This window comes from Pseudomonas sp. 21LCFQ010 (assembly GCF_024129905.1).
Classification (GTDB): domain Bacteria; phylum Pseudomonadota; class Gammaproteobacteria; order Pseudomonadales; family Pseudomonadaceae; genus Aquipseudomonas.
The window spans coordinates 115,343-166,450 of sequence record NZ_JAMYDZ010000012.1 but is presented as its reverse complement, the minus strand read 5'-3'; the positions used below and the strand labels follow the sequence as shown (position 1 = coordinate 166,450).

Here is a 51,108-nt window from a genome sequence, read left to right as displayed (position 1 = left end):
CTGATCGCCGGCATTGCCGCCTACGTGAAATACCTGCGCCCGGAAATCAAAATCATCGGCGTCGAACCGGACGATTCCAACTGCCTGCAGGCCGCCCTGGCTGCTGGCGAGCGGGTGGTGCTCAACCAGGTCGGGCTGTTTGCCGATGGCGTGGCGGTGGCGCAGATCGGTCAGCATACCTTTGAGGTGTGCCGGCACTACGTCGACGAGGTGATCACCGTCAGCAGCGACGAAATCTGCGCGGCGATCAAGGACATTTACGACGACACCCGCTCGATCACCGAGCCTGCCGGTGCGCTGGGCGTGGCGGGCATCAAGAAGTACGTCGAGCAACGTGGCATCAGCGGCCAGACCCTGGTGGCCATCGACTCCGGGGCCAATATCAACTTCGACCGCCTGCGCCATGTCGCCGAGCGCGCCGAGCTGGGTGAAGGCCGCGAAGCCATCATTGCGGTGACCATCCCGGAGCGGCCCGGCAGCTTCAAGGCGTTCTGTGAAGCGATCGGCAAGCGCCAGATCACCGAATTCAACTACCGCTACCACACCGACCGCGAGGCGCACATTTTCGTTGGCGTGCAGACCCACCCGGAGCGCGACCCGCGCAGCGCGCTGATCGCCAGCCTGAGCGAACAAGGCTTTCCGGTGGTCGACCTGACCGACAACGAACTGGCCAAGCTGCACATCCGCCACATGGTCGGCGGGCACTCGGAGCGGGTCAGCGACGAAGTGGTGCTGCGCTTCGAATTTCCCGAGCGGCCGGGCGCGCTGTTCAACTTTTTGAATAAACTGGGCGGACGCTGGACCATTTCGATGTTCCACTACCGCAACCATGGGGCGGCCGATGGCCGGGTAGTGGCGGGGCTGGTGGTGCCGGAAGATGAACACGACCTGGTCCAGGACACCCTGCAAGAGATTGGTTACCCCTATTGGGACGAGACCAATAACCCGGCGTATCGGCTGTTTCTTGGCTAAGTCAGATTTATCGCACCTAGAAACACAGTGATGGTCAATGAAGGTATCGCCCTGTGGACGCTACCTTCATGCCAGACGCCATCGCCGCCGACCAGCTCCCCCCTGACCTGCATTACGTCGACGACAGCGAGCCCGGCTTTAGCCGCAAGCTGCTGCGCGGCAAATTTGCCTATTTTGACCTGGACGGCCAACGGATCCGCGACAAGGCCGAGATCCAGCGTATCAACGCCCTGGCCATCCCGCCGGCCTATACCGATGTGTGGATCTGCGCCGACCCGCGCGGCCATCTGCAGGCCACCGGCCGCGATGCGCGCCAGCGCAAGCAGTACCGCTATCACCCGCGCTGGCGGGAAATCCGTGACCAGAACAAGTACGCGCGCATGATTGCCTTCGGCAGCGCCCTGCCCAAGGTGCGCAAGCAGCTTGAAGCGCAGATGAGCCAGCCCGGCATGGGCCGCGACAAGGTGATCGCCACCGTGGTCAGCCTGCTCGACGCGACACTGATACGCATCGGCAACTCGCGCTACGCCCGTGACAACCGCTCGTTCGGCCTGACCACATTGCGCAACAAGCATGTGGACATCAAAGGCAGCGAAATCCTCTTCCAGTTTCGTGGCAAAAGCGGCGTGGAGCACCAGATCAGCATCAAGGACCGGCGCATGGCTAACATCATCAAGCGTTGCATGGAGTTGCCGGGCCAGAACCTGTTTCAGTATCTGGACGCCGACGGCCAGCGCCACGGCATCAGCTCATCGGACGTCAACGCCTACCTGCATACCCTGACTGGCGCCGACTTCACCGCCAAGGACTACCGCACCTGGGCCGGCAGCGTGTTGGCCCTGACGACCTTGCGCAAGCTGGATTGGGAACCGGAAAGCGACGCGAAGAAGCATATCGTCGAGATGGTCAAAAATGTCGCCCGCCAGTTGGGCAACACTCCGGCGGTCTGCCGCAAGTGCTATATCCACCCGGCGGTGCTCGAAGGCTTCGTGATCGGCGAACTGGCCAAACTGCCGCGCTCGCGCAAACGCCAGGGCTTGAGCGCCGAAGAGGTCGCGTTGGCAGCCTTTCTCCAGCAGTTGCATGCACAGAGCGCCGGGCAGCGCTCCTGAGGTTACTCGGCGGGCGGGCTCTGCTCTGCGGGAGCGGAGTGCTGCTCAAGCAGCTCTTCCAGACTACTCGGCTCGCTGTCGAGGGGATGGGCACTGTCTGTCGGCGCGGCCGGCGACTCGACCTGCTCAACCTTGAATGAACCGGCTTCGACGGGCGCGGCGAGTGGCTGGCTGGTGTCAGCGGGCGCAGCTACTGGCGCTGCGGTTTCGGTGGCTGGCGCTGGCGGCTGCTCAGGGACGGCCGCCGGAGCAGTTGCAGGAGCCGCAGCAGGGACCAGCGCAGCCGGTGCCGGCGCGGTCGCTTCAGGCACCCCCATGTCAGGCTTGGGTTGCTCGACGATGTGCGCCGCCTGCTTGACTTCCGGCGGCAGGAAATTCTCTACCAGGCCGAAAAAGCGCTCGTAGAACTTGGTGGATGCGACGGTCTCACTGGCCACTTTGACCATCGAATCGTCGGTGGAACCGATCGGCATCGACACCGAGCCCAGCACACCGACGCCCAGGCTGGCCGACGTGTTGGTTTTCTTCAGCGCGTAGCGGTCCTGCAGGGCGTTGGCGAACATGCTCGACGTACCGGCATGGGCGTCATCGGCGCAGACCACGTTGAAGCTGATTTCGATATGGGTATCGCCAGTCTGCTGGAAGCTCTTGCGCCCGCTGATCATCTTCGGGTCGTTGCTGGTGATGATGTAGCCCTGGCTGAGCAGTGCCCGCCGCGCCGCCTCGCAGGACGCGGTATCGCTGGCCGGGTAGGTGCGCGAGAAGGTTCCGGCGTCATCGAAATGCTCATGATCGTAGATCGCCTGCTTGGGCGAGGAACAACCAGCAGCCATGAGCAGGGCAGACACCCAGCAGGCAGTACGAACATTCAGAACATTGAACATCGGAAATCCCGGAGATAAAGAACGGCAGGGCGATCAGGAAAATGGCGCTAAGTCTGCAACAACCCAGGCGCGGGATCAACGCAGACTTGGCAAGCATTTGGTTACATGAAGTCTTATTCACTGAAATCTGCCCGCCAGCCCCCCTGTTCATACTCAACGCTTCACCCAAGCGGCGATCACGGCTACCCTTGAGCGCCGCGAGCCGCACGTCAGACGATTCGGAAACCACTGCCACGATGGATACCCCCCCTATTAACCGCGCATCTGAAACCGGCAAGGAAACGACCGGTGGCGGCCGAGTGCAAGTCATTGACCGCTCGATCGTGCTGCTGCGCACGCTTTCCAGCCAGAAGAACGGCGCCAGCGCGCTGGATCTGGCGCGCCTTACCGGAATCGACCGGACCACCATTCACCGGCTGCTCAAGACCCTGACCTACTGGAGCCTGATCGAGTCGCACAACGGCACCTACCGGCTCGGCCCGGAGTGCCTGGTGTACTCCACCGCTTACCTGAACCGCCTGAATCTGCGCAAGATCGCCCTGCCCTACGCCATCGAACTGCAACGCGTCACCGCTGACCGCCAGGCCATCGTCTCGGTCTCGGTGCCGGTGGGCGACCAGGTGGTGTTGATCGAGCGCATGTGGACCCCCATCACGCCGTTGAACGTGATTGTCGATCTGGCCGACCACTTTCCACTGGAAGGCAGCCCGAGCGGCCGCGCCATTCTGGCCACCTACGATACGGCTCAAGCCATTGCCGTGCTGGGCGCCGAACGCCACGCCAGGGTGCTGCCAAACCTGGACACCATCCGTCAGCAACAGGACTTCGCCTTCGGCCACAACGAGTTCAAGCCCGGCCTGTCATCGGTGGCCTACCCGATCCGCGCTGGCGACGGCCCGGCAATCGGTGCGCTGGTGGTTGCCGGGCTGGAGATGGAAAGCGAAATCCATCCGCAGTCGCCGCTGGCCAGCCATGTGCGCCGCGCCTGTGACGGGATCGCGGCGCAACTGGGCGACCTGTAGCTGCAAGCCGCCACGACCGGGCTCACTGGCCCGGCCCTGCATCAAGTTCGGCCAGCAACCGGTTCTGCTGCACCTTGCCGTAGTGTGAGCGCGGCAGCTCATTGAGAAACCAGATGCGCCGCGGCACTTTGAAACGCGACAGCCGCGCGCGACAGTGCTCGATCAGTTGCTGGTCCGAGAGCGCGCCAGGCTCACTGAGTACCACCGCAGCACACACCTGCTCACCCCACTCCAGATCCGCCAGGCCAAACACATGGACATCGGTCACCTGGGCCAGCTCACGCAGGCTCTGCTCGACCTCGCTCGGCTGCACCGATTTACCGCCGCTACGGATGATGTCCTTGCAGCGACCTTGCACGCTTAGCAGGCCATCAGCGCGGATACTGCCCAGATCGCCACTGCGCAGCCAGCCGTCGGCCAGGGTGCGCGCGGTCAGTTCAGGCTGCTGCCAGTAGCCGGCCATCAGTTGCGGTCCGGCGATCAGAATCTCGCCCACCCCCTGTTCGTCCGGCTGGTCGATGCGCAGCGCCGCCGAGAACACCGGGCGTCCGACCAGCCCTTGAGCAGACTCACCCGCAGCACGGGTCGCGGCCATCTGCGCCACGCTCAAATAACAACTCCACGGCGCTTCGGTCATGCCATACAGCACGCTCAGCCGGCTGCCGAACAACTGGCATGCGCCTTCCAGAACCTCGCTGGCCAGCGCCGCCGCACCGATGTCCAGGGTTTTCAACGAGGGCAGATCAGCCGCTGCAGTGCCGGCTTCGCGCAGCAGGCGCAACAGCTGGGTCGGAACCAGCGAACTGAAAGCCGCCTGATGCTCACGCAACTGACCGATGAATGCTGGCGCCTCGAAGCGCCCGCCCAGCACCACCTGGCCGCCACTGAGCAGATGCCCCAGTACCGCGACCGCCGCGATTGGCCAGAGCGGGCGCACGTTGAGCAGCACATCACCCGGCACTGCACCACGGGCCATGACGATGTTCTGCAACACCGCACACAGGCTGGCATGCCGGTGCATCACGGCCTTGGGCAGGCCCGTCGTACCGCCGGTGTAGTTCAGCGAAGCCAGGGCTTGCGCCGGCTGGGCTGCACGGGCGGGCAACGGCAGCGCGGATGCCTCGGCAAAGCCCTCCAGGGCCAGACACGGCACACCGGCCTGGCGCAGTTGCCCGGCCAGCGCCTGATAGTGGCTGGAGAACAGCAGCAACTGCGCCCCCGCGTCACGCACCTGTGCCAGCAGTTCCTCACCCGACAACGCCGGGTCCAGCGGCACCCGCACCCGGCCTGTCGCCATGCAGCCATAGTCGGCCAGCAGGTAATTGATGCTGGCCTCGGCCAGCAGCGCCACCCGTGCACCGGCCTGCACATTCAAACGCTCCAGCGCCAGGCCGAAGGCCGTCAGTTGCCGGTCCAGATCCGCAAAGCTCAGGCTGCGGTGCACTGCCGGCTCATACAGAGCAATACGTTCAGGCCACTTGTGCGCGGCCTGACTCAACAGGGTGCTGATATCCATGCTTACCACCCGCTCAGTACGATGCGCCCATTGACCTGCCGCGACTCCAGCAGTGCATGAGCCTGGGCCACCTCAGGAAACGGCAACACCCGGTCGATCAGCGGCCTGACCTGGCCGGCGGCAATCAACGCCAGCGCGGTGCGCAGCTCTTCAAGCGTCGCGCTACCCGAACCCTGCAGTTTCAAGCGTCGGCCAATCAGCAATCCGGGATTGACCGCTACCGCCGCCGGGCTGACGTTACCCAGTACCACCACCCGCCCCCCCAGGCTCATGCTGCGCAGGGTGTCCTCCAGAGTGTGCCCAAGGTTTTCGATGGCCACGTCCACGCCACGCTTGCCGGTCAGTTGCCAGACCTCGGCGCTGTAGCTGCCGTTGCTGACAATCACCTCATGGGCGCCCAGCGCCTGAAGAAACTCGCGCTTTTCAGCGCTGCCAGTCACGGCGATGACCCGCGCGCCCAAGGCTCGGGCCAACTGGATCTGATGCGCGCCCAGGCCGCCGCTGGCGCCGTTGATCAGCACCGTTTCACCCGGTTTGAGCGCAGCCTCGCCATGCAGGGCGCGCACGCTGGTGGCGATCGGACATGAAGCCAGCGCCGCCTGCACATAGTCCAGCCCATCGGGTAATTCGACGGCAGAGATGGCCGGCACCCGCAAGTACTCAGCATAGGCGCCCTCGGTATCCACCGACGGCAGGCCCAGTGCCCGGCACAAGTCCTGGCGACCACGCAGGCACTGCCGGCACTGGCCGCAGAACCGCCGCTGGTAGATCACCACCCGTGCCCCGACGGCCAGATTCAGCACATCGTCACCGATCTGCACCACTTCTCCGGCCACCTCATGGCCTAACACCACACCGGTGTGTGCGCCGGGCAACTGCCCGGCACGGTGCAGCAGATCGTGGTGGCAGACACCGGCGGCGTGCACCCTGACCAGCACTTCGCCGCGCCCCGGCTGCGGGGTGGGCACCTCTTCGACCTGCAACTGCTCGGGCCCGCCGAAGCCTTTCAGAACTATCGCTTTCATCTTTTATAACCGTTGGTAACCACTTAAGAATATGTTCATATAACAAACATATTGTTTGCATTGTGCACATCAATTAAGTTTTCCCCACTTTGACGCCGACCTCAAGAGGCAATGCGTCTTTCTTTCACAATCAGCGAAATCACGTGATGACAGTCGAGTATCAGAAGCAGGGCGACGGCGTTCTGCTGGTCACCCTCAACCGCCCGGAGCGTCTCAACGCGCTGGACAGCCAGACCAAGGCCGCACTGGGTCAGGTGTGGCAACGCGCCCAGGACGACACCGACGTACGCGCCATCGTGCTGCGCGGTGCCGGCGAGCGGGCGTTTTGCGCCGGTTCCGACCTCAAGGAAATTCACAGCACCGGCCAGACCGCCAGCAGCGACGTGCTGGCCAACGCTCTGCCTGGGGTGGGCGTCAACCTGCGCAAGCCAGTGATCGCCGCTTTGCACGGCCATACCCTGGGGCTGGGCATCAGCCTGGCGATTCACTGCGATTTGCGTATCGCCCGTACCGACACGCAATTCAGTTTCCCGGAAGTGCGCCACGGCATGCTGTCGGGCTTCAGCGCCATCACCCTGCCGAGCCTGATCGGGGAAGCCGCGGCACTGGACATCATGCTCAGCGCCCGGACCTTCGACGCCGATCAGGCGCTGGCCCTGGGGCTGGTCAATGAGGTGGTCGACGACCCGCACAGCCGCGCCCTGGAACTGGCCGCGCAACTGGCCGCCCATGACCCGCGCGCGGTCGAGTGGAGCAAAACCTTGCTATTGGCCGAACGCAGAGAACGGCTGCAACGGCATCTGGCGCTGGTCGATCAGGCACGGATCGACGTCATGCGTGACCGATAACCATAACCATAACTGCCCACCCTTTTCCGCCACGCCCGTACTGCCAGGCACACCCACCACCAGCGATGGAAGCGGCGTTTCACTTGGAGCTTCACTATGTCTCGCCCTTGCATTGCTTATCGCCCAAGGCTCAGCCTGCTGACCCTGGGTATCCTCGGCCTGTGCGCCACACCGCAGGCGTTCGCTGCGCAGCCGACCCACACCGCTGACAACCAGGACACCGCCTTGCAGACGGTGGTGGTCACCGGCGCCCGCGACGCCGGCCGCACCGTGGCTGAAAGCCTGGCGCCGATTGATGTGATCAGCGGCGAGGCCCTGGCCCGCTCCGGCAAACAGAACCTGCGCGAGGCCCTGGCCGCCAGCGTGCCGTCCTACACCAACGCCGCAGGCTTTACCGGCGGCACCGGCCTGGCGGTCAAATCCGCGACCTTGCGCGGCCTGGGCGGCAACCACGTACTGGTGCTGGTCAACGGCAAGCGCCGGCATAACACCTCGTTGATTTTCGTCCAGACCGCCGCGACCTCCAGCGGCCAGTCGCCTGCCGACCTGGACCTGATCCCGGTCAGCGCCGTGGACCATGTCGAGGTACTGCGCGACGGTGCCGCCGCCCAGTACGGCTCCGACGCCATCGCCGGGGTGATCAATATCATCCTCAAGCAGAACGATCAGGGCGGCAGCGCCAGTGCCCTGTATGGTCAGTATCGGGAACGGGTCGGCGGCAAGGGCAACTTCGGCGCCCGCGGCCAGGCCCAGATCAACCAGGGCTTTGCCCTGCCCAATGACGGTTTCTTCAGCCTCAGCGCCGACGTCGGCATCCAGGAAAGCTCTAACGTCGCCGGGGCCGTACCGGACTCCACGCGCATCTACTTCGCCCAGAACGGCCAGCCCGACCCGCGTGAAACCGGCGAAAGCCGCTACCGCCAGCAGCTTGGCCAGCCGCGCTCGCAGACTTACAACCTCGGTTACAACGCCGAACTGCCGCTCAACGACGACGTCACCGTCTATTCGTTCTCCACGGTCAGCCATCGCAACTCCACCAGCTGGGGCACCTACCGCACCGCCAACTCGCCGCAAAATATTGTCTCGGTGTACCCGGACGGTTTTGCGCCGCGCTTTGTGGTCGAAGAGGACGATTTCCAAAGCGTGATCGGTGTACGCCACGACGACCTGCTGGGCTGGAAATGGGACCTGTCCAGCAGCTATGGCCGCAACGACGCCAATATCCGCAACGAACGCTCGCTGAACCCGTCGCTCGGCCCGGACAGCCCCCGCGACATGGACGGCGGCCATCTGATCGCCAGCCAGTGGACCAATAACCTGGACCTGACCCGCGGCTTCGACACCGGCCTGTTCAGCAGCCCGCTGAACGTCGCCGCCGGCCTTGAGTTTCGCCGTGACGGCTTCCAGATTGAGGATGGCGAGTTCGCCTCTTATGGTGACGGCGGCTATATTTTCCCGGCCGGTCACCCGCTGGCCGGCCAGCGCCCCAACCCCGGCGCGCCGGGCCTGGCTGGCTTCACCCCGCAGGACGCGCACAATTACTCGCGCACCAACACCGCCGCCTATGTCGACCTCAGCCAGCGCCTGACCGACAAGTGGGATGTCAGCCTGGCCGGGCGTTTCGAGCACTACAGTGACTTTGGCGACACCACCAGCGGCAAGTTCTCGACCCGCTATGCCTTTACCCCGGCCTTCGCGGTACGCGGCACCATCAGCAACGGCTTCCGCGCCCCGTCGCTGCAACAGCAGAACTACTCTTCGTCGCTGACCGCCTGGCGCGCCAACAGCTTCACCGGCCAGTTGGAGCAGAACACCACCCGCTACGTGACCGTCGATGATGCCGCCGGCCGTGCACTGGGCGCCAAACAGCTGGACCCGGAGCGCTCGCTGAACTACAGCCTGGGCTTCGTTGCCACGCCCACCGACAACCTCAGCGTGACGGTCGACCTGTACCAGATCGACATCAAGGACCGCATCCTGCAGACCAGTAACCTGCAAGGCACAGCGGTGTCCAACCTGCTGGCCGGCCAAGGGCTGAACCCCAACCAGATCGTCTCCTACTTCGGCAACCTGGCCGACACCCGCACTCGCGGCATCGACCTGGTGGCCGACTACCGCTATGACTTCGGCCAGTACGGCAAGACCCAGTGGACCCTGCTGAGCAACCAGAGCCTGCAGACCATCGAGAAACTCAAGGAGCCTGCCGTACTGGCCGGCACCGGGGTCAGCGCAGTGGGCCGCGACCGGCAGGGCAACCTGACCACCGCCTACCCCAAGAACGTCACCTCGCTAAACCTCAACTGGCAGTTGGGCGACTTCGATGTGAACCTCAAAGGCACCCGCTATTCGCAAGTGGTGGGGCGCAATCAGATTTCCGAAAGCCGTGACGAGAAGATCCGCCCGGCGTTCATCACCGACCTGAGCCTGGGTTACTACCTGACCGACGCGGTGAAACTGACCGTCGGCGGCGAGAACATCTTCGACCGTCGGCCGCAGCAGCTCAACGCCGAAGCCAAGCGCTTCTATTTCTTCCCCACCGACAACCCGACCTACAGCTGGTATTCGCCCTATGGCCTGGAAGGCGCGTACTACTTCGCCAAAGTCGACGTGAGCTGGTGACCCCATGAGTCTTTCAAACAGCACGCCAGCCCCCGAGGGGCTGGTCGAACATACCCCCTCACAGGGCTTCGATCAGGCGCTGTACCGCAAGCTGGCCTGGCGGATCATGCCGTTTCTGTTTCTGTGCTTCGTGCTCAACTGGCTCGACCGGGTGAACATCAGCTTCGCCCATTTGCAGTTCAAGACTGATCTGAACATCAGCGACGCGACCTTCGGGATCATCGTCGGGGTGTTCTCCATCGGCTACCTGCTGTTCGAAATCCCCAGCAACCTGCTGCTGGAAAAGATCGGCGCAAAGAAGACCATGATGCGCATCATGGTGCTCTGGGGCCTGGTGACCATCGCCACCGCCTTTGCCCAGACGCCGATGCAGTTCTATGTGTTGCGCATCCTGCTGGGCGCCGCCGAGGCCGGCTTTTTTCCCGGCGTGATCCTGTACCTGACCTACTGGTTCCCGGCCAGCTACCGCGGGCGTATCACCTCACGGTTCATCATGGCCATCGCGGTCTGCGGGATCATCGGCGGCCCGCTGTCGACCTGGATCATGAGCCACTTTGCCGGCCTGGGCGGGTTCACCGGCTGGCAATGGCTGTTTGTGGTCACCGGTATCCCGCCGGTACTGGCCGGGCTGTTCGCCTGGTACTGGCTGGATGACAAACCGGCCAACGCCAAGTGGCTGAGCGACGATGAGAAACGCCGCATCGCGCATGCCCTCGACGAAGAACGCCGCAACCGCAAGCCGGGCGGGCATCAGCGTTTCGTCGAAGCGCTGAAAGACCGCAAGGTGTGGTTCATCACCCTGGCCTACTGCCTGACCATCATGTGCACCGGCAACGTGACCAATATCTGGGCGCCGTCGATCATTCGTGAGTCGGGGGTCGCCAACCTTAGTCAGTTGGGGCTGTTTTCGGCGCTGCCCTATGTGGTCGGGGTGGTGGTCATGCTGCTGGCCTGCCGGCATTCGGACCTGCGCCAGGAACGCCGCTGGCATTTCGCCCTGGGCGGCCTGACCGCGGCCACGGCAATGCTGATCCTGCCAAACTTTCTGGTCAGCCCCTGGGCCGCCATCGCGATCCTGACCCTGATGACCAGCGGCTACCTGGTGGCCACGGCAGTGTTCTGGACCATTCCCACCTATTACCTCTCCGACCAGGCCAAGGCGGCCGGGCTGGCGATGGTCAATTGCTGTGGGCAGGTCAGCAGCCTGCTGACGCCGATCATGATCGGCTCGATCAAGACCAGTACCGGCAGCATCTCGCTTGCGCTGTATATCGTCGCCGGCCTGGTGACCTGCGGCGCGTTGATTCTTTTGTTCGGTGTCCCGCGCCAAGCGCTGCGTGATGCTTCTGAAACCTGATGGATAGCTCAATGACTGATTACGTTGCACTGGCCCACCAACTGGCCGCGCAGATCCAGCCCGGCGCCGCCGAGCGCGACGCCAAGCGCACCCTGCCCTACGCCCAGCTTGACCTGATCCGCGAGTCCGGCCTGGGCGCGGCACGGGTGCCCAAGGCGCTGGGCGGTGGCGATATTGACCAGTTGCAGGTGGCGCAAATCTTCATGGCCCTGGCCAAGGCCGACCCCAGCGTGGCCCAGGCACTGTTCCCGCATTTCGCCACGGTCGAGCATCTGCGGCTGATCGCCAATGAGCGCCAGCAGCGCGAATACCTCGGTGCCTTTGTCGACCGCAAGCTGTCGTCCGGAGCCATCGCCGAACGCAGCGGCACCTTTCGCGGCGAAATCCACACCCGGCTGCAACGCCAGGGCGAGCAACTGCTGCTCAACGGCAGCAAGTTCTACAGCACCGGTTGCCTGTTCGCCGACCTGCTGAAAATCCAGGCCGTGGATGAAGCCGGCCAGGCCGTGTATGTGATGCTGCCCGCCGACACCCCCGGCATCAGCCTGCTCGACGACTGGGACGGCATGGGCCAGCGCACCACCGCCAGCGGCAGCACCCTGCTGGAGAACGTGCCGGTGCACCCCGATCAGGTCATCCCGCTGGCGCAGTGGTATCAGCGGCGCAACTACATCGGCGCCAGCGCCCAGCTCATCCACTGCGCGCTGGACGTCGGGATTGGCCTGGCGGCGCTGGACGATGCCATCGCCTGGGCACGCAGCGGCGTGCGCCCGGTGCGCGAAAGCGGCGTCGACAAGGCCAGCAACGATCCGTACATCCTGCACACCATTGGCGAGCTGTCGGCCACCATCCATGGCGCCCAGGCGCTGGTGGAAAAAGCCGCCGGTGCGGTACAGACCGCCGCCGTCACCCAGTTGCAAGGCCTGGCCGAAGGCGCAGAGCTTGACGCCATTCTGGCGCGCTCCTCGATTGCCGTGGCCGAAGCCAAGATCGCGTCGACCCGCGCCGCCCTGCATGTCTGCGAGCGGCTGTATGAGGTAGGCGGCGCCGCAACCACTCAGAGCCGCTACAACTTCGACCGTCACTGGCGCAACGCCCGCACCCACACCACCCACGATTCAGTGGCCTATAAGTACAAGGCCATCGGAGACTACCTGCTCAATGGCAACTATCCCCCCATCGCGTTCACCTATTAAACCGCTGCTGGCGCTGAGCCTGCTCTGGCTGGCCATCGGCACTCAAGCCAGCGCTGGCAGCGGCGATCCCTGGGCTGATCTGCCGGCCCAGGTCGACACGTTGCTGCCCGGCGTGATCGAACTGCGCCATGCCATTCACCGCCACCCCGAGCTGGGCAATCGCGAGTTCAAGACCGCCGAACGCATCGCCCGGCGCCTGCGCGAGCTGGGCTTCGAGGTGCAGACCGGGGTTGCCCATACCGGTGTGGTCGGCGTGCTCAAAGGCGGCCAGCCCGGACCGGTAGTGGCCATCCGCGCCGAGCTCGATGCCCTGCCGCTCACCGAACAGACCGGTTTGGCCTATGCCTCGACGCTGCGCGCCAAGGACGAAGGCAATGACCTGCGCAGCCGTGGCAAGGACGTCGGGGTGATGCATGCCTGCGGTCACGACGCGCATATGGCCATGGCGATCGGCGTGGCCGAAGTGCTGGCCGCACACCGCGACGCGCTGCCCGGCACCCTGAAGCTGATTTTCCAGCCCGCCGAAGAGGGCCCGCCACTGGGCGAGCAAGGCGGCGCCGCGCTGATGATCAAACAGGGCGTACTGCAGGCGCCGGCACCGGAGGTGATTTTCGGCATTCACGTCACCGCCGGCACTGCCGGCACCTTTACCCTGAGCAAGGCACGCACCACCGCCTCGGCCGACACCTTCGTGGCCCGCATCACCGGGCGCCAGACTCATGCGGCCTTTCCCTGGACCGGGATCGACCCGGTGCCGGTGGCGGCGCAGATCATCCTCGCCTGGCAGACCATTCCCAGTCGGCAGTCGAACCTGAGCGTGCTTCCAGCACCGGTGATTTCGGTGGGCCGCCTGGAGGGCGGCGACCGCCATAACATCATCCCGGCCGAGATACGTCTGGAAGGCTCGATACGCACGATCAGCGATGAGCAACGCGAAGATGTGCTCAAGCGCATGAGCAATACCGCGCAAAGCATTGCCCAGGCATCCGGGGCTACGGCAACGGTGGAGTATCTGCCCGGCGGTTATCGCTCTGGCCATAACGACACGGCGCTGGTTGAACGCATGTTGCCGGTCCTGCAACAGGTGTCCGGCACGCCGGTGAAGATCGACAACGGCACCTATGGCGCCGATGACTTTGCCGAGTATGCGCGGCAGATTCCGGGGCTGTTCATGCGCATGGGGGTCACCCCGCCGGCACTGCAGGACAAACCGGTGTGGCCGACTCATTCGCCGGGCTTTCAGGTCGACGATCCGAGCCTTGCCACCGGCATCAAGGCGCTGAGCCTGATGACCCTGCGTTACATGAGGGGCGAAGGACAGTAAAAATCGCAGACAACAAAAAAGCGACCCTAAGGTCGCTTTCTTGTTTGTTCCAGAGAGTTCAAGGGCTCTGGAACCGGATATGGCGCAGCGGACGGGACTCGAACCCGCGACCCCCGGCGTGACAGGCCGGTATTCTAACCGACTGAACTACCGCTGCGTATCGCTTGTAACTCTTGCTTCAACCTGAAACAAACTTTCGGTAGTTTGAATCACGGCATGATTGAACTGCCAGTTGGCGTTTCAATCGCAGACCCGGCGAACCCGATCTGGATAAAGTGGCGCAGCGGACGGGACTCGAACCCGCGACCCCCGGCGTGACAGGCCGGTATTCTAACCGACTGAACTACCGCTGCGCATGCAGGACTTTCATCCTGGTTTTTACAACCTTGAAAGTTCTCGTGAATCAACTTTCAAACTCAACGATGGTGGGTGATGACGGGATCGAACCGCCGACCCTCTGCTTGTAAGGCAGATGCTCTCCCGGCTGAGCTAATCACCCTTTGCTTCGCTGAGGCCGCGAACTTTACGCACCCCCCTCATGCAAGTCAACACCTGGAGTGAAATATTTTTCAAATCAGGGAGATACGGTTGAATCCGGGGACCGTCTTGAGCCAGGAAGCCCTTTAAAAAGATCCCGCCGCTGGGTTGGAGGACCCCGGTTCCCATGCCACTCAAATAAAAAAACCGGCATAGCGCCGGTTCAGGTATTTGCTTGAGTACTACGCTTGTTCGGCGTAGATCATCTTGCGGCTCATGCCACCATCGATGACGAACTCCTGGCCGGTCACGAAGCCTGAGTTGCGTGACAACAGCCAGCTCACCATCGCGGCTACGTCTTCCACGGTCCCGACCCTGCCCACCGGGTGCTGAGCGTGGTCAAGGTCAGACAGCGGTTCGGCGCGGCGTGCCGACGGGTCGCGGGCGTCGATCCAGCCGGGGCTGACCGCGTTGACCCGGATCTGTGGGCCGAGGCTGACCGCCAGTGCATGGGTCAAGGCCAGCAGGCCGCCCTTGCTGGCCGCATAGGCTTCGGTGTCGGCTTCAGACTGATGGGCACGGGTGGAGGTCAGGTTGACGATCCCGCCACCGTGCGCACGCAGGTACGGCGCACAGTGCTTGGCCAGCAGCATGGGGCCGGTCAGGTTGACCCCCAGCGCGCGGTTCCAGCGCTCCAGGCTGAGGCTTTCCAGAGTACCGTTATGGGGCTCGGAAATTGCCGCGTTGCACACCAGAGCGTCCAGCCGGCCAAACTGGCGCAGCACCTTGGCCACACCACCGACCACCTGTTCTTCGCTGGACACGTCCATGACCACGAACATCGCGTTATCGCCCAGGCTTTCAGCCACCTTGCTGCCACGAATGCGGTCCAGGTCGGCCAGCACCACCTGCCAGCCCTCGCTGATCAGCCAGGCGGCAATGCCCAGGCCGATGCCGCGTGCAGCGCCGGTCACCAGAGCCACCCGGCCGTTAGTCGGCCCGGCAGCCTGCACGGCCCACTCGCTCACAGCGCTGCCAGGCCGCGAGCCAGATCGTTCTGCAGGTCGACAACGTCTTCCAGGCCGACTGCGACACGAATCAGGCTGTCGCTGATACCCGCCGAGGCACGCTCCTGCGGGGTCAGACGCCCATGCGAAGTCGTGCCTGGATGAGTAATGGTGGTTTTGGCATCACCCAGGTTGGCGGTGATCGACACCAGACGCGTGGCATCGATAAAACGCCATGCACCCTCTTTGCCACCCTTGACCTCAAAACTCACCACTGCGCCGTAGCCTTTCTGCTGGCGCTGGGCCAGTTCGTGCTGCGGATGGCTCTTGAGGCCGGCATAGTGAACCTTCTCGATACCGTCCTGCTGTTCCAGCCACTCGGCCAGCGCCTGGGCGTTGGCACAGTGGGCGCGCATGCGCAGGTTCAAGGTTTCGAGGCCCTTGAGAAAGATCCAGGCGTTGAACGGGCTGAGGGTCGGGCCGGCGGTGCGCAGGAAGCCCACCACTTCTTTCATCTGCTCGCTGCGTCCGGCAACCACACCGCCCATGCAACGACCCTGGCCGTCGATGAACTTGGTGGCCGAGTGCACCACCACATCGGCACCCAGCTTCAGCGGTTGCTGCAAGGCCGGTGTACAGAAGCAGTTATCGACCACCAGCAAGGCACCCTTGGCATGGGCGATTTCTGCCAGCGCGGCGATATCGACCAGTTCAGCCAGCGGGTTGGATGGCGACTCGACGAACAGCAGCCTGGTGTTCGGCTTGATCGCCGCATCCCAGCCAGCCAGTTCAGCCAGCGGTACGTAGTCGACCTCGACACCGAAACGCTTGAAGTACTTCTCGAACAGGCTGATGGTCGAGCCAAAAACGCTGCGCGACACCAGCACATGATCGCCGGCGCTGCACAGGCTCATCACCACCGACAGGATTGCCGCCATGCCGGTGGCGGTGGCCACCGCCTGTTCGGCACCTTCAAGAGCAGCAATACGCTCTTCGAAGGCACGCACGGTCGGATTGGTGTAGCGCGAATAGACGTTGCCCGGCACCTCGCCCGCGAACCGGGCGGCGGCATCAGCCGCCGTACGGAACACGTAACTGGAGGTGAAGAACATCGGGTCGCCATGCTCGCTCTCAGGGGTGCGGTGTTGACCCGCACGCACGGCCAGGGTGTCGAACCCTACGCCTTCAAGATCGCTGTCCAGCCGGCCTGCATCCCATTGCTCTGCCATGCCCGTTTTCCTTGTCAATCAGTTGTTGTACAGATCGATGATCGCGCTGACGGCCTGGCTCTTGACCTTGGCCGCGTCATTGCGGGCGTCTTCGATCCGGTTCAGGTAGTGCTCATCGATATCACCGGTGACGTACTGGCCGTCGAACACCGAGCAGTCGAAGTTATCGATCTTGATCTTCTTGCTGCCACTGACCGCTTCAATCAGGTCACTGAGGTCCTGATAGACCAGCCAGTCGGCGCCGATCAGATCAGCCACTTCCTGGGTGGTACGGTTGTGGGCGATCAGTTCGTGAGCACTCGGCATGTCGATGCCGTAGACGTTCGGGTAACGCACGGCCGGTGCGGCCGAGCAGAAATAGACATTCTTGGCACCGGCTTCACGCGCCATCTGGATGATCTGCTTGCAGGTGGTGCCGCGCACGATGGAGTCATCGACCAGCATCACGTTCTTGCCGCGAAATTCCAGCTCGATGGCGTTGAGCTTCTGACGCACCGACTTCTTGCGCGCCGCCTGGCCCGGCATGATGAAGGTCCGGCCAATGTAGCGGTTCTTGACGAAGCCTTCGCGGAACTTGACGCCCAGGTGGTTGGCCAGCTCCAGCGCTGCGGTGCGGCTGGTGTCCGGAATCGGGATGACCACGTCGATGTCGTGGTCGGGACGCTCGCGACGGATTTTTTCCGCCAGGCGCTCGCCCATGCGCAGCCGCGCCTTGTACACCGAGATACCGTCAATGATCGAGTCAGGACGCGCCAGGTAGACGTGCTCGAAGATGCACGGCGCGTAACGTGGGTTCGGCGCGCACTGACGGGTGAACAGCTTGCCGTCGTCGGTGATGTACACCGCTTCGCCCGGTGCCAGGTCACGGATCAGGGTGAAGCCCAGCACGTCGAGGGCGACGCTTTCGGAGGCGATCATGTACTCGACGCCTTCGTCGGTGTGACGCTGGCCGAACACGATCGGGCGGATGGCGTCCGGGTCACGGAAGCCGACGATGCCGTAGCCGGTGACCATCGCCACCACGGCATAACCACCGCGGCAACGTTTGTGCACGTCAGCCACGGCGGCGAAGATGTCCTCTTCGGTCGGCTGCAATTTGCCGCGTACCGCCAGTTCATGGGCGAACACGTTGAGCAGCACTTCCGAATCGGAATTGGTGTTCACATGACGCAGATCGGACTCGTAGATTTCCTTGGCCAACTGCTCGACGTTGGTCAGGTTGCCGTTATGCGCCAGGGTGATGCCATACGGCGAGTTGACATAAAACGGCTGGGCTTCGGCCGACGTCGAACTGCCGGCTGTTGGATAGCGCACATGGCCGATGCCCATGTGCCCAACCAGACGCTGCATATGACGCTGCTGGAACACATCGCGCACCAGACCGTTGTCTTTGCGCAGGAACAACCGGCCATCATGGCTGGTCACGATACCGGCAGCATCCTGGCCGCGGTGCTGGAGGACGGTGAGCGCGTCATACAGCGCCTGATTGACATTCGACTTACCGACGATTCCGACGATGCCACACATGCGACACAACCCCTACTTAGTGGAACTGGATTTACCGAGCACATCCTGGGCCATTTCCGGCGACAGGATCTGCTCCTTGAACGGCAATTCGGCAGGAATGCCGATGCCGCTGGTTGACCACTGACCGGACATCCCGACAATCAGGTTTTTCGACCAGTCAGCGACCATGAGAAACTGCGGCACCAGGCGTGATTCCTGCCACCACTGATCCTGTTGCACCGGGCCCAGGCTCAGCAGCCCGACCGCGACAACGATCAGCAGGGCGCCACGCGCGGCACCAAATACCATACCGAGGAACCGATCGGTCCCGGACAACCCGGTGACGCGAATAAGCTCGCCGATGAGAAAATTGACCATCGCCCCGACAATCAGGGTGGCGACGAACAGAATGATGCAACTGGCGATCACCCGCATCGAAGGCGTGGCGATGTAGTCGGCCAGATAATGGGACAGCCCGGCACCGAACATCCAGGCGACTGCGCCTGCGATGATCCAGATCAGCAGCGACAAAGCTTCCTTGACGAAGCCGCGCTTGATGCTGATCAAAGCGGAGATGGCGATGATCACGAGAATCGCCCAGTCAACCGGAGTAAGTGCCACGTTGCAGCCTGCAGACGGATAAGGCGGCGCATTTTAACAGAGCGGCCGCCGGTCGGTAAGCGGCGATTATCGGTGAGCTGAATTTTCTCGAAACAGCTGTGTTCAGCCGCGTTCCGGCTGGAAACGCACCACGATACCCTTGAGTTTCTGCTGTTTGTCGAGCTGGTCGCGCAGACGATCGGCTTCGCCACGCTCGATCAGCGGCCCGACGAACACCCGATTGACGCCATCGGAGGTGCGAATGTAAGCGTTGTAGCCTTGGGCACGCAGGGCCTTTTGCAGGTTATCGGCATTGGCCCGATTGGACATGCTGGCCAATTGAACCGACCAGCTGACCGACAGGCCGTTGGCGTCCACACCGCTGGGCGCAGCTGCCTTGGCCTGGGTCGGCGCAGGCGGCTGAACAGGCGTTGACGGCTGGGCAGGCGCTGGCGCGGGCTTGACGGCCGGCTTGGGTGCGCTGGCCACAGGTGCGGAGGCCACAGGTGCAGCGGCAGGCGCCGCTGGAGCCGCCTGCTGGGCCGGCGCCGGGGCAATCGGCCGCGATGGCGGCGCCGTGCTCGGCGCTGGGGTTTCGACCTGGGTGATCTGCTGGGGCTCAGGCACTGCGACCGGCTCGATTTGCACCGGCTGCATCACCGGGGCTTCGGGCGCAGCAGGCGCATCGACCCGCACGCTGCGGGTTTCGTCTTCACGGGTGAACAGCATCGGCAGAAAGATGACCGCAATGGCGATCAGCACCAACGCCCCCACCATCCGCTGTTTGTAAGCCTTGTCCAGCATCGCAGCCACCTTCAGTCCTCAATCAGCGTGATCGGCCAGCCATTCAAGCGCTTCGGCCACGCAGTAAAAAGATCCGAACAACAGGATCTCGTCATCCGCCATCGCCTGCTCACACTGTGCCAACAGTGCCTGGGCCACGTTCTGATAGGACGTCACGCTCGCACCAAGGTTCTGCAAGCAGGCCTGCAATTGCTCAACCGGCGTGCTACGCGAGGTTGGCAACGGCGTCACAGCCCAATGCGCGACCCCCGCCACCAGCTCGGCAACCACGCCTTCGAGATCCTTGTCGCCCAACAGACCGAACACCGCCAGGCGCTTGCCTGGCACCGGACGCTGGACAAGCCGTTGCGCCAGAAAACGCGCAGCGTGAGGGTTGTGCCCGACATCCAGCAATAGATTGAGGGTTTTGCCTTTCCAGCGCAGCACCCGTCGGTCAAGCCGACCGACAATCCGGGTACCGCTCAGCGCCTCGGCCAACACCCCGGGCTGCCATGGCAGATCGAGCAAGGCATAGGCTTGCAATGCAAGCGCGGCATTCTCCATCGGCAGATCGAGTAGCGGCAGATCAGTCAGCACCAGCGGCTGCCCTGCCCCATTCACTCCTTGCCAGGACCAGGCATTGACGTCGATAGCGACGCTGAAATCCCGACCGCGTAACAAAAATGGGCAGTTGAGCGCTGCGGCCTGCTCCAGCAAGGGTGCAGGCGGATCGAGATCGCCACACAGCGCCGGTTTGCCAGCGCGCAAGATGCCGGCCTTCTCGAACGCTACTGACTCACGGGTATTGCCCAGCCAGTCGGCATGGTCCAGACCGATACTGGTGACCAGCGCCAGATCAGCGTCGACCAGATTGACCGCATCCAGACGCCCGCCCAGCCCGACTTCCAGCACCACAGCGTCAAGCCCGGCCTGTTCGAACAGCCAGAATGCCGCCAGCGTGCCCATTTCAAAGTAGGTCAGGGTGATATCACCACGCGCCGCCTCGACAGCGACAAAGGCCTCGCACAGTTGAGCATCGCTGACCTGTACGCCTTGCACTTGCACCCGCTCGTTATAGTGCAGCAGGTGCGGCGAACTGTAGACACCCACTTTCAGACCCTGAGCCTGCAACAGTGCCGCCAGAAACGCGCAGGTCGAACCCTTGCCGTTGGTGCCGGTCACCGTGATCACTCTGGGCGCCGGACGACTCAGGCCCAACTGACCGGCGACTTGCCGGGCACGGTCCAGCCCCATGTCGATGGCCGACGGGTGCAGTTGCTCCAGATAGGCCAGCCATTGACCCAGGGTCCGCTGTGTCATGCGGTTGCCGGAGTCGGAGCCGGAGTAATCTCGACCACTTCCAGAACCGGCTTGTCAGCCTTTGGCGATGGCAGGTTCATCATCTGCGCCAGCAAGCGACCCAGACGCTCGCGCAGTTCAATGCGCGGAATGATCATGTCGATGGCGCCGTGCTCGATGAGGAACTCGCTGCGCTGGAAGCCTTCAGGCAGCTTTTCACGTACGGTCTGCTCAATCACTCGCGGGCCTGCAAAGCCAACCAGCGCCTTGGGCTCAGCGACGATCACATCACCCAGCATGGCCAGGCTGGCGGAAACGCCGCCGTAGACCGGGTCGGTCAGCACCGAAATGAACGGAATGCCTTCTTCACGCAGCCGCGCCAGCACCGCCGAGGTCTTGGCCATCTGCATCAGCGAGATCAGCGCTTCCTGCATCCGCGCACCGCCGGAGGCCGAGAAGCAGACCATCGGGCAACGGTGCTCAAGGGCATAATTGGCCGCACGCACAAAGCGCTCGCCAACGATCGCACCCATCGAGCCGCCCATGAAGGAGAACTCGAACGCCGAGACCACGATCGGCATGCCCAGCAAGGTCCCGCTCATGGAAATCAGCGCGTCTTTTTCACCGGTCTGCTTTTGTGCAGCGGTCAGGCGATCCTTGTACTTCTTGCCATCGCGGAACTTGAGACGGTCTACCGGCTCCAGGTCAGCACCCAGCTCATTGCGACCTTCGGCGTCCAGGAAGATGTTCAGCCGGTTACGCGCACCGATACGCATGTGGTGGTCGCACTTGGGGCAGACGTCCAGGGTCTTTTCCAGTTCAGGGCGATACAGCACGGCTTCACAGGATGGGCACTTGTGCCACAGCCCCTCAGGGACCGAGCTTTTCTTGACCTCTGAACGCATGATCGAAGGGATCAGTTTGTCTACCAGCCAGTTGCTCATGCTTTCTTTCTCCAGTGCCGATTCGGCTCCAGCACCCGGCGTTGTAACGCCCGGCACCCGCCCTTGGCTAAATGTGTAAAAAGTGACGAGCAAGGACAGCCTGCGGTCGGCACCTGGCCAGACCTGCCCCTCTCAGCCGTGATACTTGAAACCGCACCCGACGCAAAAGCGTCCGGTTAATCAATTCAGCCCGCACATGTTCATTACCGGGACAGGCTAATGGACGGCGGCAGCTGCCACGCCGTCACATCAGGCTTCACGCACCGCACGCATGAAAGCCCGCACCTTGTCGTGATCCTTTATGCCTTTACTGCGCTCTACCCCGCCACTGACATCCACCGCATAGGGCTTGACCTGAGCAATGGCCTGCGCCACGTTACCCGCGTCAAGACCGCCAGCCAGGATGATCGGCCTGGACAGATCACCGGGAATCAATGACCAGTCGAAGCGCTCCCCCGTGCCACCGGGCACACCCGGCACATAAGCATCAAGCAGGATGCCGCTGGCTTTGCCATAAGCCCGGCAGGCGGCGGCGATATCGTCACCCGGCTTGACCCGCAATGCCTTGATGAAAGGCCGGTGATAGCCGTCGCATGCCTCGGGTGATTCATCACCATGGAATTGCAACAGATCCAGCGGCAATGCATCGAGGGTTTCGTTCAATTCACAGGAACTGGCGTTGACGAACAGGCCAACCGTGGTCACGAAGGGCGGCAGGCCGGCAATGATCGCCCTGGCCTGTTGCACGCTGACCGCACGCGGGCTGGGCGCGTAGAACACGAAGCCCAGCGCGTCGGCACCCGCCTCAACGGCCGCCAATGCATCCTCCAGACGGGTAATCCCGCAGATCTTGCTGCGAACGGCTGACATATGACGAAACCTCAGTCCTTGCGCAAAGTCCCGGATGGTAACAAATGCAGGTTCAGCCGTCAGCCTTCAAGGCCAGCGAAACCGGTCAGAAAATGCGGACCGATGTAACGCTGCGGCAGACCGAATTCATCGGCATACTCGACCTCAACCAGATACAGGCCAAAGGGGTGCGCAGTCACGCCGCCGTTACGCCGCACCCGACTCTGCAGCACTTCATTGATCCACTCCACCGGGCGCTCGCCAGCACCGATGGTCATCAGCACACCGGCAATGTTTCTCACCATGTGATGCAGGAACGCACTGGCCCGTACATCAATGACAATCATCTTGCCGTGACGACTGACGCGCAGGTGATGCATCTGCTTGATCGGCGATTTGGCCTGGCACTGGCCGGCGCGAAACGCGCTGAAATCGTGGGTACCGACCAGATACTGGGCGGCCTCGGCCATGCGCTCGACATCCAGCGGACGATAGTTCCAGGTTACTTCCTCACCCATATGCGCCGGACGAATCTGATCGTTGTAGATCACATAGCGGTAGCGCCTGGCCTTGGCCTTGAAGCGCGCATGAAAGTGCGCCGGCATGACCTTTGCCCAGGTCACGCTGATGTCATGTGGCAGGCTGGCATTGGCGCCCATGATCCAGGCTTTTTCCGAGCGCTCTGTTTGCGTATCGAAATGCACCACCTGACCGCAGGCATGCACACCGGCATCAGTGCGCCCGGCACACAACAAGGTGACCGGGGAGGCAGCGACCTTGCCCAGAGCATTTTCCAGTGTTTCTTGTACGGTGGGCACGCCACTGGCCTGACGCTGCCAGCCGTTGTAGCGCGAGCCTTTGTATTCGACGCCTAGCGCGACGCGGTGAAAGCCCTCGGCAGCCATCTCGGCGGCCGGGTTGTCTATGTTCGCCAAGGAGTTACAGCCCGTGGGTTGCGAAAAGGGCGGCCATTATAAGGCTGTCGGGCAAAGACGCCAGCGCACGCAGCGAGCAATCCGCCAGATCAGGCGGATCGCTCACCGCGAGCAGGCTCAGGCCAGCCGGGCGAGCATTTCCCGGGCTTCATTTTTCTGCACGTCATCGCCTTCAGTGACCACTTCACCGAGGATATCGCGCGCGCCCTCGGCATCACCCATGTCGATGTAGGCCCGCGCCAGATCCAGCTTGGTCGCAGCCTCGTCAGTACCGGACAGATAATCGAACTCCAGGTCGTCTTCCAGCGCAGCGGCATCACTGGCAGTGAAGCTTGGCGTGTCGAGTGGCGGGCTTTCCAGATCCTGAGACAGACGATCAAGCTCGGCGTTGACGTCGTCGATCTCCGAAGCGAATGCCTCGGTGGCTTGGTCAGTTTCGATTTCATCGGCCAGCGACAGATCGAAGTCTTCCGGCAGCTCAAGGTCATGCCCCAGGCTGTCAGCGCTGCTCAGCCCCAGATCCAGTGGTTCTTCACCCAGACTCAGAAGCAGATCGTCCTCAGTCTTGAGCGCAGCCTCCTCCTGGGTCAGGTTCAGATCGAACTCGTCCAGCGGCTCTTGCGCCTCAGCCACCACCGGCGGCAGCGGCTCAGCATCGAGCAGATCGGCCAGCGGGTCATCTTCAGCCACCACCGGCGACAGCGGCTCGGCGTCGAGCAACTCGGCCAGCGGGTCATCCTCGACAGCCGTCAGCGGCTCGGGTTCGAAGCCGCCGTCATTGAGCAGGTCATCAAGATCGTCAACCGTCACGACCTCGTCAGTGGCAGCCGCCTCGAACTCGTCCAGGCTCAGATCAAAATCGTCATCCCCCGCCGCTATCACAGGCTCCGCTTCGGGCTCCGGCTCGGGCTCTGCCTCCAGGGCAGGCTCCGCCTCGGCCGCTGCCGGCTCATCATCAGCCAGCAGCTCTTCCAGATATTTGGCATCCAGCTCCGCCGCGATCGCCGCCGCAGACGTGGCCGCCGCAGCGGCTGCCACGGCCGCCACCGGCGCCACAGAAGCAGGCGCAGGCTCGGCAGGTTTGGCCAGCTCGGTCACAGGCGCCGGTGTCGGCGCCTGCGCTACACCCTTGGTCGAGTGATCGTCTTTTTGCTGCTCGACCTCAGCTTGAAGCTTTCCCGCCGCCACCAGCTTGCGCTCGTGCGCGGCATACGCCTTGTTGTTGCCTTGTTCGGCGTAGATTTCCATCAGTTTCAGACGAATATCGTCGCGCTCGGGAGTCTCTTTCAAGGACTCTTCCAGCAACTCCACGGCCTGGTTCATACGGCCGTAAGCGATATGAATCTCGGCCTGCACCAGCGGGTCGGTCGGTCGCTCACGCGAAGCATTGGCGGCAGCCGCGGCAACGGCAGCCGGGGCCATGGTGTAGCTCGGCGACGGCGTCACCAGGCTGTCGAAGCTGTCCGAAGAGGCGTTCAGGTCCATGTCAGAGACAAACTGCGACTCTTCAGCCAGTGCACGGGCCATATTGCGGTGTTTTTCTTCCTCGGCCCTGGCCCTGTTACGCCGCGCCAGGAACAACAGCAGCAGGGCCAGGAACAGCAAGGCCGCGCCACCGATAAGACCCAGCAAGATCGGGTTTTCAAGGATAGCCTTGAACGGATCGGTTTCTTCCTGGGCAGCCACCGGCTCTACCGCCAGCGGCTGTTCGGCAGGCGCTGCAGCAGATTGGGCAGCACTGGCTGCCAGCGCATCTTCAGGGGCCAGCTCGCCTATCGGCTTGATCGGCGCGCCACTGGCATCGACGGCTGCAGCCGGCAATGGCGGGCTGATCGCTGGTGCGGCACCGGCAGCCTGCATCTTGGCCAACTGATCATTCTTGAGTTCCATCAACCGCTGCAGCTTGTCCAACTGGCTTTGCAGGTCGGTCAGGCGACTGTTGAGTTCAGCGTTGTCGCGCCGCGAGGTGTCCAGCGCCTCCTGGGTAACAGCCAGCTTGTTGGCCAGATCATTGTCAGTCGCCGCGCCCTTGCTGCCAGGCGCCTTATTGGCCGCGACCAGGCTGAGATTGTCAGGGGTCTCGACCCGGGCTGGCGCCGCTCCGGTGCCGGCACGCCGGGTCGCGTCGACCTGACGCTGACCGGCTGCACTGCGGCGCCCGTCACGCCAGGCCTGATACTGCCGGGCCACTTCGGCAATCGCCTGGCCTTGCGGCAGCGCGGTGGCCTGTTGAGCCGTTGGCAGGCGCAGCACCTGACCACGCTTGAGGCGGTTGATGTTGCCACCAATGAAAGCGTCCGGATTCAACGCCTGGATCGCCAGCATGGTCTGTTGAATGCTGCCGCCATTACGTACCTTGGCTGCGATCTCCCACAACGTGTCGTTGTTGCTGGTCACGTACTGCTCGGGCTTGTCTACTGCCGGCGGCGGCAGTGCGGGCTGGGCAGGCGCGGGCGGCGGGGCGGCGGGCGGTTGTGCGGCAGGCGCCTGCACAGTCGCCGCCGGGGCGACCGCAGGCAGTTGCACAGGCGCTGCGGCCGGGGCCGGGGCCGGAGCAGGCGCTGACGCAGCCGTTTCAGAAGAGAAGCGCGGCGGGTCGAGCAACAGGCTGTATTCGCGCTGGGCACGACCGTTGGGCGACAGCACCTGAACCAGGAATTTTACATAAGGGTCGGTCACCGGCTTGCTGGAGGTGACGCGCAACACGCTCTTGCCACCGGGGTTAATCACCGGGGTAAAGGTCAGGTCATTAAGGAAAGCCTGGCGGGTGATCCCTGCCTGAGAGGAATCTGCCGTGGTTCCCAGACTGGGTACCAGTTGCGAAGCATTGATGCCACGGGCATCGGTCAGCTCGATTTCAGCCACCAGCGGCTGGTTCAGGGTCGATTTGACCGACAGCTCGCCGAGCCCCAAAGCGTGTACTGCACCCGACGACAGCGCCGAAGCCGCAGCAATCGCTACTACCAGTTTACGAACCTGAACCATAGCCCATCCCTTGTTTGAAGACTCTCCGAAACCGGAGTAAGGCGTGTTGCCGCTAGAATCATTATACAAATCGTTGCCAAGTATCTTTTACACATGGCCTTTTATCAACAACTCAGCCACTTGCACAGCATTGAGCGCCGCACCTTTGCGCACATTGTCGCAGGTCAGCCACAAGCTGAGCTGGCGTGAATCGTCGATACCGCAGCGCACCCGGCCGACATACACCACATCCTGCCCTACCGCATCGCCCACCGGGGTCGGGTAATCTCCGGCATCGACCAACTCCACGCCCGGCGCGGCATCCAGGCGCTTATTGACCAACGCCAGGTCGACATCCTGGGCGGTTTGCAGCGATATACTGAAACTGTCGCCGAAAAATACCGGCACCTGGATACAAGTAGCGCAGACCTTGAGTAAAGGCAGCGCCAGCAATTCGCGCAACTCACTGACCAGACGTTTTTCTTGCGGCGCATGACCGTACTCATCCGGCGTACCGGCCTGGGCAAGCAGGTTAAAAGCCACCTGACGATCATAAAACCGTGGTTCAAGAGGCCGCATGTTGAGCAACTCGGCGGTCTGCCGCGCCAGCTCGCTGACACCCTCACGCCCCAAGGTCGAGACGGCCATGCAGGCCGTCACATCGACGCGCTGGATATCCAGTACATCGCGCAGCGGCGCCAACACCAGAGCCAACGCCGTCGCCGCCGAGCCCGGATTGCTCAACAATAGTGGCGCAGAGCGGCCAGCAAGCTGCGCGGCGTTGATTTCCGGCACCAGCAGCGATGCCTGCTGGTGATCGAAGGCGCCGGACAAATCAATGACCGAACAGCCCGCCTGCAGGGCACGCGGCGCAAAACTGCGACTGATCGCAGCGCCTGCGGCAAAAAACGCCAGGCCGACTCTGGAAAAGTCAAACGCGTCCACTTCCCGCGCACGCAGATTCTTGCCTTTGAATGGCAACGAGGTACCTGACGATTCGGCACTGGCCAGCAAATGCAATTCGCTCAGTGGAAAGTCGCGCTCCTCAAGAATCTGGACGATGGTTTCGCCCACGGTTCCGGTGGCGCCGATCACGGCGATAGCAAAGGGCTGACTCATGCATAAACCTCAGGGAAAAATGGGGAGCGGCACTTTACCCGCGCCACGGATGCCAGGCAATCAAGGCTGCCCGCTCTAGACTGCTTTCATGGCTCTGGGCCAATAGGAAAAAACACACCATGGCTCCACACGCCCAACCAGCGCTGGCCGTCCAATTCGGCAGACACGGCCAGGTCGACCAGTTGATAGAAGACATTGCGATGCAGCAGCGCCTCCAGATTGGCGCGCACCAGCACATAAGGGGCCGGTTCAAGGGTGACAGGGTCGGTTTCGACCCGCAGCGGATGTTGCGGGCCGATCTCGACCTGATCATCGACGTGGGTGACCAGGCTCAGAATCTGGCGCTCGCCCGCCCCGCTGACACTGAGAGAGATGACCACAAAAGGCGCGTCATCCACTTGGATGCCGACCTTTTCTACCGGTGTGACCAGAAAGTAGTCATCGCCATCGCGACGGATGATGTTGGAAAACAGCTGGACCATGGGCTTGCGGCCAATCGGCGACCCCTGGTAGTACCAAGTGCCGTCACGGGCGATACGCATATCGATATCGCCACAAAATGCCGGATTCCACAGATGCACCGGCGCAGGACCCCGGCCTTTGGGGAGTTGCGCCAGCAGGTCGGAGGTCTTGCCTGAATCGCTCATACCGGTCCTATCGAGAGACACCTATCAAGCCACGAGCATATTGCTCCATGGGCGGACCAAGCAAATCTTCGGGACGGGTGTCGTAAAGCGTCAGCAAACCGCCACGACTGCGGATTCGTGCGCTGTCGATCAAGTATTGCGTGGAGGTTTCGATCAGCATCATCTGAATGACCCCGCTGTCGATGCCAAAGCGATCCAGCGCTTCTTCATCAGCCCACTGGTCCCAAGTGCCTATCCGGTCGTCAGCACGGGCGAAACGGGTATACAACAGGTAGTGCGCACCAGCACTGCGGGCTTCGCTCAAGGCTTGATCGAGACCCACCGGGGCACGGGCACGGCGCACCAGAGGAAAGAACTCGATGAAGTTATTGAAAGCCTCTTCGGCCACTACGTTAGGACGCGGATAAGCCCTGCCTGGCGGCACGAAGGCCGCTTGAGCGATATAGATAAAGGAGTCGGGCTGCAGGCGAAAGTTACTGGTCCGCCGGGTCTGGCTGTGATCGAGCAGCCCGGCATCGCTGAACTGCTCGTGAACGCCATCGGCCATGTCGCTGACTTTCATGCAGCCACCAAGCGCGACAAGCGCCAGCAGCAGAATCAGGCTACGCATCATTACTCTCCCAAAAACCGGTGACGAAAAACCGGCGAATGGCCGTCGGATGCAGCTTCCGCGCCATTTTCACCTGCCCGGCAGGAAACTCATTTCGCCGCAGGGTCGGGTTTTACTTCAACAGCCAGCTCAGGGTCGCGCTTGCGTTTGTTGCCCATGCGCACGCCGATGTCCATCAGGAACTGGAAAAAGCCTTCCTGATCTTCGAGCACATTGCTCCAGAACGGCGAGTGGTACAGCGCCACAGCGCCGTGGACCAATGCCCAGGCGGCACAATAATGGAAGTATGGCGGGACATCTTCGAGCTTGCCTTCGTTGATACGCCCCTTGATAAGCAAGGTCAGATGCTCAAAGTTAGAGGCACGAATGCGGTGCAGCTCTTCGACCATTTCCGGCACTTGGTTGCCCTTGACCACTTTCTCTTCGAGGCGGTCGAACAACCGGTAACGCTGCGGGTCGCGCATGCGGAACTCGAAGTAGGCCCGTGACAGCGCCTCCTTGTCACGATCGACATCGGCCGAGTGCAGCAATTCGTTGAGATCGCGCTCGTAATCAAGCATCAGCCGCAGATAGATCTCGGCCTTGGACTTGAAGTGCTTGTAGATCGTCCCTTTGCCGATCCCGACCGCATCGGCGATCATCTCGACAGTGACACTGTCCTCACCCTGCTCCAGAAAAAGCTTCAGTGCGGTGTCGAGAATTTCCTGTTCACGGCGGCGAAATTCACGGACCTTTCGAGGTTCTTTTTGCATAGTGAGAGGGTCTGCAAGGCTCAAAATCGAAGCCGGGTATTATGCCTAATTGGCGCGAAAATGCACTGTTCATCCATCTTGTCGAGCACCCGCTGTCTGCATTTCGCCCCCCTGCCCTGCAAGGCTGGCACTCCCGGCACGAACCGCCGGGCCCAGTGGTCGCCCATCAAGGCTGCCCAACCCTATACATCAATCAGGCACTCAATAACGGTTTTAGTATTCCAAAACTGTTTAAAAAATGACCAATGGCGACTGGCAGGCCAGGTATTCTCATCAATACTTAAAGCGTTGGTACGCATTCCCCCCAAATGCCGCACCAATAAAGGCATTCATGGATGGCATGCCTTTGTTTTACTCCTAATGGTCTTGACCCGGTTTCACCCCCCAGAATCCGGGTTTCTTTTTGCCTGCTGTTTTTGCCTGGCCTCAACGCTGCAAGTGGGCCAGAGGAAACAGCCGGGCGAAGTTGTCGGTGGTCTGCTCAGCGAAGCGCTCGTAGCTCTCACCGCGCAGCATGGCCAGGAACTGGGCGACTTCACGCACATATTGCGGCAAGTTGGGTTTGCCACGGTAAGGTATCGGCGCCAGGTAAGGAGAGTCAGTCTCGACCAGCAACCGGTCGGCCGGAACCTGACGAGCCACATCACGCAACGCATCAGCATTGCGGAAGGTGACGATGCCCGACAACGAGATATAAAACCCCAGATCCAGAGCGGCTTTGGCCATTTCCCAGTCTTCAGTGAAGCAATGCAGCACGCCGGCCTGAGGCAATGCCGCCTCACGCAATAACTGCAGAGTATCGCTGCGCGCCGCGCGGGTATGCACGATCACCGGCTTGCCGGTAATCCGTGCGGCCTCCAGGTGCAGGCGAAACGACGCCTGCTGCAGTTCGGCCGCCTCAGGCTCGTAATGGTAATCCAGGCCGGTTTCACCGATGGCCACCACCCGCGGGTGATCCAGCTCCCGGAGCAGCCATTGCAGTGCAGGCTCCTCGCCGGGTTTGAGGTCCAGCGGATGAACGCCCACCGAACAGTCGACATCGGCATAGCGCTCAGCCAGCGTCTTGACCGTTGCGGCGTTGTCAGCGCTGACACCGATGCACAGAAAATGACCTACCCCCTGGTCACGCGCCGCTTGCAGCGCGGCATCCAGAGAACCCTGATGCTGGGTCAGGTCGAGGCGGTCCAGATGGCAATGAGAATCTACAAGCATGAATAAGGCACAGTCACATCGTATGGGTGGGGCGGTCGGACTTCAGGGCACCGGCCAGGTAGGTTTCGATCAGGTTGCGGGCAGTATTGTCACCGTCGTTGAACTGCACACCGACACCGGCGGTGCGATTGCCCTGAGCGCCTTTGGGGGTGACCCAGATGACTTTGCCGGCGACCGGGACTTTTTCCGGCTCGTCCATCAGGTTCAGGAGCATGAACACTTCATCGCCCAGCTTGTAATTCTTGGGGGTCGGAATGAACAACCCGCCATGCTTGATGAACGGCATATAGGCGGCGTAGAGCACGGACTTGTCCTTGATGGTCAGGGACAGGATGCCGTTACGCGGACCAGGATTGATCGGCAGGCTCATTGCATCTCCTTGGAATAACGTTCAGCGCTGAGTCTACCCTTGTCCGGGTAGCGCTGCCCACTGCACCAGCAGTGCCTCAAGCAGCAGCACACGGTTGAGATTGGCCTTGCCCATGACTTTCTGGCGCTGGGCAAGCACCCAGTCCTGCATCCCCAGCACTTTGCCACGCGGCGACTTCTGCGCCAGATACTGCACCACCTTATGCATGTCAGCCAGCCCGAGGCCGCTTTCATCCTCAGTCATCTGGTAACGCAGGATCAGATGCGCCCAATCGCAAAACCAGTCGAACAGCAGCAACAGGGGAACATCTTTCCATCCCTCAGCGAGCTGGGTCGGCGATAGCTGCTGCTTGAGCAGCTTCTTGACCCCGTCAACGACCAGCGCACGCTGCTCAATGACACCCTGCCCGTGCAGCTTGAGGGCCAGCAATGGCGAACCGGCAGCCAGTGCCAGCAGGTCGTTGCGCAATTGCGCGTCCCCGTCCGGCAAGGCGGCACTGAGCCATTGCAGACTGGCCGCCTCACCGGGCAACGGGCAAGCCTGTTGCACGCAGCGGCTCTTGATGGTCGGCAGCAGACGGCTGGGCTGGTGGCTGACCAGCAGCAGCACGGTATTGCCCGAGGGCTCTTCGAGGCTTTTCAAAACGGCATTGGACGCATTGATGTTCATCGCCTCCACCGGCTCGACCAGCACCACCTTGCGCCCGCCCATCTGCGCGGTCTGCACCACGAAGTTGACCAGCTCACGGACCTGATCGACCTTGATCGGCTTATCGTCTTCTTCAGGCTCAAGCACGAAGTTGTCCGGGTGGCTACCGGCGGCCAGCAACTGGCAGGATTTGCATTGCCCACAGGCACCCTGCGGCGCGGGTCGCTGGCACAACAGAAACGCCATCAACCGCTCCGCCAGGGCGCGCTTGCCAATACCGGCCGGGCCGTGCAGCAGATAAGCATGCGCGTGTTGCGTACGACCGGCCAGTTGCTGCCAGAGCGCCGCCTGCCACGGATAGGCCTCAGCCACGGCAGCGCTCCAGCAAGCCCGGCAGCAGGGCGGACAATGACGCCTGAACCTCAGCCAGCGGCTGGGCGGCATCAATCAACTGGTAACGCTCAGGCGCTGCAGCAGCGCGCTGCAAATAGGCACCGCGCACAGCTTCGAAAAAGTCACGGCCTTCCTGCTCGAAACGATCCAGCCGGCCACGCGCCGCAGCACGGGACAGGCCAATCTCCACCGGCAGATCGAAAACCAGCGTCAGGTCAGGGCGCAGCGAACCCTGGACGAACTGCTCAAGGGTCGCGATGCGCTCTTGCGACAGGCCGCGCCCGCCGCCTTGATAGGCGTATGTGGCATCCGTAAAACGGTCACAGAGCACCACTGCGCCCCGATCCAGCGCCGGGCGAATCACCTCAGCCAGATGCTGGGCACGGGCCGCGAAAACCAGCAGCAACTCAGCGTCGGCGTGCATGACCTCGTCGCTGGGCGCCAGGAGGATTTCCCGAATCCGCTCAGCCAGCGGCGTGCCGCCAGGCTCTCGGGTCAGCACGACATCTACACCACGAGCGCGTAATTGCTCGGCGAGAAAATCACGATTGGTACTTTTACCGGCGCCTTCCGGCCCTTCGAGGGTAATAAACAGGCCAGTCACAGGCAGTCCTTGAAATTCATTGGGCAGACGACTCGCTGTCGGGCGCGTCAGGCGCCTGGACGGGGTCGGTCTGTACCGGGGTGGATTCGTCAGCAGAGGGCAGCGGTGCCGGACTGGAGCGATAATCGGTGCGGCGCTTGAGCTGATACTCACGCACCGCCGCATTGTGCTGGTCCAGATTGGCAGAAAACACATGGCTACCATCGCCCTTGGCCACGAAGTACAGGCTACGCCCCGGCACCGGCTGCAGAGCCGCATGAATCGCTTCACGCCCGGCCAGGGCAATCGGGGTCGGTGGCAAACCGGAAATCACATAGGTGTTGTAGGGCGTGGGTTCACGCAGATCAGCGCGGGTGATCTTGCCGTTGTAGCGCTCGCCCATGCCATAGATGACGGTCGGGTCGGTCTGCAGCAACATGCCGATCTGCATACGGCGCACGAACACCCCGGCGATCTGGCCGCGCTCTTGCGGCACGCCGGTTTCTTTCTCTACCAAAGACGCCATGATCAGCGCCTGATAAGGATCGCTGTACGGAAGATCCGGGGCACGCTGGCGCCACTCTTCGTCCAGCACCAGCTCCAGGCGTTTGTAGGCCTGCTTGAGCAACTCGGCATCGGTCATGCCACGCACATAGTGATAGGTATCAGGAAAGAAGCGACCTTCAGGAAATATATCCGGATACCCCAGGCGCGCCATCAGCTCACTGTCACTGAGCCCGGCCAGGGTCTGTCCCAACTTGGGCTGGCGCTCCAGGGCGCTGCGCACCTGGCGGAAATTCCAGCCCTCAACCAGAGTAATGGTGTATTGCACCACTTCCTTGCGTTTCCAGACCCCGAACAGGTCCTGCACACTCATGCCCGGCGTCATGCGGTACTCACCGCTGTGCAACGGCTGGCCGGCCAGATTGAAACGCCAGTAGAGGCGCAGCAGGAATGCGTCGTTGATCACCCCGTCGGCTTCCAGGCGATTGAGCACGCCCGAAGGGCTGGAGCCGCTCGGCACATCGAGCAACTGCTCTTGGGCAACGTTGAGCGGTTGATGCAATGCCTGGTTCTGTCGCCAGATGCCATAGCCCAGCACCAGAACCCCCACGACCACAGCGGTTTCCAGCAAAACCAGTAATTTTCGAATCACGAATCAGCTACCCAGAAGTGCGTACGCAACAGCCTGCATTCTACGGGTGAGCGGCCCGACCGGCCAGTTCAGCTGAGCAAAGCCGCGAACCGGCCAGATGCCATATACGCTGTTACAAACAAAGAGTTCGTCCGCCTGCTCCAGGTCGGACATCGACAGGTCGCGGACTTCGACAGCGATCCCCAGGGTTGGTGCCTGATCGAGCAATTCGGCACGCATGACACCGGCCACCCCACAGCGCTGCAGATCAGCCGTGATCAGCCGCCCGTCACGCACCACAAACAGGTTGCTGTACACCCCTTCGACCGGGCGGCCGCTGGTGTCGCGCATCAGCCCTTCGGCAAACTCCGGCGTTTGCCATTCGGCGCGGGCCAGCACCTGTTCCAGCCGGTTGAGATGCTTGATGCCGGCCAACAGGGGCTGCTCGGCCAGACGGGTCTGGCATTCGTACAGACGAACCCCCTGAGCAAAGTGGCCCGCCGGATACACCGGCGCGGGCGAGCCCTGCAGGATGCGCCGTGGCGCGGCACCAGCAGCCGGTGCATAACCGCGCTGGCTGTCGCCACGCGTGAGGATCAGCTTCATCACACCGGCATCCAGTTGCCTGGCAAAGCGGGTCATTTCAGCGCGGATCAACGCCAGGTCAGCCTCTATGCCCAGCCGCTGGCAGGAAACGGCCAAGCGCTGCACATGGCGATCGAACAGCAGCGGCTGCCCGGCCCGCACAGCGATGGTCTCGAACAGCCCATCGCCATAGGCCAGCCCGCGGTTAGCCAACGCCAGGCTGTCTGCCGGCTGGCCGTCGACCCACGCCGTCATCACTCGCTGAACCGGCGGAACACCAGCGAGCCATTGGTACCGCCAAATCCGAAGGAGTTGGACAGCACGACATCGATCGGCATACCCCGCGCCTGATGAGCGACAAAGTCCAGATCGCAGCCTTCGCTTGGCTCATCGAGGTTGATGGTCGGCGGAGCAACCTGATCCAGCAGGGCCAGCACGCTGAAAATCGCCTCGACAGCACCGGCAGCGCCTAGCAGGTGGCCGGTCATCGATTTGGTGGAGCTGACCGCCAGTTTGTAGGCATGTTCGCCGAACACCGTCTTGATCGCCTGGGCTTCGGCAAGGTCACCGGCAGGTGTCGAAGTACCGTGCGCATTGATGTACTGCACCTGCTCGGGATTGATCCGCGCATCGCGCAGGGCATTGACGATACAACGCGCAGCACCGGCGCCGTTATCTGGCGGCGAGGTCATGTGGAAGGCGTCGCCGCTCATACCGAAACCGACCAGCTCGGCCAGAATGTTGGCGCCTCGCGCCTTGGCGTGCTCAAGCTCTTCAAGCACCATTGCACCGGCACCGTCGGACAGAACGAAGCCATCACGGTCCTTGTCCCACGGACGGCTGGCACGAACCGGATCGTCATTGCGGGTCGACAGCGCACGCGCTGCGCCAAAACCGCCCATGCCCAGACCGCAAGCAGCCATCTCTGCGCCGCCCGCGATCATCACGTCGGCTTCGCCGTAGGCGATATTGCGCGCCGCCATGCCGATACAGTGAGTTCCGGTGGTGCAGGCGGTGGAAATGGCGTAGTTAGGCCCTTGTGCACCCAGGTGGATGGACAGGAAGCCGGAAATCATGTTGATGATCGAGCCAGGCACGAAGAACGGCGAAATACGCCCAGGGCCTTGCTCATGCATCAGTCGACTGCTGGTTTCAATATTGGTCAGGCCACCAATGCCCGACCCCATGGCGACACCAATGCGCTCACGGTTGGCATCAGTCACTTCCAGTCCGGCATTGCGCACCGCCTGAAAGCTGGCCGCCAGGCCATACTGAATGAAAAGATCGACCCGCCGCGCCTCTTTGGGCGCCAGGTACTGGCTGACGTCAAACCCTTTGACCGAACCACCAAAACGCGTGGTGAAAGCCGACAGGTCGGTGTGCTCGATAGGACCGATACCACTTTGCCCTGCCAGAATGCCTTGCCAACTGCTGGGCACATCGTTACCCAGTGGCGATATCATTCCCATCCCGGTGACCACGACGCGTCTACGCGACACAGGACTCTCCTTCTCTCTCGTTGGCGATACATCTTCAGGGTGCATCCAAAAACTGCCTGCGTGGCCATCACTGGGTTGAAAACCGGTTCACAATGCTCGTCAACAAACCGTCAACGGCGCTTGCCCGCCTGTTTTTCGTCGTGCTGGCTGCCTCGCCTGAGCCTTCAGAGACACCTTTATCTTTACTAAAGAAAAAACCGCACGCCGGTAAGCAGTGCGGTTTTTCCCATAACAGCAATCAGCGATTACGAAAAATCAGCCCTGGTGGCTGTTCACGTAGTCGATGGCAGCCTGAACGGTGGTGATCTTCTCGGCTTCTTCGTCAGGGATTTCGGTCTCGAATTCCTCTTCCAGAGCCATTACCAGCTCAACAGTGTCCAGGGAGTCAGCGCCCAGGTCTTCAACGAAAGAAGCAGTGTTGACAACCTCTTCTTCTTTGACGCCAAGTTGCTCGGCAACGATTTTCTTGACGCGCTCTTCGATGGTGCTCATACCTAGTTTTAACTCCTAGTGGAAATGTTCAGGCATTTGGCCGGTGGCTAAGTGTATAGAAGAGGTTTTGCGCTTTTCAAGCTCAAAGCTCCCCTCCCGCTCCGTCACGACCCAGTACCCATTAAAAGATTGCAGCTTTATAACGGATTTTAGACAGCTCGTATGACATTTTTCTGAAACGAGCGTTTATAAAATCCGGTTACATGTACATCCCGCCATTGACCGGAATGGTCGTACCGGTCACATAACCCGCGCCTTCAGAGGCCAGGAACGCTACAACATTGGCGATTTCCTGTGCCTGGCCCAGACGCCCCAGAGGAATCTGGGTCAGCAAGGCCTCACGCTGGGCCTCAGGCAACTCACGGGTCATATCAGTATCAATGAAGCCTGGCGCGACAGCGTTCACGGTCACAGCACGCGAACCGAGCTCACGCGCCAGGGCACGACTGAAACCTTCCAGCCCCGCCTTCGCGGAAGCGTAGTTTACTTGACCGGCATTGCCCATGGCACCGACTACCGAACCAATATTGATGATCCGCCCCCAACGCGCCTTGGTCATACCCCGCAACACACCCTTGGACAGGCGGTAGAGGCTGTTGAGGTTGGTATCGATGACGTCGTTCCACTCGTCATCTTTCATGCGCATCATCAGGTTATCGCGGGTGATGCCGGCATTATTGACCAGGATCAACGGCGTGCCTACACGCTCGACGATGGTCGCCAGGACCGCTTCGACCGACTCGGCCTTGGTCACATCCAGCGCCAGACCGAAGCCTTCGATGCCGCTTTCCTTGAAGGTCGCAGTGATGCGCTCTGCACCGGCCTCAGACGTCGCAGTGCCGACGACAACGGCACCGTTGCGGCCCAGTTCCAGAGCGATAGCCTGGCCAATACCACGACTGGCACCGGTTACCAGTGCAACTTTACCTTGCAGACTCATGCAGGTTTCTCCTTATTCAGGCCAGTGCCGCACGGGCGGCAGCAAAGGCGTCAGGGGTATCCAGGTTGTAAGTCACCACGCCATCGGCGCAGCGTTTGTTGAGGCCGGCCAGCACTTTGCCCGGACCACACTCCACCAGCTGGGTCACACCCAGGCCCGCCAGGCACTGAATGGACTCGACCCAACGTACAGGCTTGTACAACTGCTCAAGCAGATCACGCTTGAGGGTCGCCAGATCAGTGACCGCCGCGGCGCTGACGTTCTGCACCAGCGCGATTTCCGGCGCCTGCCAGTCGATAGCTTCAACCGACTCGGCAAAGCGCTCGGCCGCCGGGCGCATCAGCTCACAGTGCGACGGCACGCTGACCGGCAACGGCAGGGCGCGCTTGGCGCCTGCGGCCTTGCACAGCTCGATGGCACGCGCCACCGCCTCGGCATTACCGGCGATCACCACCTGGCCTGGCGAATTGAAGTTGACCGCACTGACAACCTGACCTTGCGCAGCTTCAGCACAAGCGGCTCTGACCTGGTCGTCATTGAGCCCCAGGATTGCAGCCATGCCGCCCTGACCGGCCGGCACCGCTTCCTGCATCAACTGACCACGTCGTTCGACCAGCTTTACAGCATCGGCCAGTGTCAGACTGTTGGCCGCCACCAGAGCACTGTATTCGCCCAGGCTGTGACCGGCCACGTAAGCAGGAACCGCACCACCCTCGGCCAGCCATACATGCCATAGCGCGATGGAGGCCGTCAGAATGGCCGGCTGGGTCTTGTCGGTCTGATTGAGCAGCTCGGCAGGCCCCTGCTGGGTCAAGGCCCACAGGTCATATCCCAGAGCGTCGGACGCCTGCTCAAAGGTATCGAGGATCAATGGATGCTGCGCACCTTGCTCGGCGAGCATGCCGAGCGATTGCGATCCTTGACCCGGAAAGACGAATGCGAGGGATGCAGACATGTAACAGGCCCCTGATTGGTTATCTTGAAAAATAGGCCCCCGGCCCAGCCGGCGGCAGTGAAGCAAATCGATATGACTGAACGTTTGGATGACGCTCTGACGGCCAGCGTCACATTTCCGGCGCCCCCGGCGACAAGCCCGGCAACAGCGCCTCAAGCCGCCCGCGCAGACGCTGCGGCAGGTTGTCCTGGATCTGCACGACGGTACGCAGGATTGCACTCTGCAAGCCCTCAACCCCGGCCGCCCCGTGACTCTTGACCACAATGCCCTGCAAGCCCAGCAGGCTCGCACCATTGTGCCGCGCCGGTGCAAACTCGGCCTGCAGACGCTTGAGCACAGGCAAAGCCACCACGCCCGCCGCCCTGCCAAGCAGACCCTGCCTGAATAGCGTTTCAATTCGTGCAGCGATCATGGTCGCCAGGCCTTCGCTGGACTTGAGCAATACATTGCCGACAAAGCCATCGCACACCACCACATCAGCCTCACCACGATAGAGCCCGTCACCTTCAACGAACCCGATGTAGTTCAGACCTGGCGCCGCCTGCAACAACGCTGCCGCCTGACGAACCTGCTGATTGCCCTTGATGTCCTCGGTACCGACATTGAGCAGCGCGACCCTTGGCCGCACCACCCCCATGACCTCGGCATTCACAGCACCCATTACAGCGAACTGATACAGGTTTTCGGCACTGCAATCGACATTGGCTCCCAGATCCAGCAACTGACAATAGCCGGTACGGGTCGGAATTGCCGCCACCATCGCCGGACGATCGATACCCGGCAGGGTCTTGAGCACAAAACGCGACAAGGCCATCAGCGCTCCGGTATTACCGGCACTGACGCACGCCTGAGCCTGACCGCCAGCCACCAGCCCGAGGGCGACACGCATTGATGAGTCGGGCTTGCCGCGCAGGGCCTGGGACGGTTTTTCATCCATACCAACCACTTCGCTGGCATGCACAACGTGCAGGCGTGCGCGGTCGACCTTGCGATGGGAGGCAATCAGTTCGTCAATAAGGGGAGCTTGGCCGACAAGGGCCAGGTGGAGCGAGGGGGTAGCAGCCAGGCAGGCGATACTTGCCTGAACAATGCTGCGGGGACCGAAGTCCCCGCCCATTGCGTCGATCGCGATGATCGGAGCGGACAAGAAATTACTCGTCAGCGCCCTTGTCGATCACTTTGCGGCCACGGTATACGCCTTCTGGCGAAACGTGGTGGCGCAGGTGAACTTCGCCAGTGGTTTTTTCCACGGACAGAGCGTTCGCTTCGAGAGCGTCGTGCGAACGACGCATATCGCGAGCAGAGCGGGATTTTTTGTTCTGTTGAACAGCCATAATTAACTCCTAAACGTTTGGGTCACGCTTTAATTGCGCCAATACACTGAACGGGTTGGACCGTGTTACCTCGTCCACGCTCGGTTCGGGCTCATCGAGACCCGCCGGTTGCTGGCATTCTTCAGGATGATGAGCAGGCACGATTGGCAAGGCGAGCAGAAGCTCTTCCTCAATCAATGCCAGCAGATCCAAAGGATCCTCGCCCAGTTCCAACACGTCATAGCCTTTCGGCAACGATTGGGTGTTCGCACCCTCCTTCACCACAACGTAAGTACATTCGCTCTGGATCGGCAGGGTAACCAGCTCAAGACAACGCTGGCAAACCATCTTGACCGAGGTCTTGAGCCGACTGTGGAAAACCGCAGTGCGACGCTCGTCACGCTCAAAAATGAAGTTGGCCTGAACCGCACCGGCGTTATCAGCCAATGGGTCGCAGAGTCTTTGCAGGTCGGCCAGCAGCACTTCACCCTGGAGGGTCGTGCCGCGATCAGCCAACTTGCGCGGGTCAATATGAGATGGAATCGGGTCATTCAACATAGGCGCAGCATTCTAGGGATGCACCTTTAGCATGTCAAAGGAAATTCAGGCCTATCAGGGCTTGCCGGCACTTATTAGAATTGCGGCTCAGACCACGGAGAATCGCATGCCTTCCCTGCTCCTTGCTTCCAGCTCGCCGTATCGACGTCAATTGCTCGCCCGACTGCGCCTGCCATTCACCTGCAGCTCGCCGGACATAGACGAAAGCCGCCTGCCCGGCGAGAGTGCCACCCATCTGGTAAAGCGCCTGGCACAACAAAAAGCCCAGGCCCTGGCCGGCGATCACCCGGACCACCTGATCATCGGCTCCGATCAGGTGGCCGTGCTCGGTGACGAAGTACTCGGCAAGCCGCACGACTTCGAGCGGGCGCTGGCGCAACTGTCGGCCGCCAGCGGCCAAAGCGTAAGCTTTCTTACCGGCCTGGCCGTGCTGAACACCCGCACTGGCCAATGCCAGGTCGACTGCGTGCCGTTCACCGTGCACATGCGCGAACTGGACACAGACACCCTGCAACGCTACCTGCATGCCGAGCAACCCTACGACTGCGCCGGCAGCTTCAAGGCCGAAGGGCTGGGTGTAATGCTGTTTCGCAGCACCGAAGGACCAGACGCCACCAGCCTGGTCGGACTGCCCCTTATCCGCTTGGTAGACATGCTGACGCAAGAAGGCGTGAGCATTCCCTGAACACCCCAGAAACAACAAACCCGACCAATGGCCGGGCTTGCTACAAACCAGCTTGACTTAACGCAGTGACGGCCCGCCAAACCCGGCCCACATCGCCAGACGCTCAGCAATACTGGCACCCAGCTTCTTGGAGAAACGATCGAACGGCGACTCCTGAATGGTGTAGTCGACGATATCTTTGGCACCGATCACTTCGCGAGCAACGTAGCTGGAGCTGCCCAGCCCATCGACCAACCCAAGCCCCACGGCCTGCTCACCTGTCCAGACCAGGCCAGAAAACAGCTCGGGATGCTCCTTGTCTTTCAGGCGCTCGCCACGACCCTGCTTGACGCTGGCGATGAACTGGCGATGAGTGGTATCCAGTACACCCTGCCAGAACTGCGTTTCGTCAGCCTTGGGCGGCTGAAACGGATCAAGAAACGCCTTATGCTCACCCGAGGTATAGGTGCGACGATCCACACCGATCTTCTCCATCACCCCGACAAAACCAAACCCGGCTGCCGTAACCCCGATAGAACCCACCAGGCTGGCCTTATCGGCATAGATCTGATCAGCAGCACTGGCGATGTAATAGGCACCGGAAGCACCCAGATCGGTAATGACCGCATAAACCTTGATCGCAGGCTTCTCGGCACGCAGACGACGAATTTCGTCATATACATAGCCAGACTGCACCGGACTGCCACCCGGACTGTTGATGCGCAGGATCACCCCACGCGTCTTGCTGTCTTCAAAAGCGGCGCGCAAGCTGCCGACGATGTTGTCGGCACTGGCCGACTCCTTGTCAGCGATCATGCCCTGGATTTCGATCAGAGCCGTGTGATCAGTGCCACGCGACGCGGCCTTCTTGTCACCCAACAACGGAGTGAACAACAGCAACATGCCAAACAGGTAAGCAAAGGTCAGGAATTTGAAGAAAATCCCCCAGCGCCGCGCCCTGCGTTGCTCTTGCACACCCGCCAGCAGCGTCTTCTCCAGCAATTTCCAGCTTTTGGCATCTTCAGGCGAACCGCCATCTTGCGAATCTGGCGCTTTCCATTGATCAGACATAGCTCTTTCACCTTACCCGCAGACTATTAGGCACCGCGCCCATCCAACCAGACACGCAGCTCAGAAAAGTGTTCGATGGCCAATTGTGGCCGATACTCACGCAACGAATCGAGCGACTGAGCGCCATAACCCACGGCCACCGAATGCATGCCAGCATTGCGAGCCATCAGCAAATCGAAAGACGAGTCACCGATCATCAGCGAGCGCTCCGGCGCGACATCGCAATGCGCCATGATCTCGTGAAGCATCAGTGGATCAGGCTTGCTGGCAGTTTCATCTGCGGCCCGGGTGATATCGAAATACTCCAGCCAGTCATGCGCCTTGAGCACCCGATCCAGCCCACGCCGGGCCTTGCCGGTGGCTACCGCCAGCCGGTAACCCTGCTCGCGAAACGCCTGCATCGACTCCAGCACACCATCGAACAGCGGCGACGCCACCTGATCCATGGCCATATAACTGTCGGCATAGCGCTGACGAAAATCCAGCAACTGGTTGGGCGAGATCTGCGGGTACAGCGTGCGAATCGCCTCCGGCAATCCCAGGCCGATAATGCCCTTGATCGCAGGATCATCACGCACCGGCATATCGCCGGTGATAGCGGCCTCACGCATGGCGGCGACAATCCGGCCAATCGAGTCAGCCAGCGTGCCGTCCCAGTCAAAAATCAGTAAGTCGTAGTCACGGCGCACTCAGACGCTCCACTGTCTTGGCCCACATCTCATCGACGGGCGCCTGCAATTCGAGTTTGCCGCCATCAGGCAGCGGCACGGTCAGGCGATAGGCATGCAGGAACAGCCGCTTGCCGCCCAGATCACGGATTTCCCGAGAGAAATCTTCCTCACCGTATTTGGTGTCACCGGCAATCACATGCCCGGCATGCAGGGTATGCACGCGAATCTGGTGAGTCCGGCCAGTGATCGGGCGCGCCTCGACCATGGTCGCGAAGTCGCCGAAACGGCGCAGCACCTTGAACAGGGTCAGCGCCTCCTTGCCTTCATCGTTGACTTCCACCATGCGCTCGCCGGAACGCAAATTGCTCTTGAGCAACGGCGCATTCACCTGCTTGCAGGCGCTCGCCCAGTTGCCGCGCACCAGCGCCATATAGCGCTTGTCGACACCGTCACCGCGCAAGGCTTCGTGCAGATGGCGCAACATACTGCGCTTCTTGGCGATCATCAGCAGCCCCGAAGTGTCGCGGTCCAGACGATGGACCAGCTCCAGCTCCTTGGCATCGGGACGCAGCTGACGAAACGCCTCAATAACCCCGAAGTTCAGACCACTACCGCCATGCACGGCGATGCCGGCTGGCTTGTTGAGCACGATCAGCGCCTTGTCCTCATGCACAATGGCCGCCTCCAGGCGCTGCAGCAGCCCTTGGGCAACCTGCACCGGCTCGTCGCGCTCCGGCACGCGCACCGGCGGAATACGCACGATGTCGCCCGCCTGCAACTTGTACTCAGGCTTGGCCCGGCCCTTGTTAACCCGCACTTCGCCTTTGCGCAAAATACGGTAGACCAAGGTCTTGGGCACCCCCTTGAGGTAGGTGATCAGGTAATTATCAATACGTTGGCCGGCATATTCCGGGGCAACCTCGACCAGCTGGACGCCGGGGGTTGGGGGAGTGATATTGGTCATGCGGCGAATCATAACAATTTTTTATGGATTTGAAGCACTTAATGATTGCTGCTATAGTCGCGAACGCCGCCAAAAGCGGCCGGGCAGCAGATCACCGGATGACAACCGGCCCTGACCCACGCAATTCCCCGGGCGGGAGGCCGCCCAGCAAGGCTTTCGGTGACAACGAAGATGCCTGGAAACGTAACGAGCGCAGGTGACATGAGGCCTGAAATACGCCGGATTGCAGAGTCAAGACTCGCCTTCCCGAGCGCAGAACCCACGGCCAGTTCACAAGGTGCAGTCGCTTCCCGACCCTTCGAGCGCGAGTCCTGCGAACTACGCCTCGAGCCATGATGCGCGAAACTCCACGGGAGGATCGCGGTAAATGCCAACCCGCTGCGGATTCTGCGCGCGGCAGCACCCGAATTATCAGGGATACGTGTAGGGTGGAGACGCACGACCATCGGACTGTGTAGCACCGACGCTGTTCAAGACGCATCATCGCGTCCGCTCCCGATGGCCGATTCCTCCTCCTGATCAAAGCTTTTGCTGACTGGGTGTCATCTGTCACCACAGCAAGCAGGAACGTCGTCGCGACTCTTCAGCCCCACTGGCTGAAGAACCTCGCTGGACACTGGAGCGTCCCCACGCTCCTGACGTGCTCTGACACCGACCGTGAGAAGTCGTGTGTGCCGAACGCCGTTTCCGGCAGCCCCGGAAACCGACGGTACTACATGAAAAGAATGCTGATTAACGCAACTCAACCCGAAGAGTTGCGTGTTGCACTGGTAGACGGCCAACGCCTCTACGACCTGGACATCGAGTCCGGTGCCCGCGAGCAGAAGAAGGCCAATATCTATAAAGGCCGTATCACTCGCATCGAGCCAAGCCTTGAGGCTGCCTTTGTCGATTTCGGCTCTGAGCGTCACGGCTTCCTGCCCCTGAAAGAAATCTCCCGCGAATACTTCAAGAAGGCCCCTGAAGGCCGGGTCAATATCAAGGAAGTCCTGAGCGAAGGCCAGGAAGTCATCGTTCAGGTCGAGAAAGAAGAACGTGGCAACAAGGGCGCCGCCCTGACCACCTTCATCAGCCTGGCCGGCCGTTATCTGGTGCTGATGCCCAACAACCCGCGCGCAGGCGGTATCTCGCGCCGTATCGAAGGCGAAGAGCGCAATGAACTGCGTGAAGCCCTCAATGGCCTGATCGCCCCTGCCGACATGGGCCTGATCGTGCGCACTGCCGGCCTTGGCCGCAGCAGCGAAGAAATGCAGTGGGACCTGGACTACCTGCTGCAACTGTGGACCGCCATCAAGGAAGCGTCCCTGGATCGCGCCGCGCCCTTCCTGATCTACCAGGAAAGTAACGTTATCATCCGCGCCATCCGCGACTACCTGCGCCAGGACATCGGTGAAGTCCTGATCGACAGCGTCGAAGCCCAGGAAGAAGCCCTGACCTTCATCCGCCAGGTGATGCCGCAGTACGCCAGCAAGATCAAACTGTACGAAGACAGCGTACCGCTGTTCAACCGCTTCCAGATCGAAAGCCAGATCGAAACCGCCTTCCAGCGCGTGGTCGAACTGCCATCGGGCGGCTCGATCGTTATCGACCCGACTGAAGCCCTGGTGTCGATCGACATCAACTCGGCACGTGCCACCAAAGGCAGCGACATCGAAGAAACCGCACTGCAGACCAACCTGGAAGCGGCTGAAGAAATCGCTCGCCAGTTGCGCTTGCGTGATATCGGCGGCCTGATCGTCATCGACTTCATCGACATGACCCCGGCCAAGAACCAGCGTGCCGTCGAAGAGAAAGTCCGTGAGTGCCTTGAAGCCGACCGCGCCCGCGTTCAGGTCGGTCGCATTTCGCGCTTCGGCCTGCTGGAAATGTCCCGTCAGCGGCTGCGTCCGTCGCTGGGCGAAAGCAGCGGCATCGTCTGCCCGCGCTGCAACGGCACCGGCATTATCCGTGACGTCGAATCGCTGTCGCTGGCCATCCTGCGCCTGATTGAAGAAGAAGCGCTCAAGGACCGTACTGCTGAAGTGCGCGCCCAGGTGCCGATCCCGGTCGCAGCATTCCTGCTCAACGAAAAACGCAACTCGATCACCAAGATCGAACTGCGCACCCGCGCCCGCATCATCATCCTGCCGACCGATCACCTCGAAACGCCACACTTCGAAGTGCAGCGCCTGCGTGATGACAATCCGGATGCCAGCACGCACAAAACCAGCTACGAAATCGCCGCCGAAGCGGCCGAGATCGAAGACGTTGCGCCACAGGCCAGCGCCACCCGCACCCTGGTTCGCCAGGAAGCCGCGGTCAAAACCGCTCCGGCTCGCGCCAATGCTCCAGTACCTGCCGAAGCGGCAGCCCCGGTAGCGGCTCCGGTCGCCCCGACGCCAGCCCACGAGCCAAGCCTGTTCAAAGGTCTGGTGAAGTCGCTGGTCAGCCTGTTCGCTACCAGCAAACCCGAGCCGGTTGCCCCGGTTGCAGCTGAAAAACCAGCCGTTTCCGAGCGCCCTGCGCGTAACGAAGAGCGCCGCAACGGTCGCCAGCAAAGCCGTGGCCGCAACAACCGCCGCGACGAAGAGCGCAAACCGCGTGAAGAACGTGGCGAACGTACCCCACGTGAAGAACGCGTACCTCGCGAAGAGCGCGCCCCACGTGAAGAACGTGCCCCGCGTGAAGAACGCGCACCTCGCGAAGAGCGTGCACCGCGTGAAGAACGCGCCCCACGTGAAGAGCGCGCGCCACGCGAACTGCGCGAAGCCCGTGACGAGTCCGGCACACGCGAAGAACGTCAGCCACGCCCACCTCGCGAAGAACGTCAGCCTCGCGAGCGCAAGCCACGCGAAGAGCGCATCCGCGAACTGCGCGAACCACTGGATGCCGCACCGGCTGCCGAAGCCGCTGCCGGCCAGCCAGCCGTAGCCCAGGAAGAACGCGCACCTCGCGAAGAACGTGCTCCGCGTGAAGAGCGCGCGCCTCGCGAAGAGCGTCAACCGCGTGCACCGCGTGAAGAGCGCCAGCCTCGCAATGAGCAAGCTGCTGAAACCGCTGAAGATGAAACGCTCAACAGCGAAGAGCAGGCCCATGACGAGCAGGATGGCGCCGAAGGCGAACGTCCACGTCGCCGCTCGCGTGGCCAGCGTCGTCGCAGCAACCGTCGTGAGCGCCAACGCGATGCCAATGGCGTGGAAATCGCTGATGGCGAAGAGTCTGGCGAAACCGACAACAGCAATGCTCTGGCGGCCGGCCTGGTGGTCACCGCCGCCGTCGCTGGCGGCGTGATCAGCGCACCTGCCGAAGCCGAGGCCAATCGTCAGGCCGAACAGGCCCAGGCGTCGACCGACAGCCAGGCTACACCAGCGCCAACACCTGCTGACGCAGTTGAAACGCCTGTCGCCGATGCACCGACCGTTACCAGCGAAGCCGTTGCTCAAGCACCTGCCCCGGCCGTCGAAACACCTGCCGTCGAAAGCAGCGAGCCAGTCGTGACTGTAGCGGCGCCAGAAGTTGAGCTGGCCAGCGAAACCGCTGCCGAGCCACTGATCGTGGCCGACAACAAACCGGCTGCTGACTTCACCCCGACGCCAGAGCCTGTTCCGGAGCCGGTGATCGAGCTTGAGAAAGCACCGGCAGCGCCAGTCAGCGAGTCTGCCGAACTGAGCCTCCCGTTTGTCGAGGCACCTGCTGCCGAGCCAGAGCCTGCGCCTGCGCCTTACGTCGCGCCGGTCGTCGAGCCAGTCGCCGTTGTCGAGCCCGAGCCAGTCGTTGAGCCAGCAGCCGAGCCAGCCCCTGTGGTCGTCCCGGTTGTAGAAGAGGCACCGGCTGTCGCTGTTGCCAGCTCGGGTCGTGCACCTAACGATCCTCGCGAAGTGCGTCGCCGCAAACGCGAGGAAGAGGAGCGTCGCCGCCTGCAAGCCGAAGCTGAAGCGGCTGCGCCTGCCGCACCGGCACAAGCACCTGAAGCCGAGGTGGTTGCAGCCGCAGCAGAGCCCGTGAGCGAGCCTGCTCCAGCCCAGGTACAGGCCGAGGCAGTGGTTGAACAAACCGCTAGCCAACCTGAAACCTCGACTGAAGAACAGACTCGCGAAAGCAAACCGCTGGTCTGATCTGCTGATGTAAAAAAGCCCCGCCTGCAAAACAGGCGGGGCTTTTTTATGGCTGTTGAATTATCCCTGCAGGAGCCGCCCGGCGGCTCTTACAGGGTGATATCGATCAGTACAGGTTAGGCTCCATCTCCAGCTCAACGCCAAAGCGCTCAAGCACATCCGCCTGGATACGCTGCGCCAGCCTCAATAGCTCAAGACCGCTGGCCTGGCCATAGTTGACCAGCACCAGCGCCTGCAAGCGATGCACACCTGCATCCCCCTCACGAAAGCCCTTCCAGCCGGCCTGTTCGATCAGCCAACCCGCGGCCAGCTTCACCCGCCCGTCAGTTTGCGGGTAGGCCACCAACTGCGGATAACGCTGTTTCAGAGCCTCAGCCTGGTCAGCCGCAATCACCGGGTTTTTGAAAAAACTGCCGGCGTTGGCCAGCACGGCCGGGTCCGGAAGCTTCTCACTGCGAATGGCACAGATCGCGCGACTGACATCCAGTGCCGTGGGCTGTTCTATCCCCTGCTCGCTCAAGCGCTGACGCACCGGGCCATATTCCAGGTGCAGCGGCGCCTGGCGACTGAGCGCAAAACGCACCCGCAGGATGATCCAGCGCCCGGCCTGCTGCTTGAACAGGCTGTCACGGTAACCAAAGGCGCAGTCATCGAGAAAGAACTCACGCAGCTCACCGGTTTCCCGCTCCAGGGCGACCAGGCTGTGGAATACATCCTTGATCTCGACGCCGTAGGCACCGATGTTTTGCATCGGCGCCGCACCGACCGTGCCCGGGATCAGACTGAGGTTTTCCAACCCCACCAGCCCCATCTCCAGGCACTGCAACACGAAAGGATGCCAAGGCTCGCCGGCCTCAGCCTCGACCATGACACGCTCCCCGTCATCCTGCACAACGCGCACGCCACGGCTGGCCATGCGCAGCACCAGACGCTCGACATCACCGGCCAGCAACAGGTTGCTGCCACCGCCGATCACCAGCAGCGGCAGTTGTCGCTCGGCGGCCAGCGCCAAGGCCTGGCGAACATCGTCATCGCTATGCGCTTGTGCGAACAGGCTGGCGCGGACATCGACCCCGAAGGTGTTGAATGGCTTGAGAGAGACTTGCCGATGCACATCCAGGCTCATGCGCCAGCCCTCGACAGACGGCCCATCATGCCTCCAGCAGGCGCTTTACGCGCTCCAGGTCTTCAGGCGTATCAACGCCTGCCGGCGGCGCCTCCAGCGCATCGGCCACATGAATGCGCACCCCGTGCCAAAGTGCGCGAAGCTGCTCAAGCGACTCGGTGTTTTCCAGCCAGCACGGCCCCCAGGCCACGAAGTCGTGCAGAAAGCCTGCACGGTAGGCATAGATGCCGATATGCCGACGATAAGGCACGCCTGCCGGCAGCACGTCGCGGCTGACCGCCAGGGCATCACGCGCCCAGGGCAATGGCGCACGACTGAAGGTCAGCGCCAGACCGTTGATGTCGGTCACGACCTTGACCACGTTCGGGTTGAACAACGTCGCGACGTCATCAATCGGCTCGGCCAGTGTCGAGATCCCGGCCTCGGGATGGGCGGCCAGGTTGGCCGCCACCTGATCAATGATCGCCGGCGGGATCATCGGCTCGTCGCCCTGCACATTGACCACAATGGCATCAGCCGCCAGCCCCAACTGAGTGGCCACCTCGGCCAGACGGTCAGTGCCGGAGTTATGATCGTCGCGGGTCAGCAGCACTTCGGCACCAAAGCCCTGACACGCCGTAACGATGCGCGCATCGTCGGTGGCCACCACCACACGGCTGGCGCTGCTTTTACGTGCCTGTTCCCAGACATGCTGCACCATCGGTTTGCCGGCAATCACCTTGAGCGGTTTACCAGGGAAACGGCTGGAGCCGAAACGCGCCGGAATCACGACAGTGAAGGCAGTGCTCATTTATCCAGGCGCTCCTCGGCGGTCAGGGTCCGGGCTTCGCTTTCGAGCATTACCGGGATGCCATCGCGAATCGGATAAGCCAGGCCGGCGCCCTTGCTGATCAGCTCGGACTTGTCGTCGCTGAGTTTCAAGGGGCCTTTGCAGATCGGGCATGCGAGGATGTCGAGCAGTTTGGTATCCATGATGGCTCCCATTAGTGATTAAGACGTGCCAGCCAGTCATCGAACCAGCTGACGAACGCCGTGGACGGCTGAGCGTCCACGGCCAGATACCACCAGTCGGCGGCAGCGAAGGCGCGGCATTTCACGGCGTCCTTCTCGGTCATGACCAACGGCAGCGCGGGACTGAAATCAAGCGCTTCAGCAGTGAACACCGCATGATCGGCGAAGGCATGCGGCACCGGTCGCCAGTTTAGCCCTTCAAGCGTCGTGAAAAAACGCTGCGGGTTGCCAATCCCGGCCACCGCATGCACGGCCTGACCCGCGGCAAAATGCTCGACACCGACTCGCTGGCCGCTGCGCAGATTGACCAGCGCCGAAGGCTGGAGAGTAAAGCCAAAGCCATCTTCGCGATCAGCCTGCGCGCCGTTGTACAGCAGTGCATCGACGCTTTGCAGGCGCTCGACAGGCTCGCGCAAGGGCCCGGCCGGCAGGCAACGACGATTGCCAAGCCCGCGAGCGGCATCGATCAGCACCAACTCCAGATCACGGGCGAGCCGATAATGCTGCAAGCCGTCGTCAGACAGAATCAGGTCCAGCGGCTCAGTGTCGAGCAAAGCCTGCACGGCGCGGCCGCGATCCGGGTCGATCACCAGCGGCACGCCGCTGCGCTGCACGATCAGCAAGGGTTCGTCACCGGCCTGGGCAGCGCTTTGTTCGGCGCGCACCCGCCACGGCAGGCTCGGCGGTGTGGCACCGTAACCACGGCTGACCACCCCGACCCGCAGGCCGCGTTGCCGGCAGTGTTCGATCAACCAGAGGATCATCGGCGTCTTGCCGGTGCCGCCCACGGTGATATTGCCTACTACGACCACCGGCACCGAGGCCCGATAGATGCCGCCCTCCCCGGCCAGAAAGCGCGCCCGTTTGCGGTTGACCACCCGGCGGTACAACAGCTCCAGGGGGCGCAGCAAGGACAGTGCCGGATGGCCTTGATACCAGGCGGCGAGCAACCGGTCGGAAAGCGCCATCAGTTAGCCTGCGTGGTTTCGACCGTGGTCATGCGCAAATGGCTGAAACCCAGTTTTCCGGCGGCATCCATGGCGGTAATCACCGACTGATGCGGTGTCTTGCCGTCGGCACTGATCGACAGCGGCAGGCTGTTATCACCACCGGACTCGCGCTGCACGGCTTCGATCAGGCTGTCCAGATCGTTGCGCGGCAACAACTGGTTATTGACCGAAAAGATGCCGTCGGCATTGATCGCGATATCCACCTGCTTGCGTGCGGC

Annotated in this window: 48 protein-coding genes and 3 tRNA genes (1 of these 51 running past the window's edge); 10 read left to right on the top strand and 41 right to left on the bottom strand. The window is 62.0% G+C overall.

All coding sequences use genetic code 11. The annotated features are described in order from the left end of the window. Both ilvA and NJC38_RS15880 read left to right on the top strand, forming a co-directional pair. Positions 1–972 (top strand): threonine ammonia-lyase, biosynthetic (ilvA, locus tag NJC38_RS15885; RefSeq protein WP_253115640.1); only part of this gene is annotated, 972 nt, incomplete at its 5' end. A gap of 68 nt (positions 973–1,040) precedes the next feature. After that, complete coding sequence (locus NJC38_RS15880; RefSeq protein WP_045493504.1) at positions 1,041–2,084, top strand: DNA topoisomerase IB; 1,044 nt, start codon at positions 1,041–1,043, stop codon at positions 2,082–2,084. Between the two features lie 2 nt (positions 2,085–2,086). Here NJC38_RS15880 and NJC38_RS15875 read toward each other — a convergent pair whose 3' ends face one another. After that, the gene (locus tag NJC38_RS15875; protein ID WP_253115638.1) at positions 2,087–2,968 is read right to left on the bottom strand and encodes a DUF2242 domain-containing protein; all 882 of its coding nucleotides are present in this window, start codon (positions 2,966–2,968) and stop codon (positions 2,087–2,089) included. A gap of 299 nt (positions 2,969–3,267) precedes the next feature. On the opposite strand from NJC38_RS15875, the gene NJC38_RS15870 reads away from it, so the two are divergent. Beyond that, complete coding sequence (locus NJC38_RS15870; RefSeq protein WP_231906538.1) at positions 3,268–3,990, top strand: helix-turn-helix domain-containing protein; 723 nt, start codon at positions 3,268–3,270, stop codon at positions 3,988–3,990. Positions 3,991–4,012: 22 nt separating this feature from the next. Here the strand turns inward: NJC38_RS15870 and NJC38_RS15865 are convergent, their stop codons facing one another. Continuing rightward, positions 4,013–5,506: an AMP-binding protein gene (locus NJC38_RS15865; RefSeq protein WP_253115635.1), complete on the bottom strand. Its 1,494-nt coding sequence runs from the start codon at positions 5,504–5,506 to the stop codon at positions 4,013–4,015. A 2-nt stretch (positions 5,507–5,508) separates the two neighbouring features. After that, the gene (locus NJC38_RS15860) at positions 5,509–6,531 is read right to left on the bottom strand and encodes an alcohol dehydrogenase catalytic domain-containing protein (protein ID WP_253115633.1); all 1,023 of its coding nucleotides are present in this window, start codon (positions 6,529–6,531) and stop codon (positions 5,509–5,511) included. A gap of 146 nt (positions 6,532–6,677) precedes the next feature. Between NJC38_RS15860 and NJC38_RS15855 the strand changes: the two genes are divergently transcribed. The 5 genes from NJC38_RS15855 to NJC38_RS15835 all read left to right on the top strand — a co-directional run bounded on the left by NJC38_RS15855 (position 6,678) and on the right by NJC38_RS15835 (position 13,875). Continuing rightward, positions 6,678–7,379 (top strand): enoyl-CoA hydratase/isomerase family protein, encoded by a 702-nt coding sequence (locus tag NJC38_RS15855; protein WP_045493520.1) that lies wholly within the window; start codon positions 6,678–6,680, stop codon positions 7,377–7,379. Positions 7,380–7,475: 96 nt separating this feature from the next. Then, positions 7,476–9,998, top strand: coding sequence for a TonB-dependent receptor (locus NJC38_RS15850; RefSeq protein ID WP_253115631.1), 2,523 nt, complete (start codon positions 7,476–7,478; stop codon positions 9,996–9,998). A gap of 4 nt (positions 9,999–10,002) precedes the next feature. Continuing rightward, a complete protein-coding gene (locus NJC38_RS15845) occupies positions 10,003–11,355 on the top strand; it encodes an MFS transporter (RefSeq protein WP_084710176.1) in 1,353 nt (450 codons plus the stop codon). Positions 11,356–11,366: 11 nt separating this feature from the next. Then, positions 11,367–12,551 (top strand): acyl-CoA dehydrogenase family protein, encoded by a 1,185-nt coding sequence (locus tag NJC38_RS15840; RefSeq protein ID WP_253115629.1) that lies wholly within the window; start codon positions 11,367–11,369, stop codon positions 12,549–12,551. After that, entirely contained in the window at positions 12,517–13,875 is a 1,359-nt protein-coding gene (locus tag NJC38_RS15835) for an amidohydrolase (RefSeq protein ID WP_253115627.1), read from the top strand. The genes NJC38_RS15840 and NJC38_RS15835 overlap by 35 nt, the downstream gene beginning before the upstream one ends. An 80-nt stretch (positions 13,876–13,955) precedes the next feature. Here the strand turns inward: NJC38_RS15835 and NJC38_RS15830 are convergent. The 30 genes from NJC38_RS15830 to NJC38_RS15685 form a co-directional block, all read right to left on the bottom strand. Then, positions 13,956–14,032, bottom strand: a tRNA-Asp gene (locus NJC38_RS15830). Positions 14,033–14,151: 119 nt separating this feature from the next. Further along, positions 14,152–14,228: transfer RNA gene (locus tag NJC38_RS15825), tRNA-Asp, on the bottom strand. A gap of 70 nt (positions 14,229–14,298) precedes the next feature. Next, positions 14,299–14,374, bottom strand: a tRNA-Val gene (locus NJC38_RS15820). Between the two features lie 220 nt (positions 14,375–14,594). Then, the gene (locus NJC38_RS15815) at positions 14,595–15,380 is read right to left on the bottom strand and encodes an SDR family oxidoreductase (protein ID WP_253115625.1); all 786 of its coding nucleotides are present in this window, start codon (positions 15,378–15,380) and stop codon (positions 14,595–14,597) included. After that, the gene (locus NJC38_RS15810; protein ID WP_045493534.1) at positions 15,377–16,588 is read right to left on the bottom strand and encodes an O-succinylhomoserine sulfhydrylase; all 1,212 of its coding nucleotides are present in this window, start codon (positions 16,586–16,588) and stop codon (positions 15,377–15,379) included. Before NJC38_RS15810 ends, NJC38_RS15815 begins: the two co-directional genes overlap by 4 nt. A gap of 18 nt (positions 16,589–16,606) precedes the next feature. Then, a complete protein-coding gene (purF, locus tag NJC38_RS15805) occupies positions 16,607–18,115 on the bottom strand; it encodes an amidophosphoribosyltransferase (RefSeq protein ID WP_045493535.1) in 1,509 nt (502 codons plus the stop codon). 12 nt (positions 18,116–18,127) lie between these two features. Next, positions 18,128–18,715 (bottom strand): CvpA family protein, encoded by a 588-nt coding sequence (locus NJC38_RS15800; RefSeq protein ID WP_045493536.1) that lies wholly within the window; start codon positions 18,713–18,715, stop codon positions 18,128–18,130. A 102-nt stretch (positions 18,716–18,817) separates the two neighbouring features. Further along, complete coding sequence (locus NJC38_RS15795; protein WP_253115623.1) at positions 18,818–19,498, bottom strand: SPOR domain-containing protein; 681 nt, start codon at positions 19,496–19,498, stop codon at positions 18,818–18,820. 18 nt (positions 19,499–19,516) lie between these two features. Further along, positions 19,517–20,797 carry a bifunctional tetrahydrofolate synthase/dihydrofolate synthase gene (gene folC / locus NJC38_RS15790; RefSeq protein WP_253115620.1) on the bottom strand — a complete coding sequence of 427 codons (1,281 nt, stop codon included), beginning with the start codon at positions 20,795–20,797 and terminating at the stop codon, positions 19,517–19,519. Further along, on the bottom strand, positions 20,794–21,720 hold the full coding sequence (gene accD, locus NJC38_RS15785) for an acetyl-CoA carboxylase, carboxyltransferase subunit beta (RefSeq protein ID WP_045493541.1): 927 nt from the start codon (positions 21,718–21,720) through the stop codon (positions 20,794–20,796). Before accD ends, folC begins: the two co-directional genes overlap by 4 nt. A 249-nt stretch (positions 21,721–21,969) precedes the next feature. After that, positions 21,970–22,590 carry a phosphoribosylanthranilate isomerase gene (locus NJC38_RS15780; RefSeq protein WP_253115618.1) on the bottom strand — a complete coding sequence of 207 codons (621 nt, stop codon included), beginning with the start codon at positions 22,588–22,590 and terminating at the stop codon, positions 21,970–21,972. Positions 22,591–22,649: 59 nt separating this feature from the next. Beyond that, a complete protein-coding gene (gene truA / locus NJC38_RS15775) occupies positions 22,650–23,474 on the bottom strand; it encodes a tRNA pseudouridine(38-40) synthase TruA (protein ID WP_045493552.1) in 825 nt (274 codons plus the stop codon). A 147-nt stretch (positions 23,475–23,621) separates the two neighbouring features. Then, the gene (locus NJC38_RS15770) at positions 23,622–26,489 is read right to left on the bottom strand and encodes a FimV/HubP family polar landmark protein (protein ID WP_253115616.1); all 2,868 of its coding nucleotides are present in this window, start codon (positions 26,487–26,489) and stop codon (positions 23,622–23,624) included. Positions 26,490–26,576: 87 nt separating this feature from the next. Continuing rightward, positions 26,577–27,587: an aspartate-semialdehyde dehydrogenase gene (locus NJC38_RS15765; protein WP_253115614.1), complete on the bottom strand. Its 1,011-nt coding sequence runs from the start codon at positions 27,585–27,587 to the stop codon at positions 26,577–26,579. Positions 27,588–27,673: 86 nt separating this feature from the next. Continuing rightward, on the bottom strand, positions 27,674–28,234 hold the full coding sequence (locus NJC38_RS15760) for a DUF1285 domain-containing protein (protein WP_253115612.1): 561 nt from the start codon (positions 28,232–28,234) through the stop codon (positions 27,674–27,676). Between the two features lie 7 nt (positions 28,235–28,241). After that, positions 28,242–28,844 carry a DUF4823 domain-containing protein gene (locus NJC38_RS15755; protein WP_045493573.1) on the bottom strand — a complete coding sequence of 201 codons (603 nt, stop codon included), beginning with the start codon at positions 28,842–28,844 and terminating at the stop codon, positions 28,242–28,244. A gap of 89 nt (positions 28,845–28,933) precedes the next feature. Beyond that, on the bottom strand, positions 28,934–29,596 hold the full coding sequence (locus NJC38_RS15750) for a TetR/AcrR family transcriptional regulator (RefSeq protein WP_045493577.1): 663 nt from the start codon (positions 29,594–29,596) through the stop codon (positions 28,934–28,936). Positions 29,597–30,022: 426 nt separating this feature from the next. Next, the gene (locus tag NJC38_RS15745) at positions 30,023–30,808 is read right to left on the bottom strand and encodes a TatD family hydrolase (RefSeq protein WP_253115610.1); all 786 of its coding nucleotides are present in this window, start codon (positions 30,806–30,808) and stop codon (positions 30,023–30,025) included. A gap of 13 nt (positions 30,809–30,821) precedes the next feature. Next, complete coding sequence (locus tag NJC38_RS15740) at positions 30,822–31,178, bottom strand: PilZ domain-containing protein (RefSeq protein WP_045493581.1); 357 nt, start codon at positions 31,176–31,178, stop codon at positions 30,822–30,824. A gap of 33 nt (positions 31,179–31,211) precedes the next feature. Further along, a complete protein-coding gene (locus NJC38_RS15735; RefSeq protein WP_253115608.1) occupies positions 31,212–32,198 on the bottom strand; it encodes a DNA polymerase III subunit delta' in 987 nt (328 codons plus the stop codon). Continuing rightward, positions 32,191–32,823, bottom strand: a complete 633-nt coding sequence (gene tmk / locus NJC38_RS15730) for a dTMP kinase (protein ID WP_045493583.1) — start codon at positions 32,821–32,823, stop codon at positions 32,191–32,193. The genes NJC38_RS15735 and tmk overlap by 8 nt, the downstream gene beginning before the upstream one ends. A gap of 16 nt (positions 32,824–32,839) precedes the next feature. Beyond that, positions 32,840–33,958 (bottom strand): endolytic transglycosylase MltG, encoded by a 1,119-nt coding sequence (mltG, locus tag NJC38_RS15725; RefSeq protein ID WP_253115605.1) that lies wholly within the window; start codon positions 33,956–33,958, stop codon positions 32,840–32,842. Between the two features lie 3 nt (positions 33,959–33,961). Further along, entirely contained in the window at positions 33,962–34,777 is an 816-nt protein-coding gene (gene pabC / locus NJC38_RS15720; protein WP_253115603.1) for an aminodeoxychorismate lyase, read from the bottom strand. Further along, a complete protein-coding gene (gene fabF, locus NJC38_RS15715; protein WP_253115601.1) occupies positions 34,777–36,021 on the bottom strand; it encodes a beta-ketoacyl-ACP synthase II in 1,245 nt (414 codons plus the stop codon). The genes pabC and fabF overlap by 1 nt, the downstream gene beginning before the upstream one ends. Positions 36,022–36,276: 255 nt before the next feature. Further along, positions 36,277–36,513 (bottom strand): acyl carrier protein, encoded by a 237-nt coding sequence (gene acpP / locus NJC38_RS15710; protein WP_025261008.1) that lies wholly within the window; start codon positions 36,511–36,513, stop codon positions 36,277–36,279. A 199-nt stretch (positions 36,514–36,712) separates the two neighbouring features. Then, positions 36,713–37,453: a 3-oxoacyl-ACP reductase FabG gene (fabG, locus tag NJC38_RS15705; RefSeq protein ID WP_045493596.1), complete on the bottom strand. Its 741-nt coding sequence runs from the start codon at positions 37,451–37,453 to the stop codon at positions 36,713–36,715. 16 nt (positions 37,454–37,469) lie between these two features. Beyond that, positions 37,470–38,408, bottom strand: a complete 939-nt coding sequence (gene fabD / locus NJC38_RS15700) for an ACP S-malonyltransferase (RefSeq protein WP_045493599.1) — start codon at positions 38,406–38,408, stop codon at positions 37,470–37,472. Positions 38,409–38,517: 109 nt separating this feature from the next. After that, entirely contained in the window at positions 38,518–39,555 is a 1,038-nt protein-coding gene (gene plsX, locus NJC38_RS15695) for a phosphate acyltransferase PlsX (protein WP_253115598.1), read from the bottom strand. A gap of 4 nt (positions 39,556–39,559) precedes the next feature. Next, the gene (rpmF, locus tag NJC38_RS15690; protein WP_009406838.1) at positions 39,560–39,742 is read right to left on the bottom strand and encodes a 50S ribosomal protein L32; all 183 of its coding nucleotides are present in this window, start codon (positions 39,740–39,742) and stop codon (positions 39,560–39,562) included. Between the two features lie 9 nt (positions 39,743–39,751). After that, the gene (locus tag NJC38_RS15685) at positions 39,752–40,279 is read right to left on the bottom strand and encodes a YceD family protein (RefSeq protein ID WP_045493607.1); all 528 of its coding nucleotides are present in this window, start codon (positions 40,277–40,279) and stop codon (positions 39,752–39,754) included. A 106-nt stretch (positions 40,280–40,385) separates the two neighbouring features. Between NJC38_RS15685 and NJC38_RS15680 the strand changes: the two genes are divergently transcribed. Then, positions 40,386–40,964 (top strand): nucleoside triphosphate pyrophosphatase, encoded by a 579-nt coding sequence (locus NJC38_RS15680; RefSeq protein ID WP_253115596.1) that lies wholly within the window; start codon positions 40,386–40,388, stop codon positions 40,962–40,964. A 57-nt stretch (positions 40,965–41,021) separates the two neighbouring features. On the opposite strand, the gene NJC38_RS15675 is transcribed toward NJC38_RS15680, so the two are convergent. From NJC38_RS15675 to rluC, 3 genes are read right to left on the bottom strand one after another with little or no spacing between them, the layout of a single operon-like run. Next, entirely contained in the window at positions 41,022–42,014 is a 993-nt protein-coding gene (locus tag NJC38_RS15675; protein WP_045481110.1) for a S49 family peptidase, read from the bottom strand. A 26-nt stretch (positions 42,015–42,040) separates the two neighbouring features. Further along, positions 42,041–42,703 carry an HAD-IIIA family hydrolase gene (locus NJC38_RS15670; RefSeq protein ID WP_253115593.1) on the bottom strand — a complete coding sequence of 221 codons (663 nt, stop codon included), beginning with the start codon at positions 42,701–42,703 and terminating at the stop codon, positions 42,041–42,043. After that, positions 42,693–43,649: a 23S rRNA pseudouridine(955/2504/2580) synthase RluC gene (gene rluC, locus NJC38_RS15665; RefSeq protein ID WP_045493612.1), complete on the bottom strand. Its 957-nt coding sequence runs from the start codon at positions 43,647–43,649 to the stop codon at positions 42,693–42,695. The genes NJC38_RS15670 and rluC overlap by 11 nt, the downstream gene beginning before the upstream one ends. 725 nt (positions 43,650–44,374) lie before the next feature. Between rluC and rne the strand changes: the two genes are divergently transcribed. After that, entirely contained in the window at positions 44,375–47,743 is a 3,369-nt protein-coding gene (rne, locus tag NJC38_RS15660; protein ID WP_253115591.1) for a ribonuclease E, read from the top strand. Between the two features lie 106 nt (positions 47,744–47,849). Here rne and murB read toward each other — a convergent pair whose 3' ends face one another. The 5 genes in view from murB to NJC38_RS15635 are tightly spaced (at most 25 nt apart) and all read right to left on the bottom strand, a layout consistent with a single transcriptional unit that may run on beyond the window. Further along, entirely contained in the window at positions 47,850–48,869 is a 1,020-nt protein-coding gene (gene murB, locus NJC38_RS15655; RefSeq protein WP_253115589.1) for a UDP-N-acetylmuramate dehydrogenase, read from the bottom strand. A 25-nt stretch (positions 48,870–48,894) separates the two neighbouring features. After that, entirely contained in the window at positions 48,895–49,659 is a 765-nt protein-coding gene (gene kdsB, locus NJC38_RS15650) for a 3-deoxy-manno-octulosonate cytidylyltransferase (protein WP_253115587.1), read from the bottom strand. Then, positions 49,656–49,841 (bottom strand): Trm112 family protein, encoded by a 186-nt coding sequence (locus NJC38_RS15645; RefSeq protein ID WP_045493619.1) that lies wholly within the window; start codon positions 49,839–49,841, stop codon positions 49,656–49,658. Before NJC38_RS15645 ends, kdsB begins: the two co-directional genes overlap by 4 nt. 11 nt (positions 49,842–49,852) lie before the next feature. Continuing rightward, positions 49,853–50,848, bottom strand: a complete 996-nt coding sequence (gene lpxK / locus NJC38_RS15640) for a tetraacyldisaccharide 4'-kinase (RefSeq protein ID WP_045481125.1) — start codon at positions 50,846–50,848, stop codon at positions 49,853–49,855. Next, positions 50,848–51,108 carry the 3' portion of a biopolymer transporter ExbD gene (locus tag NJC38_RS15635; protein ID WP_045481128.1) on the bottom strand. It continues 171 nt past the right edge of the window, so 261 of the gene's 432 nt are visible here — the last part of the coding sequence; its start codon lies beyond the right edge, outside the window — the gene reads right to left on this strand; the stop codon is at positions 50,848–50,850. The genes lpxK and NJC38_RS15635 overlap by 1 nt, the downstream gene beginning before the upstream one ends.

Excerpts from the sequence above, each read along its gene's own strand:
- NJC38_RS15880 (WP_045493504.1), top strand. The coding sequence starts at position 1,041 with ATGCCAGACGCCATCGCCGCCGACCAGCTCCCCCCTGACCTGCATTAC.
- NJC38_RS15875 (WP_253115638.1), bottom strand. The coding sequence starts at position 2,968 with ATGTTCAATGTTCTGAATGTTCGTACTGCCTGCTGGGTGTCTGCCCTG.
- NJC38_RS15865 (WP_253115635.1), bottom strand. The coding sequence starts at position 5,506 with ATGGATATCAGCACCCTGTTGAGTCAGGCCGCGCACAAGTGGCCTGAA.
- NJC38_RS15860 (WP_253115633.1), bottom strand. The coding sequence starts at position 6,531 with ATGAAAGCGATAGTTCTGAAAGGCTTCGGCGGGCCCGAGCAGTTGCAG.
- NJC38_RS15855 (WP_045493520.1), top strand. The coding sequence starts at position 6,678 with ATGACAGTCGAGTATCAGAAGCAGGGCGACGGCGTTCTGCTGGTCACC.
- NJC38_RS15850 (WP_253115631.1), top strand. The coding sequence starts at position 7,476 with ATGTCTCGCCCTTGCATTGCTTATCGCCCAAGGCTCAGCCTGCTGACC.
- NJC38_RS15845 (WP_084710176.1), top strand. The coding sequence starts at position 10,003 with ATGAGTCTTTCAAACAGCACGCCAGCCCCCGAGGGGCTGGTCGAACAT.
- NJC38_RS15840 (WP_253115629.1), top strand. The coding sequence starts at position 11,367 with ATGACTGATTACGTTGCACTGGCCCACCAACTGGCCGCGCAGATCCAG.
- NJC38_RS15835 (WP_253115627.1), top strand. The coding sequence starts at position 12,517 with ATGGCAACTATCCCCCCATCGCGTTCACCTATTAAACCGCTGCTGGCG.
- NJC38_RS15810 (WP_045493534.1), bottom strand. The coding sequence starts at position 16,588 with ATGGCAGAGCAATGGGATGCAGGCCGGCTGGACAGCGATCTTGAAGGC.
- purF (WP_045493535.1), bottom strand. The coding sequence starts at position 18,115 with ATGTGTGGCATCGTCGGAATCGTCGGTAAGTCGAATGTCAATCAGGCG.
- NJC38_RS15795 (WP_253115623.1), bottom strand. The coding sequence starts at position 19,498 with ATGCTGGACAAGGCTTACAAACAGCGGATGGTGGGGGCGTTGGTGCTG.
- folC (WP_253115620.1), bottom strand. The coding sequence starts at position 20,797 with ATGACACAGCGGACCCTGGGTCAATGGCTGGCCTATCTGGAGCAACTG.
- accD (WP_045493541.1), bottom strand. The coding sequence starts at position 21,720 with ATGAGCAACTGGCTGGTAGACAAACTGATCCCTTCGATCATGCGTTCA.
- NJC38_RS15780 (WP_253115618.1), bottom strand. The coding sequence starts at position 22,590 with ATGTCAGCCGTTCGCAGCAAGATCTGCGGGATTACCCGTCTGGAGGAT.
- truA (WP_045493552.1), bottom strand. The coding sequence starts at position 23,474 with ATGGCTGCCGAGGGCTTTCACCGCGTCGCGCTAGGCGTCGAATACAAA.
- NJC38_RS15770 (WP_253115616.1), bottom strand. The coding sequence starts at position 26,489 with ATGGTTCAGGTTCGTAAACTGGTAGTAGCGATTGCTGCGGCTTCGGCG.
- NJC38_RS15765 (WP_253115614.1), bottom strand. The coding sequence starts at position 27,587 with ATGAGTCAGCCCTTTGCTATCGCCGTGATCGGCGCCACCGGAACCGTG.
- NJC38_RS15760 (WP_253115612.1), bottom strand. The coding sequence starts at position 28,234 with ATGAGCGATTCAGGCAAGACCTCCGACCTGCTGGCGCAACTCCCCAAA.
- NJC38_RS15755 (WP_045493573.1), bottom strand. The coding sequence starts at position 28,844 with ATGCGTAGCCTGATTCTGCTGCTGGCGCTTGTCGCGCTTGGTGGCTGC.
- NJC38_RS15750 (WP_045493577.1), bottom strand. The coding sequence starts at position 29,596 with ATGCAAAAAGAACCTCGAAAGGTCCGTGAATTTCGCCGCCGTGAACAG.
- NJC38_RS15745 (WP_253115610.1), bottom strand. The coding sequence starts at position 30,808 with ATGCTTGTAGATTCTCATTGCCATCTGGACCGCCTCGACCTGACCCAG.
- NJC38_RS15740 (WP_045493581.1), bottom strand. The coding sequence starts at position 31,178 with ATGAGCCTGCCGATCAATCCTGGTCCGCGTAACGGCATCCTGTCCCTG.
- pabC (WP_253115603.1), bottom strand. The coding sequence starts at position 34,777 with ATGACGGCGTGGGTCGACGGCCAGCCGGCAGACAGCCTGGCGTTGGCT.
- acpP (WP_025261008.1), bottom strand. The coding sequence starts at position 36,513 with ATGAGCACCATCGAAGAGCGCGTCAAGAAAATCGTTGCCGAGCAACTT.
- fabG (WP_045493596.1), bottom strand. The coding sequence starts at position 37,453 with ATGAGTCTGCAAGGTAAAGTTGCACTGGTAACCGGTGCCAGTCGTGGT.
- fabD (WP_045493599.1), bottom strand. The coding sequence starts at position 38,408 with ATGTCTGCATCCCTCGCATTCGTCTTTCCGGGTCAAGGATCGCAATCG.
- rpmF (WP_009406838.1), bottom strand. The coding sequence starts at position 39,742 with ATGGCTGTTCAACAGAACAAAAAATCCCGCTCTGCTCGCGATATGCGT.
- NJC38_RS15685 (WP_045493607.1), bottom strand. The coding sequence starts at position 40,279 with ATGTTGAATGACCCGATTCCATCTCATATTGACCCGCGCAAGTTGGCT.
- NJC38_RS15680 (WP_253115596.1), top strand. The coding sequence starts at position 40,386 with ATGCCTTCCCTGCTCCTTGCTTCCAGCTCGCCGTATCGACGTCAATTG.
- NJC38_RS15675 (WP_045481110.1), bottom strand. The coding sequence starts at position 42,014 with ATGTCTGATCAATGGAAAGCGCCAGATTCGCAAGATGGCGGTTCGCCT.
- rluC (WP_045493612.1), bottom strand. The coding sequence starts at position 43,649 with ATGACCAATATCACTCCCCCAACCCCCGGCGTCCAGCTGGTCGAGGTT.
- rne (WP_253115591.1), top strand. The coding sequence starts at position 44,375 with ATGCTGATTAACGCAACTCAACCCGAAGAGTTGCGTGTTGCACTGGTA.
- murB (WP_253115589.1), bottom strand. The coding sequence starts at position 48,869 with ATGAGCCTGGATGTGCATCGGCAAGTCTCTCTCAAGCCATTCAACACC.
- kdsB (WP_253115587.1), bottom strand. The coding sequence starts at position 49,659 with ATGAGCACTGCCTTCACTGTCGTGATTCCGGCGCGTTTCGGCTCCAGC.
- NJC38_RS15645 (WP_045493619.1), bottom strand. The coding sequence starts at position 49,841 with ATGGATACCAAACTGCTCGACATCCTCGCATGCCCGATCTGCAAAGGC.
- lpxK (WP_045481125.1), bottom strand. The coding sequence starts at position 50,848 with ATGGCGCTTTCCGACCGGTTGCTCGCCGCCTGGTATCAAGGCCATCCG.